Source organism: Bacillus sonorensis NBRC 101234 = KCTC 13918 (assembly GCF_001592005.1).
GTDB lineage: Bacteria > Bacillota > Bacilli > Bacillales > Bacillaceae > Bacillus > Bacillus sonorensis.
On the sequence record NZ_BCVZ01000016.1, the window covers coordinates 1 to 57671 of the forward strand.

The 57671-nt window shown below is 46.7% G+C and carries 49 protein-coding genes, 8 tRNA genes, 1 pseudogene and 2 riboswitches (1 of these 60 running past the window's edge); of the genes and pseudogenes, 51 read left to right on the forward strand and 7 right to left on the reverse strand.

The window, feature by feature from the left end; genetic code table 11:
- Positions 1-5: 5 nt before the first annotated feature.
- The 10 genes from BTR1S_RS15745 to aroD all read left to right on the forward strand — a co-directional run bounded on the left by BTR1S_RS15745 (position 6) and on the right by aroD (position 7171).
- Positions 6-79: transfer RNA gene (locus tag BTR1S_RS15745), tRNA-Trp, on the forward strand.
- 21 nt (positions 80-100) lie between these two features.
- Positions 101-173: transfer RNA gene (locus BTR1S_RS15750), tRNA-His, on the forward strand.
- A 15-nt stretch (positions 174-188) separates the two neighbouring features.
- Positions 189-260 (forward strand) — tRNA-Gln (locus BTR1S_RS15755).
- A 53-nt stretch (positions 261-313) separates the two neighbouring features.
- Positions 314-388: transfer RNA gene (locus BTR1S_RS15760), tRNA-Gly, on the forward strand.
- A gap of 15 nt (positions 389-403) precedes the next feature.
- Positions 404-474 (forward strand) — tRNA-Cys (locus BTR1S_RS15765).
- A 10-nt stretch (positions 475-484) separates the two neighbouring features.
- Positions 485-573, forward strand: a tRNA-Leu gene (locus BTR1S_RS15770).
- Positions 574-585: 12 nt separating this feature from the next.
- A tRNA-Leu gene (locus BTR1S_RS15775) sits at positions 586-667 on the forward strand.
- Positions 668-1150: 483 nt separating this feature from the next.
- On the forward strand, positions 1151-2476 hold the full coding sequence (locus BTR1S_RS15780) for a TGS domain-containing protein (RefSeq protein WP_029419095.1): 1326 nt from the start codon (positions 1151-1153) through the stop codon (positions 2474-2476).
- A 301-nt stretch (positions 2477-2777) separates the two neighbouring features.
- Positions 2778-5639, forward strand: a complete 2862-nt coding sequence (locus tag BTR1S_RS15785; protein WP_034326239.1) for a M14 family metallopeptidase — start codon at positions 2778-2780, stop codon at positions 5637-5639.
- Between the two features lie 770 nt (positions 5640-6409).
- Positions 6410-7171 carry a type I 3-dehydroquinate dehydratase gene (gene aroD, locus BTR1S_RS15795; protein WP_006636547.1) on the forward strand — a complete coding sequence of 254 codons (762 nt, stop codon included), beginning with the start codon at positions 6410-6412 and terminating at the stop codon, positions 7169-7171.
- Between the two features lie 40 nt (positions 7172-7211).
- Here aroD and BTR1S_RS15800 read toward each other — a convergent pair whose 3' ends face one another.
- Positions 7212-7988, reverse strand: a complete 777-nt coding sequence (locus BTR1S_RS15800) for a sporulation protein (RefSeq protein ID WP_029419094.1) — start codon at positions 7986-7988, stop codon at positions 7212-7214.
- 139 nt (positions 7989-8127) lie between these two features.
- Positions 8128-8237, forward strand: a riboswitch (TPP riboswitch).
- Between the two features lie 144 nt (positions 8238-8381).
- Here BTR1S_RS15800 and thiC point away from each other — a divergent pair.
- The 7 genes from thiC to BTR1S_RS15835 all read left to right on the forward strand — a co-directional run bounded on the left by thiC (position 8382) and on the right by BTR1S_RS15835 (position 14854).
- Entirely contained in the window at positions 8382-10157 is a 1776-nt protein-coding gene (thiC, locus tag BTR1S_RS15805) for a phosphomethylpyrimidine synthase ThiC (RefSeq protein ID WP_006636549.1), read from the forward strand.
- Between the two features lie 204 nt (positions 10158-10361).
- On the forward strand, positions 10362-11129 hold the full coding sequence (locus BTR1S_RS15810; protein WP_006636550.1) for an ABC transporter ATP-binding protein: 768 nt from the start codon (positions 10362-10364) through the stop codon (positions 11127-11129).
- 19 nt (positions 11130-11148) lie between these two features.
- The gene (locus BTR1S_RS15815) at positions 11149-12132 is read left to right on the forward strand and encodes an aliphatic sulfonate ABC transporter substrate-binding protein (protein WP_029419093.1); all 984 of its coding nucleotides are present in this window, start codon (positions 11149-11151) and stop codon (positions 12130-12132) included.
- Positions 12129-12965: an ABC transporter permease gene (locus tag BTR1S_RS15820; RefSeq protein WP_006636552.1), complete on the forward strand. Its 837-nt coding sequence runs from the start codon at positions 12129-12131 to the stop codon at positions 12963-12965. Before BTR1S_RS15815 ends, BTR1S_RS15820 begins: the two co-directional genes overlap by 4 nt.
- 13 nt (positions 12966-12978) lie before the next feature.
- Entirely contained in the window at positions 12979-14109 is a 1131-nt protein-coding gene (ssuD, locus tag BTR1S_RS15825; protein WP_006636553.1) for an FMNH2-dependent alkanesulfonate monooxygenase, read from the forward strand.
- Positions 14110-14374: 265 nt separating this feature from the next.
- Positions 14375-14644, forward strand: a complete 270-nt coding sequence (rpsN, locus tag BTR1S_RS15830; protein WP_006636554.1) for a 30S ribosomal protein S14 — start codon at positions 14375-14377, stop codon at positions 14642-14644.
- A gap of 136 nt (positions 14645-14780) precedes the next feature.
- Positions 14781-14854, forward strand: a tRNA-Gly gene (locus tag BTR1S_RS15835).
- Between the two features lie 117 nt (positions 14855-14971).
- On the opposite strand, the gene BTR1S_RS15840 is transcribed toward BTR1S_RS15835, so the two are convergent.
- A complete protein-coding gene (locus BTR1S_RS15840; protein ID WP_029419092.1) occupies positions 14972-15601 on the reverse strand; it encodes a B3/B4 domain-containing protein in 630 nt (209 codons plus the stop codon).
- Between the two features lie 84 nt (positions 15602-15685).
- On the opposite strand from BTR1S_RS15840, the gene queG reads away from it, so the two are divergent.
- The 17 genes from queG to BTR1S_RS15925 all read left to right on the forward strand — a co-directional run bounded on the left by queG (position 15686) and on the right by BTR1S_RS15925 (position 31525).
- Positions 15686-16834 carry a tRNA epoxyqueuosine(34) reductase QueG gene (gene queG / locus BTR1S_RS15845; protein WP_034326232.1) on the forward strand — a complete coding sequence of 383 codons (1149 nt, stop codon included), beginning with the start codon at positions 15686-15688 and terminating at the stop codon, positions 16832-16834.
- Positions 16835-16937: 103 nt separating this feature from the next.
- The gene (locus BTR1S_RS15850) at positions 16938-17843 is read left to right on the forward strand and encodes an amidase domain-containing protein (protein ID WP_006636557.1); all 906 of its coding nucleotides are present in this window, start codon (positions 16938-16940) and stop codon (positions 17841-17843) included.
- Between the two features lie 36 nt (positions 17844-17879).
- Positions 17880-18362, forward strand: coding sequence for a tRNA (uridine(34)/cytosine(34)/5-carboxymethylaminomethyluridine(34)-2'-O)-methyltransferase TrmL (gene trmL / locus BTR1S_RS15855; protein ID WP_087962487.1), 483 nt, complete (start codon positions 17880-17882; stop codon positions 18360-18362).
- Between the two features lie 98 nt (positions 18363-18460).
- Positions 18461-19075, forward strand: a complete 615-nt coding sequence (locus BTR1S_RS15860; protein ID WP_029419091.1) for a YhbD family protein — start codon at positions 18461-18463, stop codon at positions 19073-19075.
- 13 nt (positions 19076-19088) lie between these two features.
- Positions 19089-19799, forward strand: coding sequence for a polymer-forming cytoskeletal protein (locus BTR1S_RS15865; RefSeq protein ID WP_006636560.1), 711 nt, complete (start codon positions 19089-19091; stop codon positions 19797-19799).
- Between the two features lie 14 nt (positions 19800-19813).
- Positions 19814-20512 (forward strand): hypothetical protein, encoded by a 699-nt coding sequence (locus BTR1S_RS15870; RefSeq protein ID WP_006636561.1) that lies wholly within the window; start codon positions 19814-19816, stop codon positions 20510-20512.
- Between the two features lie 397 nt (positions 20513-20909).
- Positions 20910-22805, forward strand: a complete 1896-nt coding sequence (gene prkA / locus BTR1S_RS15875; RefSeq protein ID WP_006636563.1) for a serine/threonine protein kinase PrkA — start codon at positions 20910-20912, stop codon at positions 22803-22805.
- Between the two features lie 176 nt (positions 22806-22981).
- A complete protein-coding gene (gene yhbH / locus BTR1S_RS15880; RefSeq protein WP_006636564.1) occupies positions 22982-24151 on the forward strand; it encodes a sporulation protein YhbH in 1170 nt (389 codons plus the stop codon).
- Between the two features lie 340 nt (positions 24152-24491).
- Entirely contained in the window at positions 24492-25124 is a 633-nt protein-coding gene (locus BTR1S_RS15885; RefSeq protein WP_006636565.1) for an HlyD family secretion protein, read from the forward strand.
- An 86-nt stretch (positions 25125-25210) separates the two neighbouring features.
- Positions 25211-26755, forward strand: a complete 1545-nt coding sequence (locus BTR1S_RS15890) for a DHA2 family efflux MFS transporter permease subunit (protein ID WP_087962489.1) — start codon at positions 25211-25213, stop codon at positions 26753-26755.
- 16 nt (positions 26756-26771) lie between these two features.
- The gene (locus BTR1S_RS15895; RefSeq protein ID WP_006636567.1) at positions 26772-27302 is read left to right on the forward strand and encodes an NAD(P)H-dependent oxidoreductase; all 531 of its coding nucleotides are present in this window, start codon (positions 26772-26774) and stop codon (positions 27300-27302) included.
- A gap of 12 nt (positions 27303-27314) precedes the next feature.
- Complete coding sequence (locus tag BTR1S_RS15900) at positions 27315-27659, forward strand: hypothetical protein (RefSeq protein ID WP_029419090.1); 345 nt, start codon at positions 27315-27317, stop codon at positions 27657-27659.
- A gap of 130 nt (positions 27660-27789) precedes the next feature.
- A complete protein-coding gene (locus tag BTR1S_RS15905; protein ID WP_029419089.1) occupies positions 27790-28560 on the forward strand; it encodes a hypothetical protein in 771 nt (256 codons plus the stop codon).
- Positions 28561-28565: 5 nt separating this feature from the next.
- Positions 28566-28946, forward strand: a complete 381-nt coding sequence (locus tag BTR1S_RS15910) for a GntR family transcriptional regulator (RefSeq protein ID WP_006636570.1) — start codon at positions 28566-28568, stop codon at positions 28944-28946.
- Positions 28936-29637, forward strand: coding sequence for an ABC transporter ATP-binding protein (locus tag BTR1S_RS15915; RefSeq protein WP_029419088.1), 702 nt, complete (start codon positions 28936-28938; stop codon positions 29635-29637). Before BTR1S_RS15910 ends, BTR1S_RS15915 begins: the two co-directional genes overlap by 11 nt.
- Before the next feature lie 30 nt (positions 29638-29667).
- Positions 29668-30591 (forward strand): ABC transporter ATP-binding protein, encoded by a 924-nt coding sequence (locus BTR1S_RS15920; protein WP_029419087.1) that lies wholly within the window; start codon positions 29668-29670, stop codon positions 30589-30591.
- Positions 30584-31525 (forward strand): ABC transporter permease, encoded by a 942-nt coding sequence (locus tag BTR1S_RS15925; protein WP_029419086.1) that lies wholly within the window; start codon positions 30584-30586, stop codon positions 31523-31525. Before BTR1S_RS15920 ends, BTR1S_RS15925 begins: the two co-directional genes overlap by 8 nt.
- Before the next feature lie 105 nt (positions 31526-31630).
- On the opposite strand, the gene cspB is transcribed toward BTR1S_RS15925, so the two are convergent.
- Positions 31631-31831, reverse strand: a complete 201-nt coding sequence (gene cspB, locus BTR1S_RS15930) for a cold shock-like protein CspB (protein ID WP_003155376.1) — start codon at positions 31829-31831, stop codon at positions 31631-31633.
- Between the two features lie 331 nt (positions 31832-32162).
- Positions 32163-32278, forward strand: a riboswitch (SAM riboswitch).
- 97 nt (positions 32279-32375) lie between these two features.
- Between cspB and BTR1S_RS15935 the strand changes: the two genes are divergently transcribed.
- The 4 genes from BTR1S_RS15935 to BTR1S_RS15950 all read left to right on the forward strand — a co-directional run bounded on the left by BTR1S_RS15935 (position 32376) and on the right by BTR1S_RS15950 (position 36382).
- Positions 32376-33380, forward strand: a complete 1005-nt coding sequence (locus BTR1S_RS15935; protein ID WP_029419085.1) for a methionine ABC transporter ATP-binding protein — start codon at positions 32376-32378, stop codon at positions 33378-33380.
- Position 33381: 1 nt separating this feature from the next.
- A complete protein-coding gene (locus BTR1S_RS15940) occupies positions 33382-34032 on the forward strand; it encodes a methionine ABC transporter permease (RefSeq protein WP_029419084.1) in 651 nt (216 codons plus the stop codon).
- Positions 34033-34050: 18 nt separating this feature from the next.
- The gene (locus BTR1S_RS15945) at positions 34051-34866 is read left to right on the forward strand and encodes a MetQ/NlpA family ABC transporter substrate-binding protein (protein ID WP_006636576.1); all 816 of its coding nucleotides are present in this window, start codon (positions 34051-34053) and stop codon (positions 34864-34866) included.
- A gap of 130 nt (positions 34867-34996) precedes the next feature.
- The gene (locus BTR1S_RS15950; RefSeq protein ID WP_006636577.1) at positions 34997-36382 is read left to right on the forward strand and encodes an L-cystine transporter; all 1386 of its coding nucleotides are present in this window, start codon (positions 34997-34999) and stop codon (positions 36380-36382) included.
- Positions 36383-36425: 43 nt separating this feature from the next.
- Here BTR1S_RS15950 and BTR1S_RS15955 read toward each other — a convergent pair whose 3' ends face one another.
- Positions 36426-36773, reverse strand: a complete 348-nt coding sequence (locus BTR1S_RS15955) for a hypothetical protein (protein WP_006636578.1) — start codon at positions 36771-36773, stop codon at positions 36426-36428.
- Positions 36774-36821: 48 nt separating this feature from the next.
- A pseudogene (locus BTR1S_RS23640) lies at positions 36822-38342 on the reverse strand (alpha/beta hydrolase family protein).
- 426 nt (positions 38343-38768) lie between these two features.
- On the opposite strand from BTR1S_RS23640, the gene BTR1S_RS15965 reads away from it, so the two are divergent.
- Complete coding sequence (locus BTR1S_RS15965; RefSeq protein WP_006636579.1) at positions 38769-39359, forward strand: YhcN/YlaJ family sporulation lipoprotein; 591 nt, start codon at positions 38769-38771, stop codon at positions 39357-39359.
- A 1005-nt stretch (positions 39360-40364) separates the two neighbouring features.
- Here the strand turns inward: BTR1S_RS15965 and BTR1S_RS22120 are convergent.
- Entirely contained in the window at positions 40365-41021 is a 657-nt protein-coding gene (locus tag BTR1S_RS22120) for a spore coat protein (protein WP_081723745.1), read from the reverse strand.
- 651 nt (positions 41022-41672) lie between these two features.
- On the opposite strand from BTR1S_RS22120, the gene BTR1S_RS15980 reads away from it, so the two are divergent.
- The 7 genes from BTR1S_RS15980 (at position 41673) to BTR1S_RS16010 (ending at position 51682) form a co-directional block, all read left to right on the forward strand.
- Positions 41673-43703 (forward strand): ATP-binding protein, encoded by a 2031-nt coding sequence (locus BTR1S_RS15980; RefSeq protein WP_029419081.1) that lies wholly within the window; start codon positions 41673-41675, stop codon positions 43701-43703.
- A gap of 111 nt (positions 43704-43814) precedes the next feature.
- Entirely contained in the window at positions 43815-47381 is a 3567-nt protein-coding gene (locus tag BTR1S_RS15985; protein WP_029419080.1) for a 5'-nucleotidase C-terminal domain-containing protein, read from the forward strand.
- Complete coding sequence (gene srtD / locus BTR1S_RS15990; protein WP_006636584.1) at positions 47378-47947, forward strand: class D sortase, LPxTATN-specific; 570 nt, start codon at positions 47378-47380, stop codon at positions 47945-47947. The genes BTR1S_RS15985 and srtD overlap by 4 nt, the downstream gene beginning before the upstream one ends.
- Positions 47948-48243: 296 nt before the next feature.
- Positions 48244-49398, forward strand: a complete 1155-nt coding sequence (locus BTR1S_RS15995; protein ID WP_029419079.1) for a betaine/proline/choline family ABC transporter ATP-binding protein — start codon at positions 48244-48246, stop codon at positions 49396-49398.
- Positions 49340-50044 carry an ABC transporter permease gene (locus tag BTR1S_RS16000; protein WP_373870144.1) on the forward strand — a complete coding sequence of 235 codons (705 nt, stop codon included), beginning with the start codon at positions 49340-49342 and terminating at the stop codon, positions 50042-50044. Before BTR1S_RS15995 ends, BTR1S_RS16000 begins: the two co-directional genes overlap by 59 nt.
- Positions 50045-50057: 13 nt before the next feature.
- Positions 50058-50975: an osmoprotectant ABC transporter substrate-binding protein gene (locus BTR1S_RS16005; RefSeq protein WP_006636587.1), complete on the forward strand. Its 918-nt coding sequence runs from the start codon at positions 50058-50060 to the stop codon at positions 50973-50975.
- Between the two features lie 20 nt (positions 50976-50995).
- Entirely contained in the window at positions 50996-51682 is a 687-nt protein-coding gene (locus tag BTR1S_RS16010) for an ABC transporter permease (protein WP_006636588.1), read from the forward strand.
- A gap of 41 nt (positions 51683-51723) precedes the next feature.
- Here the strand turns inward: BTR1S_RS16010 and BTR1S_RS16015 are convergent, their stop codons facing one another.
- The gene (locus tag BTR1S_RS16015; RefSeq protein WP_029419078.1) at positions 51724-52647 is read right to left on the reverse strand and encodes an RluA family pseudouridine synthase; all 924 of its coding nucleotides are present in this window, start codon (positions 52645-52647) and stop codon (positions 51724-51726) included.
- 118 nt (positions 52648-52765) lie between these two features.
- Here BTR1S_RS16015 and BTR1S_RS16020 point away from each other — a divergent pair, with 118 nt between their 5' ends.
- The 5 genes from BTR1S_RS16020 to abc-f form a co-directional block, all read left to right on the forward strand.
- Positions 52766-53140, forward strand: coding sequence for a DUF5365 family protein (locus tag BTR1S_RS16020; RefSeq protein ID WP_006636590.1), 375 nt, complete (start codon positions 52766-52768; stop codon positions 53138-53140).
- A gap of 184 nt (positions 53141-53324) precedes the next feature.
- Positions 53325-53729, forward strand: coding sequence for a CBS domain-containing protein (locus BTR1S_RS16025; protein WP_373870162.1), 405 nt, complete (start codon positions 53325-53327; stop codon positions 53727-53729).
- A 138-nt stretch (positions 53730-53867) separates the two neighbouring features.
- A complete protein-coding gene (locus tag BTR1S_RS16030) occupies positions 53868-54530 on the forward strand; it encodes an HAD family hydrolase (protein ID WP_006636592.1) in 663 nt (220 codons plus the stop codon).
- 23 nt (positions 54531-54553) lie between these two features.
- Positions 54554-56092: a bifunctional GNAT family N-acetyltransferase/carbon-nitrogen hydrolase family protein gene (locus BTR1S_RS16035; RefSeq protein ID WP_029419076.1), complete on the forward strand. Its 1539-nt coding sequence runs from the start codon at positions 54554-54556 to the stop codon at positions 56090-56092.
- Positions 56093-56435: 343 nt separating this feature from the next.
- A protein-coding gene (abc-f, locus tag BTR1S_RS16040; protein ID WP_006636594.1) for a ribosomal protection-like ABC-F family protein crosses the window boundary here: on the forward strand, positions 56436-57671 show its 5' portion. It continues 402 nt past the right edge of the window; the window shows 1236 of its 1638 coding nt (coding positions 1-1236); its start codon is at positions 56436-56438; its stop codon lies beyond the right edge, outside the window.

A 57671-nucleotide genomic window follows, 5' to 3' on the forward strand; every position in this document is an offset into this window, starting at 1 on the left:
CTTTTAGGGGCATAGTTTAACGGTAGAACAGAGGTCTCCAAAACCTCCGGTGTGGGTTCGATTCCTACTGCCCCTGCCAATTTACACCTTAGAATTTATGGCGGTTGTGGCGAAGTGGTTAACGCACCAGATTGTGGCTCTGGCATTCGTGGGTTCGATTCCCATCAATCGCCCTTTATGAATAATATTGGGCTATAGCCAAGCGGTAAGGCAACGGACTTTGACTCCGTCATGCGCTGGTTCGAATCCAGCTAGCCCAGTTTCATCTTTTATCAATAAGCTGAATATGATAAAATGAGTTCATCATTAACATGCGGAAGTAGTTCAGTGGTAGAACACCACCTTGCCAAGGTGGGGGTCGCGGGTTCGAATCCCGTCTTCCGCTCCAATTTCCTAAAATGATGGCGGCATAGCCAAGTGGTAAGGCAGAGGTCTGCAAAACCTTTATCCCCGGTTCGAATCCGGGTGTCGCCTTAGTGCCCTTGCCGGGGTGGTGGAATTGGCAGACACACAGGACTTAAAATCCTGCGGTAGGTGACTACCGTGCCGGTTCAAGTCCGGCCCTCGGCACCATAGCTCACACATGCCGGTGTGGCGGAATTGGCAGACGCGCACGACTCAAAATCGTGTTCCTTCGGGAGTGTCGGTTCGACCCCGACCACCGGTATCACTAAACATCGTATTGCCAAACGATGAAAGAGCGTTCCTTTTATAAGGAACGCTCTTTTTATTTATTCCTCATCCAAGCGGCAAACCTGCCAAAATAAACTCAATGATCAGTTGTTGTCCGCGGCCTTCATTAATCGTATCATGAAATGGTTTATAGCATTCAAGCAGCTCAGCCTCTTGCTTGACGATCCCCTTATTGAAACCCCTCCAATCAAATGAGCTCTTTTAGCAAGAACCAGGCACCTGTCATCGACAAGGTGCTTTTATTTGTTTAGAGAATTTTCCTCGACACAAATTTTGGATCACTGGTGTATATGTTCTTACCCTCCACAGTTTAGACATCTGTTTACGTTTTGTTTACAAGTTGATCAAACTTTAGCTACATCTGCCCGCTATATTGGAATACAGCAAGATCTCATCCAAATATAGGCAAAGAAAAAATAGAACACGTAAGCATTAATCTTTTGAGGAGGAAAACAAGTTGTCAATCAGTATTAAACTGCCTGATGGGTCTATCAGAGAATATGAAGAGGAAGCAAGCATCGAGGATGTCGCGGCTTCCATTAGCTGCGGACTGGAAAATGCGGTTGCAGGCAAATTAAACGGAAAGCTGGTCAATTTATCAACTCCGCTTCAGGACGGTGCGCACGTTGAAATCGTCACCCGGGACTCGGCCGAAGGGCAGAAGATCGTACGGAGGAAGGATTCGCGGGGCACAGGGCGTATTGTGGCGCTTGATGCAGCACGGGGACTGGCGGTGATAGGGATGTATTTGCAGCACTTCGCCTTGAACGAAACGAACGGTTCAATCGTTTCCGGGAATACGACGCTTCTATTTGTGCTTTGCGGCGGCATCTCCTATTCGATCATGGCCGGGCGCATGATGGATCGAGGAATGGAGCCGGCCGCATTTCGGACGCGGATGCTTGCCCGCGCGGTATTTATCGATATGATAGGATATCTGCTCATCATGCTGAATACTCCGTTCGGGGTGATCTTGCCCGCTTATGCGGCACTGTTTGTGCTGGCGTTGGTGCTCGTTCGTCGTTCGACGCGTGTACTCGTTGCAACGGCAGCAGCTTTGATTGCAGTGAGTCCGCCGCTGATGATTCTCGGAGGCAGCGTCCTGTCGGGAGCGTACTTACTTGGTGATATTGCAGGCGGCCCGCTGTCCGCGCTCGCACTTGCACCCGCTTTTGTCGCCGGTATGGCGATCGGGCGCTTTGATCTGACCAAGACGCGTACTGCACTCTGGCTAGTGGGCAGCGGCGCAATCATGCTCGCTGTCTCTAAGGTGCTGGGCGCTTTCGTTCTTCCAGGGCTGAGCCGTTCCTTTGAAGAGTGGCTCGTAGGCGTTCAAGGCACCGCCGCCGCCCAGCCGGACCAGTATGCAATCTGGCCGTTCAACGTGGAACCGCCTCTGTGGCATAATCTTCTTTCGATTGCTCCGCACAGTGCGTCAACGTTCCAGACACTGCTGGGGCTGGGGGCCGCATTTTTGACGCTGGGACTGGTATGTCTCGTACCGAAGAAGAACTCTGGTGTGTTAATGCCATTCGCGGGAGTCGGACGTGTAGCGTTGACAATGTATGCAGCTCAGTTTGTCGTGATATGGGGTCTCGAACTATCGGGGGTCGAGTATGATATCGGGGCGATTCCATTCGGTGATCTGCTCGTCGCAACCGTGACGATGGTGACAGGGTGGTTGATTGCACAGCTCCCTACCGGTCCGCTCGAGACAGCGATGCGACGTTTTGATCGGGCATTCAGCGCCTTGGGACCAGTTACGGGACCAACACTGAGGTAGGCGCTCGTCTTTAACATTTCGTAAGTATTGCCTGAAGGAAACGTCTGAGCAGACAGCCTTATAAGCGTGAACTCCGAGATATATCGGAGTACGCGGTGGATGAGTTCTGCTGGAAGCAGTATGAGGAAGTTGTAAGCTTGTTGAAATACTTTGTTATTTTCAGAACCAAGGTTCTGCAGGTTTAAACGAAATGCAGAAGCTTAGAATCTGCTAGAACCGCTCACAGGATTAACTTTTTTCTTATCAATGTAACAACTTGAAAATATCGCGCTCAGTACAGAAACGGGGTTGGCATTTTTCTATGTTTAAAAAAACGTTCACAACGTGTTATCTGATGTTGGTCTTATCGCTTATGATGCTGCTGGGAGCGATAACCCCTGGCGTTGCTATGGCGCAGGCTGCCAAGGGGATGGCGTCCGGTCAGCAGACAAAAGTAAAGACGTCCAATCTAAATAAGACTAAAAAATCTCAGAAGCTAAAACTGGACAACAATGTTGCTTCGATGACAGAGAAACGAACGCTTCATGCTGCGTTTAAGCTTCCGCAAGGTGTTGATGTGAAGAGCTTAAGCTGGACGTATGACGGCAAACCGCTGTCTCAATGGAAAAAATATAAGGACCGTGGTTACACCGGTGCATCTTTCATTACGGTTGACCATGTAAAAGTAACCAACGGCAAGGTTCATGCAAACATCAACTTCGACCTTCCTTACGACACAGTCAATCTGGCGGAGCCGCGATTGCAGCGTCCGCTATACGCATCGCTGATGGGCACATTTGATCTGGCAGCAACAGCGAACGGACAAGTCATTGCTCATGCTCCCGTAAAATTGACGCCGTATGACAGCTTCCGCACTTACGATGAGCTGAAACCGGAGATCGATGCCGTCACAGCAAAAGCTGCGCAAAAAAACAACAGATATATCAAAACGACTTCCATTGGAAAATCGGTCGAAGGCCGTGATATCTATTTAACGGTACTTGCCAAGGATAAAGCCTCTGTCGATAAGTATCAGAAGGTGACCCACCCTGCCATGCTGAATGACCCGAAGAAATTGCAGGCCGACATTAAATCCGGCGCATTTGGCGACTATAAGGTGCCGATCTGGCTGAACAATATTCATCCGAATGAAGCGCCTGGAGTCGACGCGATCATGAATTACTTTAAGTCAATGGCATTGGATAAGAGCATTACGTATGATACAGTCCTGCCGAATGGCAAGAAAAGCAAGACAACTTTGAATATAGACGATGCATTAAATAATGTTTTCTTTCTGTTCGTTTATACTGACAATCCTGATGGCCGGGTTCATACAACACGTTCGAATGCTGAGGATTTCGATTTGAACCGGGATAATTCTTATCAAACCCAGCCTGAAACGCGCAGCATAACGGAGCAAATCGCGAAGTGGTCGCCGCTGTCTTTTCTGGATATGCACGGGTTCGATGCCAATTTCCTGATTGAGCCCTCTACTCCGCCTCATAACCCGAACGTTGAGTATGATCTTTTGATTGATCACATGGTGGAACAGGCAAAGGCTATGGGTGAGGCAGGGATTGCAAATACGAAGTACGACTACTATCACATCCCTTATGAAGAACATCGGAAAACTGCAGAAGATCCGAATTATGTGTCAAAAGGCACCGCTTCAGGATGGGATGATGCATCTGCAGCATATACCACTGCATTCGCCATGTATCACGGTGCGATGGGGCACACGCTGGAAACGCCCGAGTCGAATGAGGAGTCTACCAAAGTTCTGTATTACAGTTCTGCGGCAGCTGCAAAATATGTAGCAGGGAAGAAAGAAGAACTGTTCCTGAACCAATTAAAAATATTCGAGCGCGGGGTGGACAATATCGATGACCGTGCTGTCGATCATTACTTGGTCAACGCCAAAAATGAAGAGATCGGCCGTCCGCGGCAGGGCAACCAAAACTTTTTCCCGGAATATTACGTACTGCCGGTCGATAAAAACATTCAAAAGAATGTGCTGGAAACCTATAAGATGGTTGAGTACTTCCTTCGCAACGGCGTAAAGGTTGAACGATCAACAAAAGCGGTAACCGTTAACGGAAAAACATATCCGGCAGGATCATTTATTGTAAACATGCACCAGGCAAACCGCGGCCTCGCGAACTTGGTCTTGTATGATGGAATAGATGTATCTGATTATGAAATGATAGCCGGTGAGATGATTCAAAATTTCCATGATATGCGCGGATTTGACCGTTATGTGATTCGGAATGCCGGGGTGTTCACAGGCAAGACTTCTCGAGTCACATCGGTATCGTTTCCGGGGACTAAAATGCCAAAACGCTCAGATTATGTTCTGATTCAGAACACAAACAATGATGCGGTAAAGGCGGTCAACGAGTTACTGGCAGCCGGCAAGACCGTTACAATGCTCACCAAGAGCGGATCAGGCTATCAAGCGGGTGACTTCTTGGTTGCCTACAAGGACCTGTACCCATTGGCTTCCAAGTACTGTCTCGACGTGAGCGCATTCAGGCATAAGAAACCAAGCGGCAAAATCCTCAAGGCTTCTACTGTAGGAGCACTAGGTGAAGCGGCATATGTACTGAAAAATCTGGGCTTTAAAGTCACATCAGAACAGTCGGGCGCAGATGTGCTTGTCAATACGTTCGACTCTTCTAAATATGTTAATAAAGGAAAGCCTTACATTGCGTTTGGAAATATGGGTATGACGAATGTTCAGAAGTGGATACCTGGCTTTTCTTTTAAAGGACCTGAATGGGAGAGATACGAAGGCGTCTTCTTGGCAAATGTCATGCAAGATCATGCCATTACAGCCCCTTACAATAAACAGGAATACTTCTACACAGTCACTGGTTCTTATATTACCGCTGTTCCTAAAACGGCAAAAGTGCTTGCAGTGATCGCTGATGAAGATCACTTCTTCAAGGCCGGCTGGTGGCCGGGACATGATGCTGCCAAAGGAAAGATTATGGCCTTCACGTATAAAGATAACAACAAGAACTTAACTGTTTTCGCCAACGATTTAACCAATAACGATCATCCGCAGCATCAATACCGGTTGCTGGCTAATTCGATTTTTAATGCCGGTCCCGAAAAAACTGACAATGCTCCATCGCTAATTGGATCAGTGCCTGAGTCGGGCGATTCTGCAAGGCGTAAATAATGGTCGGGCGGTGATTCGTGAATTGGCAGGCCCCGGCATGATCAAGTGTTGGCGGAAACAATTTGGCGCCGCTGAAGCAAGTGACTCATGCCGAATTCTTGACGATGGCCAATTTAACCACTGACACGCAACTTATCTTTACGCAGCGGAGATTTCAGCTATTTTGTACGGCGTCCTACACTCTTATTATGAAGGGTGAAATAGCGACAGTGTTTTACTGTCGCTATTTCATATACGGTCTTATGATGCTTTTCTGGAATACTTCCCATCAAGAGGACTATGAGGAAGCTCTTGCTGAGGATGTGGCGAAAGTGTACATTTTATTAAAAAATTACAAATATTCCACATACTTCTTAGGAAAAGCGATAAAATCAAGTAAACTAACATGAAAGGAGGTTCTTTACATGAAAAAAATAATCGCAAGTGTTTTTTTCATTACTGCATCCCTTGGGTTTGATTTGGCCAGCGCGACAGGTTCAGAAACTCTGCTCGCTTCCAGAGGCGCCGGATCTTAAAGAGCAAAACGGCATGAAAAAAGGCGGCAACATTGTCGCCTTTTTTGGTTGCATTTCTTCTTTCAATCTTTGAAGGTGAGAAGATTCGCTTAATGAATGCTGTAACGGTCATTGGTTGCGTGTGATTCTTCGTTAGTATACATAGTTTTGGAAAAGACCGGTGCTAATCAGGATTCCTCTTGCACTCCCTATCAATATCCTGTACCGTTAAATCAATAAAACCATTCACATACATCATAACTGGAGTGACGAAACGTGAATAAAACACTCAACATCAGAGATGTCATCCTCGGGGAAGGAATACCGAAAATCTGTGTGCCCCTCGTCGGAAAAACGCTTGAACAATTGAAAGAAGAAGCCGCTTTTCTTCCATCCATTCGTCCGGATCTTGCCGAATGGCGGGCTGATTTTTTTGAGGATGTCGAAGACATTGACAAAGTGAAAGAGGTATTGGCTGACATCCGAGCGATATTAAAAGATATCCCGTTGATCTTTACATTTCGCAGCGCGGAGGAAGGCGGCGAAAAAGAAGTCAGTAAGGAATTTTACTTTTCATTGAATCACGCCGTTGCCGAAACAGGGCTGGCAGATGTGATTGATGTCGAGCTGTTCAATGAAGAGCAAGAAGTGAGAAGACTGGTTGAAACGGCTCATATGCATCGTGTATTCGTCATTATGTCCAATCATGATTTTGAAAAGACGCCGCCAGTGGAAGAAATCATTGCCCGCTTGCGCAAAGCCCAGGAATTAGGCGCTGATTTGCCCAAGATTGCGGTGATGCCTGAAACACCGGCTGATGTGCTGACATTGCTTGAGGCGACTCATACGATGAATGAACGCTATGCGGAGCGGCCGATTATTACGATGTCAATGGCCGGGACAGGTGTGATCAGCCGGCTGGCCGGAGAGGTGTTTGGTTCGGCGATGACGTTTGGCGTAGCCGAAAAGGCATCTGCACCAGGCCAAATCGCGGCGGCGGAGCTCAAGCAGATACTTGGCATTTTGCATCGCAATTGATAAATAGACAAAGGAGCCGTTCCAGCGGCTCCTTTTCCGTTTATCCGGCATTTTGCTCAATAATTGCCTGAAGCGATTGTTTCAGCGCTTCTGCATCTTTCAGCTCTGCTTCGTCAAACCGGACGCGGGCGAGCCTTTCGCCTTCATTATACATTTCTTCCAGCCAGCCTCTTAAACCTCTTGCGCGGCGGTCTGCCTCGATCATCATCTCCAGGCCGCTGTCATCTAAAAGAAAAACGAGCTCTAATTCGTCAAACAGGCGGCGGTAATGTTGTGCCACCGGAACAAATTCGAATTCCTGCACGAACGGCAGCCGCTGTTTGAAGTATGGCGCATGTTCACAGTCTGCTTCACGAAGCCGGAATCCGAGTTCTTCGACGGCTTTCAGCACAGCATCGATCCACGGGTGCGGTTTGACGATGATCGGGTCGTTATCCGATTTATCTATTCCCCCTTGAATATCGAGATCTGTAAATAAGAAAACGCCAGCTGCTTTCATCGATATCGGCGTATCAAGCGGCAGGTTGAATGAAAAAGAAAAATGCCGCTCCTCCCCGGGGCTGATTGTGAACGCTTCTGTTACGCGGTGGGATTTGATGGTGGCGGTTTTCCATTCCTTTTTATCATCTTTTACAACGGCATATTTCGCACTCAGCAATACTTCGATATACCTGATCTGCTGTTCGACATTGCCGCCTTTTACAGAAACGGTTCCTCTGATTTCCTCTCCCGGCAGGTAGGCATCTTTCTCCAAAACCGTATCGACCTTTGCCGACCCGATGCCCGCGCTAGCCGCAAGCTTTTTAAAAAATGACATATATTGATCTTCTCCTTCTGTTGAAATAAAGGCAATGTTTATACGCGTTTGATCGCTAAAAGGATTCATTTATTTCTGAATCGTTTTAACTTTCTCTTTTCATCGCTAAATCGATATGTTACCATAAAAACGAATTTAATAGCTTTACTAGGGGTGCCCTGTTTGGGCTGAGAGAGAAACAAGTGCGTTTCTTAACCCTTTGGACCTGATCTGGTTCGTACCAGCGTGGGGAAGTAAAAAAGGTGTTTGCAGAGACCGGGCGATGTATTGCGGCCATCTGCGGATATTTTACTGACTGTAAACCAGGTTCATGAACATGTGCCTGGTTTTTTTGTGCTGGTGCTGTTCTGGAGTTTCGTCCTGATCATTTTAAAAGAGGGGAAGGATCAAAACATGAAACATGAGTCAGTACAGCAAGCAAACATCTCGATTATGTCAAGCTTTTCAGGAAGCCGGAAGGTATATGTCGAGGGATCGCGGCCAGACATTCGAGTGCCGATGCGGGAAATCGCCCTGAGCCCTACGACGGGATCATTCGGCGAAGAAGAAAACGAGCCCGTCCGCGTGTATGACACGAGCGGCCCTTATACGGATGCAAATGAAACAGTCGATATTCATAAAGGGCTGAAGCCTTTGCGGGCGGATTGGATCAAAGAGCGCGGAGATACCGAGGAATACGAGGGCAGAGAAATCAAGCCTGAAGATAACGGCTATAAAAAACAGCATCAGGCGAATCACAGCTACCCGTGGCTAAAAAGAAAACCGCTTCGCGCCAAGCCAGGAAAAAATGTCACTCAGCTTCATTATGCGAGAAAGGGAATCATCACGCCTGAAATGGAATTCATCGCGATTCGCGAGCATGTTTCTCCTGAATTTGTCCGTGATGAGGTGGCAAGCGGGCGGGCGATCATCCCGTCAAATATCAACCATCCGGAAGGCGAGCCGATGATCATCGGCCGGAATTTCCACGTGAAAATCAATGCGAACATCGGAAATTCAGCCGTCACTTCTTCGATTGAAGAGGAAGTGGAAAAAATGACCTGGGCGATCCGCTGGGGAGCGGACACCATGATGGATCTGTCCACCGGAAAGGAGATCCACACAACAAGGGAATGGATCATCCGCAACTGTCCGGTGCCTGTCGGAACTGTGCCGATTTATCAGGCGCTTGAAAAAGTAAACGGGGTCGCTGAAGATTTGACATGGGAGATTTACCGCGACACATTGATTGAACAGGCTGAGCAAGGCGTCGATTATTTTACGATTCATGCCGGCGTCCTTCTCCGGTATGTGCCGTTGACAGCAAAACGCGTCACCGGAATCGTATCCCGGGGCGGGGCGATCATGGCGCAGTGGTGTTTGGCGCATCATGAAGAAAGCTTTCTTTATACACATTTTGAAGAAATATGCGAAATTATGAAAACCTACGATATCGCTTTTTCATTAGGAGACGGTCTTCGTCCCGGTTCGATTGCGGATGCGAATGATGAAGCGCAATTTGCTGAATTGGAAACGCTTGGCGAGCTGACGGAAATCGCCTGGAAGCATGACGTTCAGGTGATGATTGAAGGACCGGGGCATGTGCCGATGCACAAAATCAAAGAAAACGTCGATAAACAAATGGAGATTTGCAAAGAAGCCCCGTTCTATACATTGGGGCCGCTGACAACCGATATCGCCCCGGGCTATGATCATATTACTTCAGCGATCGGAGCGGCGATGATCGGCTGGTACGGAACGGCAATGCTTTGCTATGTGACGCCGAAAGAACATCTTGGACTGCCGAATAAAGACGATGTCCGCGAAGGTGTGATTACATATAAAATCGCGGCTCATGCGGCAGATCTCGCCAAAGGCCACCCCGGCGCGCAAATCCGCGATGATGCGCTGTCAAAGGCGCGCTTTGAATTCCGCTGGCGCGACCAGTTTAACCTCTCGCTTGATCCGGAACGAGCGCTTGAATACCATGATGAAACCTTGCCGGCCGAGGGTGCGAAAACGGCGCATTTTTGTTCAATGTGCGGGCCGAAGTTTTGCAGTATGAGAATTTCTCAGGACATTCGGGATTACGCCAAAGAAAACAATCTTGATGAAAAAGCGGCAATTGAAAAAGGAATGGAAGAGAAAGCAAAGGAATTTAAACAAGCAGGCAGCAAAATTTACAATTAAATACAAGCAATACGGCAGATGAAAGGGGAACCTTTCATCTGTTTTTTTATAAAATAGGGTTGACAGGTCGGAATTATATGAATTAGTATGTTATGTAATATTTCGGAACATTCCATCAGCGCTGATCGGTCAACCGAAGGCTCTTATCTCATTTGGGATAAGAGCTTTTTTATTTTCAAATTGACAAAGAAAGCGGGGAACAAGATGTCTTTATCAATCCGAGTGAACGAAAAAGCGTTTGTAAACGGCGGCCGCAAAGCCAACGTTCTTCAAGATGTGAAGCTTTCGGTTGAAAACGGCGAATTTCTTACCGTCATTGGACCAAGCGGCTGTGGAAAAAGTACGCTGCTGAAAATCATCGCCGGCTTGGATGGGGATTATGACGGGCGCATCAGCATGAACGGCAGAGAAATAAAAGCGCCCGGGATTCAGCAAGGCTTTATCTTTCAAGAGCACCGGCTTTTTCCCTGGATGACGGTTGAGCAAAATATCGCCGCGGATTTAAGCCTCAAAGAACAGGCCATCCGTAAAAAAGTCGATGAATTGATTGAAACGGTCCGCCTGAAAGGCGCGGAGAAATTGTATCCGCGTGAGCTGTCCGGCGGAATGTCGCAAAGGGTCGCGATCGCCAGAGCATTGCTGAGGGAGCCGGACATTCTCTTGCTTGATGAGCCCTTTGGCGCCTTGGACGCTTTTACGAGAAAGCATCTTCAGGATGTACTGACAGAGATATGGAGAGAGAAGAACATGACGATGATCCTGGTGACCCATGACATTGACGAGTCTGTGTATTTAGCCAACCGGATTGCGGTTCTCACGGCAAAGCCGGGAAAAATCCACAAAGTGATTCCGGTTGACTTGCCTTTTCCTCGCAGCAGAACATCACCCGTTTTTCAGTCCATCAGACAAAGGGTGCTGAAAGAATTTGAACAAACGGAAGAATTCAGCTTCCAAGAGGGATCGGGCATCTAACGGAAAGGAGCGGATGTGGATGAAAAAATTGCCGGTGTACTTGCTTGGAATCCTGCTGCTGCTTGCTGGCTGTTCATCAGCCGAATCAAACGGAAAAGACTTGAAAGTGATAAACATCGGGGTGCAGCAAAGTTTAAGCCCGTTGCTGCTTGCAAAAGAAAAAGGCTGGTTTGAAAACGAGTTTGCAAAAGAAGGAATTCAGGTGAAATGGACGGAGTTTCAAAGCGGTCCGCCGCAGTTTGAAGGAATTGCCGCAGCTAAACTCGATTTTTCCCAGGTGGGAAACTCCCCGGTGATTGCCGGACAGGCGGCAGGCGTTGATTTTAAGGAAATCGGGCTTTCACAGGACGGATTAAAAGCAAACGGGATTCTTGTGAAAAAAGGGAGCGGCATACATGACATCAAGGATTTGAAAGGCAAGAAGGTAGCGGTGGCAAAAGGAAGCAGCGGGTTTGATTTTTTGTATAAAGTAATCGACAGGGCGGGCCTGAAGCCTTCCGACGTACAGATTATTCAGCTTCAGCCTGATGAAGCCGCGCCCGCATTTGACAGCGGAGCCATCGATGCCTGGTCGATTTGGGAGCCGTTTTTGTCCCTCAAAACGATCAAAAGCGATGCCGACATTTTGGTTGACGGGGAACAAATTGACCGGTATTCTCCGGGTTTTACGCTTGTACGGAGCGAATTTGCCGAACAGCATCCAGAAGAGGTCGTCCGTTTTTTGAAAGTGTACGACAAGGCCGTAAAGTGGCAGAAAACCCATAAGAAAGAAGCGGTTGATGCGTATTCAAAAATCAAAGGGATCGACAAAGAGGTCGTTGAAAACGTGTTAAATAACACCGAACCGTTAAACGAACCGATCAGCGAACGCATCATTCAAACGCAGCAGGAGACTGCCGATTTTCAATACGAGTTAAAAGCGATCAACAAACAGATTGATGTAAAAGAAGTGGTTGACAACTCGTTTATTAAAAAAGTGCTCAAAGGAGGAGACGACGAATGAGGGCAGTTTCATCAAGCACTTCCGCAGCCGGGCCAAAAACAGTCGCCAAACAGAAGCCGACCGCTTTTAGGCGGGCCTGGGGAAAAGGATTTATATTGCCCGTCATCATCATTTTATTATGGCAGCTTATCGGGTCATTGGAGCTCATATCCAAGACCGTGCTTCCGGCGCCTTATGACATATTGCTGACCTTCCGGGATCTTATTGCATCAGGAGAATTTTTCACTCATTTGGGCATCAGCATTCAGCGCGCCGCGTTCGGCTTTTTCCTGGGAGCCGGACTCGGGTTGCTGCTCGGGCTTGTCATCGGATTCTCCAAAATAGCCGAAGATTATCTCGATCCGTCTCTGCAAATGCTGAGAACCGTTCCGCACCTCGCCGTCACGCCGCTGTTTATCTTATGGTTCGGCTTTGATGAGCTGTCAAAGGTGCTATTGATCGCTCTTGGCGCTTTCTTCCCAGTGTATATCAATACATTTTCGGGAATCAGGGGTGTCGATTCAAAGCTGTTCGATGTGGCGAGGGTATTGGAGTTTCACTGGTGTAAGCAGGTGACAAAGCTGATTCTCCCTGCTTCGCTCCCGAATATTCTTTTAGGAATACGCTTGTCGCTCGGCGTATCGTGGCTTGGCCTTGTTGTAGCGGAGCTTATGGGCTCAAGCGCTGGAGTCGGCTACATGATCATGGATGCGAGACAGTTTTCACAAACCGATAAGGTGTTTGTAGGGATTTTGATTTTTGCTGCCGTCGGAAAATTGACAGATTCCCTGGTCAGAGTGTTGGAAAGAAAGTGCCTGGGGTGGAGAAACAGCTATTTAGGAAATCATAAGTAAAGGAGAGATCGGCATGGAGATTTTATGGTTTATCCCAACTCATGGTGACGGACGGTATCTTGGCACAAAAACGGGAGGCAGAACAGCTGACTACACTTATTTTAAGCAGGTGGCGCAAGCGGCTGACAGGCTTGGATTTACGGGGGTTCTTCTGCCGACGGGGAAATCGTGCGAAGACCCGTGGATTACAGCGGCCGCATTAGCCGCAGAAACGAGAGACTTGAAATTTCTAGTTGCCGTCAGGCCGGGATTGATGCAGCCGTCGGTCGCCGCGCGGATGTCTTCCACGTTTGACCGTCTTGCCGGAGGCAGGCTCCTCATCAACGTGGTCGCAGGCGGCGATCCGTACGAATTGGCGGGTGACGGCCTGTTTATCAGTCATGATGAGCGGTATGAGGCCACCAACGAATTTCTGGACATATGGCGTTCGCTTTTAAAAGGCGAGACCGTCAGCTACAGAGGCAAGCATTTGAAGGCTGAAAACGGCCGCCTGCTGTTCCCGCCGTTGCAAAAGCCCCATCCGCCGGTCTATTTCGGGGGCTCCTCAAAGGCGGGGCAGAAGACCGCCGCCAGGCATGCGGATGTCTATTTAACATGGGGCGAGCCGCCTCATCTTGTCAAAGAAAAAATTCAATCCGTCAAAGAACTGGCCGAAAAAGAGGGAAGAACCGTCCGCTTTGGGATACGGCTCCATGTCATTGTCCGCGAAACAGAAAAAGAAGCATGGGACGCGGCACATAAACTGATCAGCCATTTGGATGATGAAACGGTCGAGGCGGCCCAAAACGCATTGCGGCGGATGGATTCATCCGGACAGCAAAGAATGGTTCAGCTGCATCAAGGCAAAAAAGGCAATCTTGAAATCAGCCCCAATCTTTGGGCGGGCATCGGACTTGTCAGGGGCGGAGCCGGTACGGCGCTTGTCGGTGATCCGGAAACGGTCGCCAGCCGGATAAAGGAATATGCCGATCTTGGCATAGAGTCATTTATCTTTTCAGGCTATCCTCATCTTGAAGAAGCGTATCATTTCGCCGAAAAAGTCTTCCCGCTCCTTCCGTTTCGTACGAAACTTGAACAAGAAGCGTCCGGCGAAGTCATCGGAAATGATCATTTTCCGTCAAAGCAAAAGGAAAAAATGCTGTAAACCAAAAAACTCCAGGGGGCCCTGGAGTTTTTTAAAGCAAATATTGAAGCACAATGATCGGGAAGTGCAGCACTCTGCATGAAAAAACGGTAAAAGATCGACAGTGCATGCCTTCGTGGAAGCAGCCGAATCTTGCTCTCAACTCTCTTACCTGTTATTCATCTGTAACATTTATGATCAATATCTGTACGAATGTTTGCACACTGCCGGAATATGTGGTAAATTTAAATCGTAATAATTACGATTTATTCAAGGAGGGTGAAGAGTGGCCAAAAAATCAAAAGTGGCAAAGGAAATAAAACGGCAAAAGCTTGTTGAGCAATATGCAGCCATCAGAAAAGAGTTAAAAGAAAAAGGCGATTACAGAGCGCTGAGCAAGCTTCCCCGCGATTCAGCGCCATCAAGGCTGCATAACCGCTGCGAGCTGACCGGAAGGCCGAGAGGATATATGAGAAAGTTTAAAATGTCGCGGATTGCGTTCAGAGAATTGGCCTATAAAGGCCAAATTCCCGGTGTCAAAAAATCAAGCTGGTAAAACGAAATCCTGTAAAAAGCGCCGATTTGTTTCCGGCGCTTTTTTTCGACAAATTTTTAATATCCCCTTGACGAAATCTTAATAAACATGTAACATTATAAAAGTCAAAACGATGATCTGTTTAAAAAAAGATCATGCGGGTGTAGTTTAGTGGTAAAACCTCAGCCTTCCAAGCTGATGTCGTGGGTTCGATTCCCATCACCCGCTCCATACATACTGTTTATAACGCAGTGTTTCGTTTCTCAGATTAAACGAAGCATTGCGTTTTTTCATGTATGAATATATAAAAACTTGCTTTTAAAAAAAGCAAGTTTTTGAATGGATCTTTTAAGGAATGATCGCAGATATATGCTCTCCGCCGTGAATTTGTTCGAACATTTTGGTCAAAGCTTCTAGCAGCCGGCTTGCTTCGTCTTTTGGGGTGGACGGTCTGAAAAAGACGAGCTGCAGGGCGTCTTTTGTTTCCGTCTTGACGGGGCGGCGGTTGCTATGCTCTGAGAGGCTGCCGAATATCCCTGATTCGTCAGAAACCGCCAGCAGGTCTTCTTTTCCGCCCATCTCGATGCGTACCGGCCCCTTTATCGTCCGGGCATCATAGATATGAACCGGAATCGAATATTTAAGAGAGAAAAAACGGCTCAAATCAGTGGCTGAATCTGCGGATTCTATGTAACGCTGCCGCTGGATGTCCGCCAGGAGCCATTCCAGGCTTGTTTGCCGCCCGGAAAACGACGGATCAAGCTTTGCCCGCGTCTCCTCCCATTCCTTTATTGCCGGTTCATCGGAAAGCTTGCGGTCGGCGAAATCAAAAAACAGCGATTCCTGAAACAGGCGCAGCCGGCCTTTTAACATTTGCGGTGAGCCTGCGATCTCAATTCCTTTATATAAAACAGCGCCGACTTTAAAGGAGGGGACGCGCTGTAATACAGCGGTGGCTATTTGCACATTTAATTCCAATTCAGACTCAACTCCCATTTATCATGTTACACTTGTATTATACAGTGATCGAAAACCAAAACAAAGAAAGGAGGTTTGCCCATTATGGATATGAAGCAGCTGAAACAGGATGTGATTGAATTCGCGCAGCAAATCGGGATCGATAAAATACGCTTTGCCAGCGCTGATACGTTTGAAACATTAAAAGATCGCTTAATAGAGAATCGGGCGCTCGGTTACGAGTCGGGATTTGAAGAACCCGATATTGAGAAGCGGACAAATCCGCAGCTTCTCCTGCCAAAGGCGAAATCGATCATCGCGATTGCGCTTGCATACCCTTCGAAAATGAAAAACGCGCCAAGAAGCGTAAAAGGTGAACGGAGAGGCATTTTTTGCCGAGCCTCCTGGGGGAAGGACTATCACCATGTGCTGCGGGAAAAGCTTGATCAGCTCGAAGAATTTTTAAAGTCCCAGCACGAAGACGTCAGAACAAAATCGATGGTTGACACAGGGGAGCTTTCCGACCGTGCCGTCGCTGAACGGGCCGGTATCGGCTGGAGCGGAAAGAACTGCATGATCATTACGCCTGAATTCGGTTCCTATGTTTATTTGGCGGAAATGATTACAAATATTCCGTTCGAGCCTGATGAGAGAATAGAGGATCAATGCGGTTCATGCAACAAGTGCATTGAGGCCTGCCCGACCGGTGCGCTTGTCAATCCGGGACAGCTCAACTCCCAGCGCTGCATCGCTTTTCAGACGCAGACGAAAGGTTTTCTGCCTGATGAATTCCGCACGAAAATCGGCAACCGGATCTATGGATGCGATACGTGCCAGATGGTGTGTCCGAAAAACAAAGGCGTTGATTTTCACCTTCATCCCGTAATGGAGCCGGATCCCGAGATTGCCAAGCCGCTTTTAAAGCCGCTGCTGACGATGTCGAACCGTGAATTCAAAGAAAAATTCGGCCATGTGGCAGGCTCCTGGAGGGGGAAAAAGCCGATTCAGCGGAACGCAATCATCGCCCTTGCCCATTTTAAAGAAACGAGTGCACTGCCTGAGCTGGTTTCTCTCATGCATCAGGATCCGCGGCCTGTCATCAGAGGCACCGCCGCCTGGGCGATCGGAAAAATTGGAGAAACGGACATGCTGGAGGAGCTGGAAACAGCGTATTCCCGCGAAGAGGACGAAGAAGCAAAGGCGGAAATTCAAAAAGGCATCAGGCTTTTAAAAGAAACCGCCATGACTAAATGAGGCCTGTCCTGACATATGTTTGGTATCAGGGTTGAAAAACCGCTTGTTTTCAGTTTTGGAAGACAAGTATTTTTCTATCATCAAACATATGGTGGTGTAGCCTTTGAAACAGATCATCGAACAGCTCTTGAAGGCCAGGCTGGACTATTTGATCAATGGCAATGAGAAGAGAGACTGGCGGAATGCCGGCGATGCCGAGGTCATTGAACGGAAACGGCGGCTTTTTGAAAAACGGGGCGTCCATATCGTCAAGGCTAGGATGAGGACGGCGCTCAACGAACACTGGCTTGAGGAAGACGGAAAAACTCACATCAATTATCAAACCCATACCGCATTCTTGTGCAAAGATGGGGATGATATGTATATGGAGGAGCACATCGAAAAACGGATCGCTCTGCTGTATGATCAAATGGTAATCAAGGACTCGGAAGCCCCGCGGCCGCCCGTTCAGCCGCTTCCTGATGAGGAAAGCCGGCATCTTGATGGAGAGCGTGAATTATTGGGGCGCGTCTTCACCTATGACCGGCTTGCCGCTGTCCGCTATGCCGAAATGTTTTGGAATAAGCGGAATTCGGCGTATAAAAACTTTGAAGACAATTGCACTAATTTTATTTCTCAATGCCTTCACGCGGGAAACGCCCCGATGCGCGGCTATCCGAACAGAGGATCGGGCTGGTGGATGCAAAATCATTCCTGGAGCTACAGCTGGACTGTGGCACATTCACTCAGAACATTTCTCAAGCAGTCGAAAGCAGGTCTCCGTTCCATTCAAACAGGAGCCGCCGCCGAGCTTGTGGAAGGCGATGTCATCTGCTACGATTTTAACGGGGACGGAAGGTTTGACCATGTGGCGATTGTGACGGCAAAGGATAAAAGCAATATGCCGCTTGTCAACGCCCAAACCCATGATTGCCGGATGAGGTACTGGTCATACGAAGATTCCCCCGCGTACACCCCTTCGATCAAATATGCGTTTTTTCATATTGCAGATGACACGACAAAAACGTAATCATGGTATAATAAACAGCGGATCAGAAAAACAGAGGTGAACATTTTGGCATTGCATGTCGTATTATATCAACCCGAAATTCCTGCGAATACAGGAAATATCGCACGAACATGTGCAGCAACAGATACAACGCTTCATTTAATCAGGCCGCTCGGCTTTTCTACCGATGACAAGATGCTAAAGCGGGCAGGGCTTGACTACTGGGAGTTTGTCAAAGTCGTCTACCACGATTCCTTGGAGGAACTGTTTGACGCACATCCTGAAGGGAAATTTTTCTTTATTACAAAGTTCGGGCAAAAACCGCACACATCGTTTGACTATTCAGATCAAAACGAGGACTATTTTTTCGTGTTCGGCAGGGAAACGAACGGCCTTCCGAAAGATTTGATCGAGCAAAATATGGACCGCTGTCTGCGTCTCCCGATGACAGAGCATGTCAGATCATTGAATTTATCCAATACGGCCGCAATCCTTGTTTATGAGGCGCTTCGCCAGCAGAACTACAGGGATTTAACGTAATAAGCAAATTGCCGTCCCCAAAAAAAGAAGGGGACGGATTTTTTTTGGTTTTAAACGTAACAGTGTTATGTTACAATAGAGCGGAAGGAGTGAGGAAAATGGCTCATGATGATTTAATTTCAAAAAAGGAACTGCTTGATTTAACATCGATATCTTACGGGCAGCTGTACAGGTGGAAACGGAAAAATTTAATTCCTGAGGAATGGTTTATTCGAAAATCCACTTTTACCGGTCAGGAGACGTTTTTTCCGAAAGCAGACATCTTAAATAGAATCAAAAAAATTCAAAGCATGAAAGAGAATTTATCTCTTGATGAAATGGCGGAAATGTTTTCGCCAAAGCTTGATAAACTCGATATCAGCCGCGGAGAGCTTCTTGAGAAAGGGCTGATTTCCGAGGCTGTCATGTCATTTTTCGTTGAGAATACAAATAAACGCAATGACTCATTTGGACTCGGGGAAGTGCTTGCCGTGTATGTGCTGGAAGGACTGCTTCAGTCAGGAGAGATTAATCTTGAGGAAGGAAAAATGGTGCTGGAGGTCGTGCTTGCGAACGGCGCAAAAAACAGCGGCAGACTGATCGTGCTGCGAAAACTGGGAGTTGCCACATGCTTTATTGCAGAGGGTGACATCGTCTTTGAAAAAGCGGTGAAAGTGGTTGCGGATATCAGTCTCTCGGAAGCCGGAGAAGAATTGAAAACAAAATTGATGTAATGGAGGAAAGGCCATGGATAACTTAACGATAAACGGATTTGGAAGCTCAAGCGGCGGAACGTTTCAGACGGTCGAGCTGAACGGAAAAGGGACGATCAATGGAGAGGTCGAATGTGAACGGCTGTACTGCAACGGAGCGGGGACTTTAAACGGACATGTGAAAGCACGGGAAGCAAAAATCAGCGGACGTGCAAAGGTAAGCGGCGGAATTTCCGCTTCTTCGATTCGTATTGACGGTTCAGCGAAGATTGAAGGAGACGTAAATGCAGGGAAATTGAAAATCGCCGGACATGCGTCATTAGACGGGCATGTAAAAGGCGATGAACTGATCATTCTCGGGAAAGCATCAATCGGCAAAGACTGTGAGGTCGAACATTTTACAGCAGAAGGCCACTTTACAATCGCCGGTCTGTTGAATGCAGAACAGGTTGACATCAGTATTCACGGGGGTGAAAGCAAAGCCAAAGAAATCGGCGGCCGGAGGATTTGCTGTACGGCGCATGAGTCAAAATTTCTTTCCTTGTTGACGCCGTTTATTTCCCGCCCGGCACTGACTGCTGAATTGATTGAAGGCGATCATATTGAGCTTGCCAACACGACGGCGAAAATCGTCCGCGGCAATACGGTCATCATCGGCGAAAATTGTGATATCGGGCTTGTTGAATATAAAGAAGAATTCCGGCAGGCAAAAACTGCGAAAGTCGGAGACAATCAAAAAATTTAGCGGAGGTATGCGGCATGGAGAAAAACAACTTAAAAATAAACGGTTCCGGGAGCGCGGCCGGAGGCACTTATCACAATGTCGTGATCAGAGGCGAAGGAACGATCGGTGCAGGGCTTGACTGCCTTAAGTTTCGCAGCTACGGCTCAAGCGTTCTTTCGGGAGATGCGAAAGTTCAGTCGTTTGATGTTCATGGAGAAACGGAAGTCGGCGGGCGGCTGAAAGCCGATAGAGCTAAAATCTACGGAACGGCTGACATTGTCGGTGACGCCGACATCGGCGAAGCGGCAGTGAGGGGAGTCATCAGCATCGGCGGTAATATGGCCGGAGATATGTGTGACATCAAAGGAACCATTGCCGTGAAGGGCGATTGTGAAGCGGAGCGTTTTACATTGAACGGGAGCCTGGAGTTGAACGGTCTGCTGAACGCCGGGGAGATTGATATTGTTTTAAGGTTTGGCCAGAGCTCTGTCGGGGAAATCGGCGGAACGGTCATCAAAGTAAAAAACAAGCGGGGGCTGTTTAAAAAGAACAGCAGGTTTCTGTCTGCGCAAGTCATTGAAGGAGACGATATCTATCTGGAAAACACTACTGCCGGGATTGTCAGGGGAAACCGCGTCCATATCGGTCCGGGATGCCGGATTCATACCGTTGAATACAAAAGCGATTATCAGGTTTCTCCGAAGGCTGACGTAAAAGAGAATCAACAAATATAAACAAAACAGTGTTATGTTCTGAAAAAGGATGGCGTCTGAACGGCCATCCTTTTTCTTTTCAATGCTACTTCCCGGGTTTGCTTTCGTACCCGGCAGTGAAAATGGATACGAGAAACGTGAGGATGACCCCCATCATGATCAGCGTTTTCATGAAATCCCCCTCTCATCCTTTTATCCCTTGTTGTCTTTTAGCATGCGGTGCCTCGGCAGGGCCGCGGTGTCTCTGCGGACCTGGCATATCTGCTTTTATTATGAAGGGTTTGTTCCGCTCTTGTCAATTCGAGGAAGTATATTTCAATTTCAATATGAAAAGCATCGAAAGGGACATCTCCGCATAGATTGGATGTAACAGTGATTCACTTTGCACCTTGCATCAATCATCATATAGGAGGTTCTTATGGATATATTAAAAAAGATTGAACAGTATAGAGAGGAAGAACAGCGTCTGAAATGGGAAGGAACCTTCGCCGATTATCTGGAAATCGTAAAAGAAAACCCAATTGTCGCTCAATCTGCTCACTCCCGCGTTTACAATATGATCAAAGACAGCGGCATTGATGAGAAAGACGGAAAAAAAGTATACCGCTTCTTTGACAAAGAGCTGTTTGGTCTTGAGGAACCGTTGGAACGTCTGGTAGAAGAATATTTTCATCCGGCCGCAAAACGGCTTGATGTCAGAAAAAGAATACTGCTGCTGATGGGGCCGGTCAGCGGCGGAAAATCAACCCTTGTGACAATGCTGAAAAGGGGGCTTGAAGCTTATTCATTGACAGACCAGGGCGCCGTGTATGCGATTAAAGGCTGCCCGATGCATGAAGACCCGCTTCATTTAATTCCCCAGCATTTACGCGACGATTTTTATAAGGAATACGGCATTCGCATCCAAGGAAACCTTTCGCCGCTCAACATGATGCGGCTCGAGCAGGAATACGGCGGCCGAATTGAAGATGTGAAGGTTGAAAGAATCTTTTTTTCCGAGGATAAGCGGACAGGAATCGGCACGTTCAGCCCCTCTGATCCAAAATCGCAGGATATCGCCGATTTGACGGGAAGCATTGATTTTTCGACGATAGCTGAATACGGATCAGAGTCAGACCCGCGCGCATACCGGTTTGACGGTGAATTGAACAAAGCGAACAGGGGGATGATGGAATTTCAGGAAATGCTGAAATGCGATGAAAAGTTTCTCTGGCATCTCCTGTCCCTGACACAGGAAGGGAATTTTAAAGCGGGCCGGTTCGCTCTGATTTCGGCAGATGAACTGATCGTCGCCCATACAAATGAAACCGAATACCGCTCATTTATTGCGAATAAGAAAAATGAAGCGCTTCATTCCCGCATTATCGTCATGCCGATTCCATATAATCTGAAAGTATCTGAAGAAGAACGGATCTACGAGAAAATGATTGCGGAAAGCGATGTATCAGAAGTGCATATCGCCCCGCATACGTTAAAAGTGGCCGCGATGTTTTCCATTTTAACGCGCTTGAAGGAACCGAAGCGTTCAGACGTCGACCTCGTCAAAAAAATGAGGCTCTATGACGGAGAAAGCGTTGAAGGGTATAACTCGGCCGATGTCGAGGACTTGAAAAAAGAATACAATGATGAAGGGATGAGCGGTATTGATCCGAGGTATGTGATCAACAGAATTTCTTCGACGATCATCCGCAAGAACATGGAATCGATTAATGCACTCGATGTTCTTCGCTCTTTAAAGGAAGGGCTTGATCAGCACCCGTCGATCTCCGCTGAAAACCGTGAGCGCTATTTGAACTTTATTTCGGCGGCGAGGAAAGAATACGATGAAATGGCGAAAAAGGAAGTCCAAAAAGCGTTTGTCTATTCATATGAAGAATCGGCCAAAACGCTGATGGACAATTATCTTGATAATGTGGAAGCCTACTGCAACAAAATCAAGCTGCGCGATCCGCTGACAGGCGAAGAAATGAGCCCTGATGAAAAGCTGATGAGATCGATAGAAGAGCAGATCGGAATTTCCGAAAATGCGAAAAAAGCATTCCGCGAAGAAATTCTCATCAGAATTTCCGCTTATGCAAGAAAAGGGAAGCGGTTTGATTACAACTCGCACGAACGTTTGCGGGAGGCCATCCAGAAAAAGCTGTTTGCCGATCTGAAGGACGTTGTCAAAATCACGACTTCGACAAAAACGCCTGATGAACAGCAGCTCAAAAAAATCAATGAAGTTGTCGCCCGGCTCATTGATGAACATGGCTATAACTCGACCAGCGCCAACGAGCTTCTGAAATACGTAGGAAGCTTATTAAACCGGTAAATTCACGACCCGTCCGGAACAAGGGCGGGTTCTTTTGTCCCATTTTCATAATTGAATGTCAAAAGTCATCAGCATGCCGCATAGGATAGAAGTAAACATTTTTTAAGACTTGTTTCACAGGAATTGGCATACGGAAAACTCCTGTATTAGGGATTGATCAATAAGGAGGGGAATTCATGTCCCACAAAGACAACGGCCATTTTATCATTTCTCAGGAAGACTGGTCCCTCCATCGAAAAGGGTATGATGACCAACAGCGCCATCAGAAAAAGGTGCAGGATGCAATAAAAAACAATCTGCCTGATCTGATCACTGAAGAAAGCATCATCATGTCCAACGGCAAGGATGTCGTCAAAATACCGATTCGGTCATTAGATGAGTACAAAATCCGCTATAACTATGATAAAAATAAACATGCTGGACAGGGAGACGGTGACAGCCAAGTCGGAGATATCGTGGCGAGAGACGGCGCAGACAGAAGAAGCGGCGCCGGAAAAGGGCAGGGAGCAGGCGATCAGGCCGGCGAGGATTATTATGAAGCGGAAGTTTCGCTCATGGATCTGGAAGAAGCGCTTTTCAGCGAGATGGAGCTGCCGAACCTTCAGCAGAAGGAGCGCGATGACATTGTCGTTGAAGATATTGAGTTTAACGATATCCGCAACACAGGCCTGACAGGCAACATCGATAAGAAAAGAACGATGCTTTCGGCGTATAAGCGCAACGCGATGACCGGGAAGCCGTCATTTTATCCGATTTTTCCGGAGGATCTGAAATTCAAAACATGGAATGACGCGGTTAAGCCGGAATCGAAGGCCGTCGTTCTGGCGATGATGGATACGAGCGGTTCGATGGGCGTCTGGGAAAAATATATGGCGCGCAGCTTTTTCTTTTGGATGACACGCTTTTTGCGGACAAAGTATGAAACGGTTGAGATCGAATTTATCGCCCATCATACAGAAGCGAAAGTCGTCTCTGAGGAGGATTTCTTTTCAAAAGGGGAAAGCGGGGGGACGATTTGTTCGTCCGTCTACAGAAAATCGCTCGAGCTGATGGAGGAAAAATACCACCCGGCCCGCTATAATATTTATCCGTTTCATTTTTCCGACGGCGATAATTTAACATCTGACAATCCCCGCTGCGTCAAGCTCGTCGGCGAAATTATGGAAAAAGCGAATTTGTTTTGCTATGGCGAAGTCAATCAGTACAACAGGCATTCAACTTTAATGTCAGCCTATAAAAATATAAAAAATGAAAAATTCAAATATTATATTTTAAAACAAAAAGCTGATGTGTTTCAAGCGCTGAAAAGCTTTTTCAGCAATGAAGAACGGCATCAATATACGTAGCATTACAAACCAGGCCTCTGTAAACAGAGGCTTTTTTATGTGGAAAATATTAAAACTGAATTTTTTAAGACAATTTTATTGACATTCTTGATTACTTTAACTAATATTTAATCTTGTTAACTATTTTAATTTGTTGGATAGGGGTGACATGTATTTTACGAATTCCCGTCTTTCTTGCTCAGTTTTGAGCAACTTTAACAAAGGAGCTCAGTACACGTCCGGTCTATTTCTGGGCGGGAAAAGGGGCATGTAAAATGCAAATTTGCATAAACCGCTGATCAAAAGCAATGATCTGACGGTTATCTAAAAAATAGAAGGAATTTGAAAGGAGAAATAACAAATGAGCAAAGGACGTTTAATTGCTACCAACATTATCGGACTTATCATCGTGCTTGCCATCATAGCGGGAGGCGCGTATTTCTATTATGACAGCATCAGCTATGTCAAAACAGATGAAGCCCATGTGACAGGCGATATGACAACAATCACTGCGCCTGCTACAGGAAAGCTGACAGACTGGGATGTTACAGAAGGAACAAAAGTATCTAAAGATGAAAAAACAGCGAAAATCAAAGGCGAACAAACGGTTGATGTGAAGTCCATCATGGACGGAACAATCGTGAAAAACGAAGCGAAAGAAGGACAGATCGTACAAGCCGGCCAAACGCTTGCCCAAACGATTGACATGGACCACCTCTATATTACAGCAAACATTAAAGAAACAGACCTTAAAGAAATTGAAAAAGGGGATAAAGTAGACATCGTCGTCGACGGTGATCAAGGCACTACATTTGAAGGAAATGTCGAAGAAATCGGCTATGCAACAAATTCGACATTCGACCTGCTTTCCCAAAGCAATTCAAGCGGAAACTACACAAAAGTAACGCAAAAAGTACCTGTGAAAATTTCAATTAAAAACCCATCTGATAAAGTGCTTCCGGGTATGAACGCATCAGTGAAAATTTCTAAGTAACCGGAGGGTAAAAAAACAGCGAAAGGAGGATGTCATAAGTGGCTTCTCAAAACAAACAAGGTAATGCCTCACTGCTTATTATATTAATGGCCGGCCTATTTCTGGCCATTTTGAATCAGACGCTGCTTAATGTGGCGATGCCGCACTTGATGACGGAATTTAATGTGAGCGCCACGACCATTCAATGGCTGACAACAGGATACATGCTTGTCAACGGTGTTTTGATTCCTTTATCAGCTTTTTTGATTATGCGGTTTGGCGGCCGCAGTTTATTTTTGACCGCGATGCTGCTGTTTACGATCGGAACGCTGATATGCGGGATTTCACCCAACTTTTCAACGATGTTAATCGGCCGTCTTATTCAGGCTGCCGGCGGAGGAATCCTTCAGCCGCTGGTGATGACAACCATTCTGTTCATTTTCCCTCCGGAAAGCCGCGGGAAAGGAATGGGAATCTTCGGCCTTGCGATGATGTTCGCTCCGGCGGTCGGTCCGACTTTATCCGGCTGGATCATCGAAAATTACGACTGGCGGATCATGTTTTACGGACTCGTGCCGATTGGCGTCATCGTGATCATTTGCGGATTTTTCTTATTTAAAAATATGACTGAACCTAAAAAAATCAAGCTTGATCTCGCGGGAACGCTTCTTTCCATCATCGGTTTTGCATCATTGCTTTACGGTGTAAGTGAAGCGGGCTCCGACGGCTGGGATGATCCGATCGTTCTTTCCACTGTTATCATCGGTGCGATCGGCATCATTGCCTTTATCGTTCAGCAATTGAAAGTGAAAGAGCCAATGCTTGACTTCAGGGTGTTCAAATACGATATGTTTTCATTGTCAAGCGTAATCAATGCGATCATCACGGTTGCGCTGTATGCGGGGATGTTCCTGCTACCGATCTATTTGCAGAATCTGGTCGGGTTTACGGCGCTTCAATCAGGTTTGTTAATGCTTCCGGGCGCGATCGTGATGCTTATTATGTCACCTGTGTCAGGAATCCTGTTCGACAAAGTCGGACCGAGACCCCTGGCGATCGTCGGCTTATTGATTACTGTTGTGACGACTTACGAATTTACGACGCTTACCATTGATACGCCGTATATGCACATCGTACTCATTTATGCGATTCGCGCATTCGGTATGTCAATGCTGATGATGCCGATTATGACAGCCGGCATGAACCAGCTGCCGAAACAATTAAACAGCCACGGAACGGCTATGTCGAATACGCTGCGTCAAATCAGCGGTTCAATCGGTACAAGCTTGATTACGACGATTTATACAAACCGTACGACATTCCACTACGCATCAATGGCCGATCAAACGAATACGGCTGATCCGACATTTATGCACACATTGCAGTCAACGATACAGTCCGTCGCGCAATCTATGCATATATCTGCCGAACAAGCCCAACAATATGTTGTGAAATACCTGGCAGGACAAGCCCAGCTCAATTCCAACGTCATGGGCATTAATGACGCCTTTATGTGGGCGGCCGGACTCTGCCTGGTCGGTCTTGTATTAAGTCTGTTTTTAAGAGATGTCAGAAAAGACAAGGAACGCAAGAAAAGCAAAGCGGGAGAGCTGACTTTGCTGCCGGCTCCAAAAGAAGCAAAAGAGTCTTAAACCAGGAGGTTTTAATATGAAAATCTATGTTGTTTATGACAGTGAAGGCGAGCATACGAAAAAATTAGCCCAATCCATCGCTGAAGGCGCTGGAGAAACAGAAGGAGCAGAGGTGCTGATCGACCATGTCAGCCAGGCGGACATCAGAAAGCTTGAGGATATGGATGCGATCATTTGGGGATGTCCCGGCCATTTCGGCACGATCAGCTCAGGTTTAAAATCCTGGATCGACAGATTGGGCTACCTTTGGGCCGAAGGAAAGCTGATCAACAAGGTCGGAGCAGTCTTCTGCACAACGGCAACGACTCACGGCGGACTTGAAGCGACAATGCTCAATCTGATCACCCCGATGCTTCATCAAGGAATGATGGTTGTCGGTTTGCCTGGAAATGTGCCGGAAAATGCTTTATACGGATCATATTACGGAGTGGGCATTACCTGTCCGGTTGACAGCGATGAATTGATTTCCGAGGAAGGTCTTGAACTGGGACGGGCTTTGGGCAGACGTGTCACACAGGTGACAGACCGTTTTGTCAACGGGCAGTAAGGAGTGGTTGATATGACCATTATTTTGACCATTATAGCTGCAATCATCGTCATTATCGGTCTTATCGTGTTTAATGTGCGATCTGCATCTCCGGGTAAAGACGAGCCTGAACAGCATGAGGCGGAGTCCGCCCGGGCTGGGGATGTCCTCGAGGCGCCGCAGCCTGAAGAACCCGTGAAAGAGACGCTTGAGCGCGCTTCTGAAGATGACAGGTATGTCATGGATGATCAGACATACCGGAAGACGCTGCAAAAGCTTCATCAGCCTAAAGAACAGCATCAGCCTGAAAAAACGCAGATGGATGACATGGACTATAGAAATGCATTAAAATCCATGCAAAAGCGTAAGCAGGATTAAAAGCAGATTCGCTGAATATCAGCGAGTTTGCTTTTTTTATGGATTTTTTTACACATTGATTGTATTTTCTTCTGTACCAGTGTACTATTGATGTAGTACACTGGTACAGAGATATAGGGGAGGGTATCGTTTGAAATCTTTCAGCGGTTTATTTAAAAAAGATTTGCTCATCTCAAGATTTTGGTCTGTGACATGGATGTTTTGTATGCTTTTGGCGATCTTTGCAAGCTTTGCGTTTGCTCATTATACAGGCGAACCAATGGCGCTGTTCGGGGCTTTTGTCACCATCTTGTTGTTTCATTCTCTGTTTTGCCCTCTCATGATCATCAGCCAGCTCCGTTTAGAAGGAAAAACGCAGCTATGGCTCTACAATCCGAACAAGGGTGCGGTTTTGCTGCTGTCAAAGCTTGCGGCAGCCGCCGTTTATCAATTGGCTTCCCAGGTGATTCTGTTTATGTTCGGCTTGATTGTGAGAGGCTTTCTGAGACCTGTAGCTGACAGTATGTTTTCTGTTTCAGATTTGTTTCTTGTCAACATCGCGGCTTTTTTAGAATCAGTGTTTTTTGCCATATGGGTGATGTTTTTATGGACGATATATGAAGCTCTCAGAAAATATCCCGCTATCAAAAAAATCCGCTGGCTTATTCCTTTATTCATCTACAATGCCTATGGATTGCTGGAGGGGCTGTTCATCAAGAGCGGACTGTTCGAGTCTGCACAGAAGTTTTGGAGCCTTTCCTTAAAAATGAATTTCAAATTTCACTACTATCAAGATTCGGGATGGACCGTTTCATTTTCCAAAATTGATCTTCCGGGTGTTCTCCTGCTGTATTACGCAGTGTTAGGCGTCTGTCTCTTCTATTTCTCCGGCAAAATACTTGATAGAAGAGTTGAGGTGTAAATGTGATGGCGAATGATTTTTCCGCTTCAAAGCCGATCTATAAGCAAATTGCCGAACAGCTTTTAAAAAAAATGGTCCGCGAAGAGATTAAGCCGGGAGAAAAACTGCCTTCCGTCCGGGAACTGGCTGTGCAGACGCAAGTAAATCCGAATACGATTCAAAGGACCTACAATGAAATGGAAAGGATGGGAGTCGTGGAGACCAGGAGGGGACAGGGAACGTTTGTTGTGGAAAATACGGAAGTGATCGATGAGTTGAAGCGGGAGATGCGGGCTGAGGTCATCGGACAATTTGTGCAAAGCATGGAAGAGCTCGGTTTGTCTAAACAGGATATGCTGTCCGAACTCGACCGTTATTTGCAGAAAGGAGATCCAAATGAACATTGAGCTGAAAAACGTCACGAAAAAGTACGGCACAGGCTATGCACTCAAAGGCGCCGATCTGTCTTTGTCTCCCGGCAAAATATATGGATTGGCCGGACCGAACGGCAGCGGCAAATCAACAATCTTAAAGCTGATCACAGGCCTCTCTTTTCCGGATTCGGGAACGGTGTTGATCGATGGCAAGCCGGCGGCGCGGAACTTGACGGGAAGCATCGCCTATTTAACAGAGCTCGATATGTTTTATGATCCTTTCCGTGTAAAGGATATGATCGATTTTTATGGAAGCCAGTTTGCCGATTTTCAGCGGGATAAGGCTTTTTACCTTCTACAAGAAATGAAAATCGATGAGGATAAAATAATCGGAAAGCTTTCCAAAGGAAACAGGGGCAGGCTGAAGCTGGTGCTGACATTAGCGCGTGATGCACCGGTTCTGCTCCTTGACGAACCCCTTTCAGGCCTTGATCCAATGGTCAGGGAATCGATTGTAAAGAGCCTTCTCACATACCTGGAGCTTGAAAAGCAGACGGTTATCATTGCCACGCACGAGATTCAGGAAATCGAACAGATTTTGGATGAGGTGATCGTCGTCTTCAACGGACGGATTGAGGAAAAAAAGGATGTCGAAGAACTTCGTGAAGAATCCGGATTGTCGCTTTTACAATGGCTTAAAGAGTTTATCGAAGAAAAATCATAATTCATCTTCAAATGGCGGGAGGAGAAGTGTGTGGAAACACTGCTGCAATTAAAAAACGTCTCAAAAACAATCAGAGGAAAGAAAATTATCGATGGATTGAGTTTTGACGTGCGCGCCGGGGAGATCTTCGGCTTTTTAGGACCGAACGGCGCCGGCAAAACGACAACGATCAGGATGATTGTCGGCCATATGAGCATCTCCGCCGGGGAGATCGCCGTGTGCGGAGTAAGCGTAAAAGACCATTTTGAACAGGCTGCCGGCCATCTCGGAGCGATCGTTGAAAATCCTGAACTGTATAAATTTTTAACGGGATATCAAAACCTTCAGCAATACGCGCGCATGACAAAAGGCGTGACAAAAAAGAAAATTGACGAAATCGTCGAGTTAGTCGGACTGAAGAACAGAATCCACGATAAGGTCAAAACATACTCTTTAGGTATGAGGCAAAGGCTCGGTCTCGCCCAAAGCCTTCTGCACGATCCGAAGCTCTTGATCCTTGATGAGCCCACAAACGGTCTTGATCCGGCCGGTATTCGGGAGATTCGTGATTATTTGCGGAAGCTGGCAAGGGAAAAAGGTATGGCGGTCATCGTTTCAAGCCACCTGCTTTCAGAAATGGAGCTGATGTGCGACAGAATCGCGATCATTCAAAACGGCAAACTGCGCGACATTCAGCAAGTACATGTCCCTGCCGCCGATGAGAAAAAACGCTATTATATTCAAGCTGACGATACTGAATCCCTGATACGGCAGGCCGCGGCTTTCGGGGATATGAAAATTGAAAAAGCGGAAAACGGCATTGAGCTCAGCCTCCGGAAAGACGATATGCCTGATTTTATTAAACATTTAACCGACAGCGGGGCCCGCTTATATGAAGTAAAAGCCGTTAACAAATCATTGGAAGACAGATTCCTGGAAATCACCGCAGATAAGGGGGAGGCTCAGCATGTTTAATCTCATCGTTAATGAATGGATCAAGATTTTCAACCGAAAAGGAACATACTTCATGATCGGGATATTGCTGCTATCTGTGATCGGATTGGGCATTCTGACAAAGACGATCGGAGAGACAGATCAAAACGCAGACTGGAAAAAGGAACTGGCGCAGGAAAATGCGGATATGAAGGAACAGCTTAAAGGAGTCAGCAATCCGGCTCTTGAAAAAAGCTACGAAAGATCGACCGCGATTAATGAGTATCGAATCAAGCATGATTTGCCGGAAGATGGAAATTATTCGGCACTGTCGTTCATCAGCGATGCCAGTGATGTGATCTCCTTCGCCGGACTGTTTGTGATTACGGTGGCGGCGGGAATCGTTGCGAATGAATTCAGCTGGGGAACGGTGAAGCTGCTTGTCATCCGGCCGATCAGCCGCTTTAAAATTCTGCTCGCAAAATATGTAACAGTCCTGCTGTTTGCATTGGCTTTGCTTTTCATATTGTTTGCAAGCGCGGGCATTACAGGTCTTGCTTTGTTCGGAGCGGGTGATGGCAGCCAGGTACACTTGGTGTATGCCAACGGAAGCGTTCAAGAAAAAAGTCTTTTATTGCACCTGGCCGGCAGCTATTTGCTGAATTCAATCTCGCTCTTGATGATGTCGACCATGGCCTTTATGATTTCAGCGGTTTTCAGAAACAGTTCACTTGCTGTAGGCATTTCGATTTTCCTTTTAGCTGTGGGCGGTACGGTAACAAATCTTCTCGCAGTAAAATTTGACTGGGTGAAATACATCTTATTTGCCAACACAGATCTCACCGAATACTTTGACGGAGTTCCGCTTGTTTCAGGAATGACGCTGGGATTCTCGATCGCGGTGCTGGCTGTCTATTTTATCGTTTTTCAAGTGCTCGCCTTCGGTGTATTCACAAAGAGAGACATCGCTTCATAAGCGCAAAAAAGCCTCACGCCTGTTTTCCGGGCATGAGGCTTTTTTAAAATAAAAGACTGCTGACATTCAGTCAGCAGTCCCGTATGAAGATCAGCGGTTCACAGCTTACGCTTTTGTTACGTTAGCAGCTTGCGGTCCGCGGTTTCCTTCAACGATTTCGAAAGATACAGATTGGCCTTCTTCCAAAGTTTTGAAGCCTTCGCCTTGAATAGCAGAGAAATGAACGAATACATCGTCTTGTCCTTCAACTTCGATGAATCCGAAACCTTTTTCAGAGTTGAACCATTTTACTTTACCTTCTAGCATGAAATTTCCTCCTAAAGCGATAACGCTTAAATTCACTATTCTTGCTCTAAAACAAACTTCCAAGACGAAAACTCTTACAAAACTTTCTTCTTAAAGATAGTTCGAACAAAAATAATTACCTTTACTTTACCAGTGTTTAAGCGAAATTACAACTGTTAAACGCAATTTTTTTGAAAAAATATGCGGCGGCAGATTTTTCTTAAAACAGCAGGCGTTCATACCGGTAAAAGTTTTGATTCGGGCTGTGCTATCTTCCTGAAATTTTTAAATATTCAATTGACAACACCTCAAAGAAGCTGTAAAGTTAGGTAAAACTTCATACACAACATACTTCTTATTCAGAGAGGCGGAGGGAATTGGCCCTATGAAGCCTCGGCAGCGGGTTCTGTGCGAAACAGAATACTGTGCCAACTCCAACAAGCCGATATTAGGCTTGGAAGATAAGAAGAGCGGATGCACTCTATTTTACCTGAGTCTAAAGGCTTCTTCTTATTTTCAAAAGAGGAAGCCTTTTTTGTTATTCAAAAACAGCGGAGGGATGACCATGATTACATTTCAGGGAGTTGAAAAGGTCTATGACAGAGGCGGAGAGAAAATCCGGGCGCTGAATGGCATAGACCTTCATGTTAATAAAGGAGACATATACGGTGTGATCGGATTTAGCGGAGCGGGCAAAAGCACGCTGATCCGCTGCGTTAATTTTCTGGAAAAACCGACGGCGGGAAAGGTTTTGGTAGGCGGTCAGGATTTAACGTCCTTGTCGAAAAGCGAAATACGTTCTGTGAAACGGAAAATCGGAATGGTTTTTCAGCATTTTAATCTGTTAAATTCGAAAACGATTTTTGCGAATGTGGCAGCGCCGCTGGCGCTCGTGAAAACGCCGAAAGCCGAAATCAAACAAAAGGTGACAGAGCTGCTTCGGTTTGTCGGTCTCGAGGACAAAGCCGGCGCCTATCCGGATCAGCTTTCAGGAGGGCAGAAACAGCGGGTCGGCATCGCACGGGCACTAGCGACAAATCCGGAGGTTCTGCTTTGTGATGAAGCGACCTCTGCGCTTGATCCGCAAACGACGAGCGACATTCTCAAGCTGTTAAAGCGCGTCAATGAACAATACAACATCACGATTCTGTTAATCACCCATGAAATGAATGTCGCAAGGGAAATTTGCGACAAAGTCGCGGTGATTGAAAAAGGAAAAATCATTGAATCAGGCAGCGTATTTGACGTTTTTTCCGCTCCGAAAACGGAAACGGCCAAAAATTTTATCCGTTCGGCCATTGATCATGAGATTCCCGAGTCGATCCAAAAATTAAATAAAAAGCATCTCTATCAATTTCAATTTGTCGGGGAATCATCAGAAAGGCCGTTGCTTTCCCAAGTATCAAAGCGTTTCGATGTTGATGTTAATATTCTACACGGAACGATAACGGAGCTGCAGGGAATTCCTTTTGGAAGCATGACGGTCGAACTGCAGGGGGAGGACGGTGAAATCAGGCGGGCGCTCGATTTCGTCGCAACAGAAAACATTCGAGTCAAGGAGGTTAATTGACATGCTTGTTACATATGACCAAATCATCGACGCGCTGGTCGAAACGATTCAAATGACGATTTTCTCGCTTCTGTTTTCAAGCATTATCGGTATTCCGCTCGGGATTCTCCTCGTTGTGACAAGAAAGGGGCATCTCCTCGAAAATACAGCGGTTTTTACGGTGATTAATGTCATCATCAATATTTTCCGATCTGTTCCGTTTATCATCTTGATGGTCGCTTTGATTCCGATTACGCGGCTGATTGTGGGGACTTCGATCGGGACATGGGCGGCGGTTGTTCCGCTTACGTTTTATGCCGGACCGTATATCGCAAGGCTTGTCGAAAATTCGCTGCTTGAAGTGGAGCCGGGGGTGATTGAAGCTGCCGAAGCAATGGGAGCGACGCCGCGGCAGATCATTTTCCGGTTTTTGATTCCGGAAGCACTTGGTTCTTTAGTATTAAGCTTTACAGTTGCGACTGTAGGCTTGGTCGGGGCTTCAGCGATGGCAGGAGCAATAGGCGCCGGCGGGCTTGGGGATTTGGCGATTACGTACGGCTACCAGAGATTTGATACCATGACGATGATCGTGACGGTGGCGATACTTGTCATTGTTGTTCAAGGATTGCAGTCATCAGGGAATGTGCTGTCCAAAAAATTAAGAAGACGATAAAAAGAGAGGTATGCAGCTATGAAAAAATTTGCTTTTATTACGATTTTTCTTTTCATTATAAGTGTGTTTGCCGGATGCTCAAATTCGGAAAGCGGAACCATTAAAATCGGTGTCAGCGGGACGGATACAAGGGTATGGGATTATGTGAAGAAAAAAGCCGAAAAGGAAGGCTTGAAAATTGAAATCGTCAAATATTCGGACTATGTTCAGCCGAATATGGCCTTGGCCAGCGGAGACATTGACGCAAACGCCTTTCAGACGATATCCTATTTCAATTCATTTAAAAAAGAGCGCAATCTTGATTTATCACCGGTCGGGACGACAATCATCGCGCCGATGGGCATTTATTCGGATCATTACAAATCGGTTAAGGACATTCCGGACGGCGCAAAAATCGCAGTTCCGAGTGAAGCGACAAACATGGGAAGAGCGCTTCTTCTCCTGCAGCAGGCCGGTTTGCTGCAATTGAAAGACGGCTTTGACGGCAATGGTACGCTTGATGCGATCAAGAAAAATCCCAAGAAGCTTGAGATCACGACAGTAGCCGCAGAACAGACGCCGCGGGCGCTTCCCGATGTTGCTGCCTCTGTCATCAATAACGGAATCGCGGTCGATGCCGGGCTGAATCCGGTCAAAGATTCGATTGAGCTTGAAGACGAAACAGCTACGCCGTACATCAATATCATCGCCGCCAGAACAGAAGACCGGAACAGCGAAGATTTACAAAAGATTGTCAAATTGTATCAGTCTGACGATACTGCCGAATTTATCAAAAAAGAATTCAAAGGAGCTCAGCTTCCAACGTTTGTTCCGCTTAAAGAAATCGGGGAATAACAACTTTTCGCCGTGCTCCGATCATACGATTGTAAAGAATGGTGAATATCGTTAATTCCTACTTGACCAATAAGCTTTATTATACTATAGTTTTCTAATGTAAAAAAATTCTGGGGGTGCTTTTGTTATTATGGCATTTTTCGTTATTATAAATATTCTCGTCATGCTTGGCCTGATGGCGCTCCTTTATATGATGCAAAAAAAACATGTTTCGTTTTCCAAGAGAGTGTTTACCGCTCTGGGGCTCGGAATTGTCTTTGGGTTTGCTTTGCATTTTATATATGGTTCGTCTTCAGAAACGCTGACTCAGACATCAGATTGGTACAACATTGCCGGCAGCGGCTATGTCAAGTTTTTGCAGATGGTTGTTATGCCGCTTGTTTTCATCTCGATTTTAGGGGCTTTTACAAAACTTAAATTGACAAATAACATCGGGAAAATCAGCGGCCTTATCATCGGCATTCTGATTGCAACGACTGCTGTCGCCGCGGCGGTGGGAATTGCATCAGCGCTTTCTTTTGATCTCAAGGCCGTCCATGTTGACCAGGGCAGTGCAGAAACTTCGAGAGGCGCTGAATTGGAACAAAAATCGCAGGCGATGGAAGCCAAAACGCTTCCTCAGCAGATTGTCGAGCTGCTACCGGGAAATCCATTCTTAGACTTTACGGGGGCAAGACCGACATCAACGATCGCGGTCGTTATTTTCGCCGCAATTCTGGGGATGGCATACCTTGGCGTCAAGAAAAAACAGCCTGAGCAAGCAGAGCTCTTTAAAAAAATGGTTGATGCCGTCTATGCGATCGTCATGCGTGTTGTGACACTGATTTTGAGGCTGACACCTTACGGGGTATTGGCGATTATGACAAATACGATCGCCACAAGCGATCTCGACAGCATCGTCAAGCTCGGGAAATTTGTACTCGCGTCTTATGTGGCGCTGATCGTGATGTTCATCATTCATTTGCTGCTGATTACAATCAGCGGACTGAATCCTGTGACATACTTGAAAAAAGCATTGCCGGTGCTCATTTTTGCGTTCACTTCAAGATCAAGCGCAGGCGCTTTGCCTTTGAACATTAAAACGCAAAGAAGCCTCGGTGTTCCTGAAGGAATCGCAAACTTTGCCGGTTCATTCGGCCTGTCGATCGGCCAAAACGGCTGTGCAGGGATATATCCCGCGATGCTTGCGATCATGATCGCGCCGACGATTGGCCAAAATCCGCTTGATCCGTCATTCCTCATCACCGTGATTGCCGTTGTTGCCATCAGCTCTTTCGGTGTAGCAGGCGTCGGCGGCGGTGCTACATTTGCGGCGCTTCTCGTCTTATCGGCTTTAAATATGCCGGTTGCGCTTGCAGGATTGCTGATTTCAGTCGAACCGCTCATCGATATGGGGCGTACGGCACTTAATGTCAGCGGCAGCATGACGTCCGGCCTTGTCACAAGTAAGGTGACAAAGGAGCTTGAAACAGACACGTATCATGACCGCACAAATATTATCGAAGCTGAAATCTAAAAAAGGACCCGCACCGCTTGTTTAAGCGTGTGCGGGTTTTTTGCTAATATGTGCGGTTTGTTTGGCTCCACGGCTGCTCGTCATGAAATGGCGCATTAGTTTGATTTGCGGTCGTGAAGCTTGATGAATCTTGATTGGCGTTATGATCCGCCTGATGCTGTGGGCTGCCTTGACCGCTTTGCATTTGGCTTCCGGGATTGAATGCCTGCTTGATCAAATCGGCCGGATTCATCATCATGTCTTTCGCTGAGCTTTTCAGACGCTGTCCGTTTATTCGGCCTGCAAACATGCTTGCGACCCTCTTGCGGATTTCCGGTGAAAAAGCCATCGTCAGCGCGGCAGATCCGAGAACTAAAACAGCGGGGTGAATGCCGGTTCTTCTTCTGAACAAATGGTTAACCTCCTTTTTATGTATTACCATCCCCCGACCGTCTTTGTTTTATTCTAAAGCTCCGGCGGCAGCGCTTAACCGGTGTTTTTCAAAGAAGCTGAAAATAGCGGTAAAAGCCATCACTTTGTTTTCCTGTTTGGAAAAGCCGTGCCCCTCATCTTCCATGACAAGGTAGTCAATATCCCTTCCCAGATCCTTCAGCTGGTCTACAATCTGGTCGGATTCTTCCTTGACAACGCGGGGATCATTTGCGCCTTGGATGATCAGCATCGGCCGTGTCATATTCTCGAGATATGTGATCGGAGAATCGGCTGTCATTTTTTCCTGATCGCGCTCCGGATGTCCGACCCATTTCTCCATAAGAGGGCGCCAGAACGCCGGAACAGATGTGTAAAACGTAAACAGGTTGCTGACCCCGAATATATCAACGACAGCACGGAAATACTCGGGATGTCTCCCGTGCAGCAGCAGTGCCATATATCCGACAAAGCTGCCTCACATCAAAAACAGTTTATCCCGCTCGGCGAGCTTCTGGTCGATCAGCCATTCAATTCCGTACACCATGTCGAGACGCGGCCCTTCTCCCCAATCCTGCTCGACCATTTGATAAAACGTGTAGCCGTAGTTCGCAGAGCCCCGGAAATTCGGCGCGAACACTTGATAGCCCATTTTTGCAGCGATTTGAAAAATATCATAAAACCTGAGGTGTTCAGAGTGCTGCGGACCGCCGTGCGGCCATATGATCGTAAAACCGTTTGCATCCTGAGGATCGGGCTTAAACAGCAAGCCTTCGATCGGCAGTCCGTCAAAGGACGGATAAACGACTGTTTCCGGATAAGAAAGGTCATCTTCAAAAAAACCAGGGACCGCATGTTTTGTTAGCTGCCGCCATTCGGCTTCGTTTTTTGTTTTCACATATATATTGTTCGGTTTCGTCGGTGTTGATCCGAGAATGTACAGCGAGCCGGATGGGGCGCAGACCATCTTGGCGATAGAAGAACATGGGCAATCTACAGAACGGCTGTTTCCCGTTTTTGTGTCATATTGGAACAGCACATCGTTTACGCCTTTTTTTCCAACAATATAAAGGTATTTTCCTTCCTGATCAGCCTGAATGGCTGTCATTTCCGTTTTGTCTATCGAGAAGAGCGGGGTGAATGTATCAGTAGAAATGCTGTATGACGCAAGATATGAAAATTCGGAATCGTAGTTCGTTGTTACATATAGCATGTCGTCTGATGGAAAATATGATGAATATACCATGTGCGGTTTTTTTTCATCAGGAACGACCGGTCCTGCTTTTCCGTCAGAGGTTTGAATCATACAGACCGAATGGCTGTTGACGAAGGATACGTGGATACTTGCGGCTTTCCCGCCCGGACTGACATCGCTGAGCAGTGATGTTCCATCCTTTCCTCCAAAAACAAGCCGTTCTTCTCCTGTCTGCAAATCGTATCTGTATGTATTTAAAAAAGTGGGATTGCCGCTGGAAGATGAATAATAAACAGCATCCTTCACTGGGACCGGCTCAAAATGGCGGTCTTTTTGATTTCCGTTCAACAGCTGCATCTCCCCGCTGTTAGATCGAATACGGTATAAACTGCTTTTTTCATTGCCGTCATAGTCAAAACCGGCAAAAAGTTCTGAACCATCTTCACAGTAGGCGATTCCGTTTGAATTTTGGTTCAAAAAGGTGAGCTGATAAGGGTATGGATGAGGAAGTCCATCGCCCACAGATTGGATTTTCCATTGTTATTTGTGTCAAATACAAGCTGCGTTTCTTCGGGATGAACCGCAAAATCCGTAATCCGCAAAACATGAAATATCTTTTCCGCCTTCTGCAAGCCATCAGTCCGTTTCAATTTGTACAACCCCGATTTTTTTTAGATCATTACTATGATAGCAGAATTTGGGTTTGGAAATTGATCTTTGTACGAATAAATCACAGAGAAAAGAAAAACCTAAAGGTAAATATTTAAAGGAGGCATTTTGTTCATGTTAAACAAGAAAAAAAGCGTGATTGCTGCTTTACTTCTTCCGTTTTTGTTCGTCGCCGGATGCGGCATGGCGAATCAGGGAGAAAACGGCCGCAATAACGATAATGTAAGAAACGTAACAAACAGAGATAATCGCGATGCTTATGACCGCAATGGCTTAAATAATGTCACAGATGTCAATGACGCAAATAATGGGAATAACGCGAATGATGGGAATAACGCAAATTTTGTCAATGATGATAACCGCGATGGAAACAATATGAGAGAAGCTAACGATATCGCCGACAAGATCACTGACATGAAGGAAGTCAACAATGCGTCTGTCATCGTGACAGACAACAATGCTTATGTGGCGGTTGTTTTGACGGGAAATAAGCAAGGGGATGTTACACAAAGTTTGAAAAAGAAAATTTCCGATAAGGTCAAAGCAACAGACAAAAGCATTAATAATGTCTATGTTTCCGCTAATCCGGATTTTGTTGACAGAATGCAGGATTATGGAAGAAGAATTCAAAATGGCGAACCAATCAAAGGTCTGTTTGACGAATTTGGCCAAATGACCCGCAGGATGTTCCCTGAGCAAAAATAACCGCGTTTTTTAAAAAGACCGTCGATCCTTACCATCGCGGTCTTTTTTTTATTTTTTCCGAACGCACACTTTTACATATCCCTGCATAAGGTAAGAGATATACTCTTAAAATGGGGGTATAGCCCGTGGGGAAACATATAAAAGCGGCTCTTGTGATCATGGCGGCGGGGATGTTGGCTGCGGCTGTCTGGCATGTTTTTTTTCATCAAGACCAGGCAAGCCGGATCGCGGTTACAGCCGGCAGCGCCGAAAAACGGGAATTGCTGAAAACAAAGAACATGACCCGTCACCAACATGCCAGTATCTATTATTCAGATCAGGAAAAGCCTATATTAGAGCTGACAAAGGAGACGCTGACATATGCCGATGATCTTAATCGGGCCATTTTTGGCCAGTCCCGCTTTCACGGTATTGATCTCGTCTTTTTCTCAAACAGCAAAGAAATTGAAGCATTTTCAAAGCTGTCAGATATCACCGGCTTTTATTCTGAAGAAACGCGCATCATCGGATTGCTCCCTGAGGATAGGGAGCAGCTTTTCAATAATGATGGGTTTGCCGTCTTTCTTTATAAGCGGGTGTTGATTCATGAATATACCCATTACGCTTTCCATGAAAAGCTCAGGGAGCTCGGTTCAGAACCGGAGGATTACCCGCTCTGGTTTCATGAGGGTGTCGCGGAATGGTCCGCCGCACACGATTCTGCCTATACACGGACTTTGCCGTCTGTCGTGCCCCTCGCTAAATTGAAGACTGACCGGCAGTGGCAAAAGATGCGCGATGATTCTGAATCGGACATATATTTACAGAGTTTTTATATGATTGATGAGCTTGTCAACAAAAAAGGCAGAGGCATCATCCTCGATATTATGAAAGAAACGGCGGAGGCAAAAAATTTTAAAAAGGGCTTTAGAGCTGCCGTTCATCAAGAATTAACGGAATTTGAAAAAGAATTTAAACAAAAATACGAAAAAACGGCATTGCGGGTTCCAATGCCGTTTTTCTTTATTAATGAATCGGTCCCTGCTGTCCGGCTCCCTTGTTCGGCGGCATTTGCATTTGTCCCTGGACAGGTGCATAGGCGGAAAGCATTTTTTGCATGTCCTGCGGAGCGAGCTGAGGAACCTGGTAATAGCCGTGTTTGTTTTGATAAAGAAACACTTCATAGGCCATTTCAATATAGTGAGGAATTTGATCCGCCAGCACTCTTCGGCAGACCGGATTTGTCACCTCAGGAGCCGCCATTGCGAGGGCGGAAGTGCATGATTTAAGAAGTCCGAGCATAAAGCTGCTGATACAGGCATCATCAATGGCTTCAGGCGATTGTTTCGGCTTTTTAGGCTGTGTTTCCTTTAAGCCGTATACGAATTGGCGATCCTGTTTCATCATATAAGTCGCTGTTTCCTGGCTTGGCTTTTGTCCTGTCCGGAAGCACTCGGCCGTAATGTTGTACTGCGACAAAATAAACTGGTGCTGTCTGTTTAAAATATCCAGAAGCTCCGGATCTTTGACATGCTGTCTGAACATCATATATTGCTCGAGCGCGCCGATCATGCCGGACATCACTTCGTGCATGTCGAAAATTTCGTGGCCCCCGTGATTCATATGCTGCATTCCTTCGTTTCCCTGATTGATTTGCATTTGTTCCTGGTTTTGCTGATTCATAACGAAATCCTCCTTCTATTTAGTACGCCAGTTATTTTTTGTCTGTTCCTGCATTTTTATTCAAAAAAGGAGGAAACGCATGGAATGGATTTAAAGGGATTTTATACAAATCGTCGAATAAATTAGTTCAGAAGAACATATTGTGGGTTTTATTTTCAAAAAAAGGGCAGCGGAGAAAGCAGGGAAGCAAATGCTTAAGCAAAAGCCCCCCTGCCTCATGCCCGCAAAACATACTGGCGGACCTCCCGGATCTTAAAGCGGAGTTCTGATGGCCATGTCAATTAACACGGCCGCCTTCAGGCGGAGCTTTGAGGAGATTTTCTCTATAATGTGAGGCGGTCTTTTTGTAAGAGATCGGCATTTATACGAAATGATCGTATCCCAGAGCATAGCGAAATTCAGGCTGCCGCACGAAAAGCGCTGCTGCATGTTAAGATTCGGACTTGCGGAGCAAAATCAGGAAGCGAAGTTACCGATGATTCGCCAAGAAAGGCTTTTGAAGGAAGTGTAGTTGTACCGCCCCTGCGTGATCTGTAAAGGATTCTCCCTCCGGAAATCGTATCAGCCGCCGACGTAGTGATATTCAACATGATATGCGAAAAAAGGTGTTTACCCTTTTTTGATTTAGCGCTTAGAAAAGGAGGATTTTATATGCCGGGCTCAAGTGAAACACTTGGAAAATTATCAGGTTTATTTGCTGATACCGAAACTGTGTATCCTAAGGTACAAGCGGATGTATATAAAAAAATCCATGAACTAAGTGAATTTCACAAACTGGATGATATTTATCTGTCATTAATCGACCAGTATTTATTTCCTTGCCTGATCCTCAATGACAGAGGCGAAATTGTGGCGTCTTCAGACAATGCGGAGCAATTTTTAAAATGTTCAAAAGGGAGCATCAGCTGCGCCTTTCCGGCCAGTCTTTCCGTTCCTGTCAGCGCAGCTTTGCAAAAGGCGAAAAGCGAAAAAAGGGAAACGGAATTCGAAAATGTTCCTATTTATATGAATGGAAAGCTCTCGTTTGTCAATTTGAAGCTGAAAAGTTTTTTCCGTCAATATCACAAGCTTTACGTCCTTTTTATTAAAGAAGCAAACACGCAAAAAAACAAGCAGGCATTAACAGAAGGCGATGAGGATCAGTCACATCCGGATATTCAAGATCTTTACCGGACGATAAAAGAACTTGAAGCATCAAATAAGGCATTGATTGCCGCCAATCAAAAGCTTATGTCTACAAACAGGGAAGTGATGGCGGCCAATCAGACGTTCGAAAGAAAAATTGCTGAGCTGAACGCTGTTAAGGATGACATGGACCACCTCCTGCTTCATACGAATATCAACGCTCTTATGCTCGATCGGAATTTTAGAATGAAACAATACACACCTGAAGCCGCAAAGGCGTTTCATTTGAGGAAGCGGGACATCGGCAGACCGATAGGCGATCTTTCAGGACTGTTCGAATATGATGATTATGCCGCAGACTTAAAAACGACCCTCTATGAGAAAAAAACGATTCAAAAGGAAATGGAAGCGTCAAACGGAGACTGGTATGCGGTAAAGATGATTCCGTCCGATACAGGCCAAAAAGCAGAAGGAATCTTAATGACATTCTCCAACATCACCGAGCTGAAAATGACGAATGAGGCGCTTCATATCAGCGCACAAGCAATTGAACAAAGTCCGGCCAATATGATTATCGCTTCTGTTGATGGAGTCGTCCAATATGCCAATAAACGGTTTTGTAAGCTGATCGGAAAAGAGCAGTGCGAGCTGATCGGTGAAAACGTTTTTGCTTTATATGAAAAACATTTTTTATGGAGCGAACTTCCTGCCCATTGGGAACGCGCCATCGAAAAGAAACCTTGGTCAGGAGAGCTTCATTATCAGGATGGGAACGGCCGTGACCGCTGGGAGAAGGTCTCGCTTATTCCTGTGGAAGACAGCCTCGGTAATGTGCAGCAAATCCTGCAGATTTCAGAAGACATGACAAATCAGAAACAGTCTGAAAAAATGCTCATGAAATCGGAAATGCTGTCTGCCATCGGCCAGCTTGCTGCGGGCATAGCCCATGAAATCCGCAATCCACTCACATCGCTGAAAGGATTTCTCCAGCTGATGATTCAAACAAAAAAATATCAGAAAGATTATGCCGAGGTGATGATGTCAGAATTTATCAGACTTGAAGCGATCATCAACGAGTTTCTGGTGTTGGCGAAAACAAAATCGGCCACATTTGATCCCGTTCAGGTAAACACGCTTATCAAAGATGTCTGCATGGTGCTTGAATCGCAGGCCGTTCTGAACAATGTACGGATCGAGAAAAAGTTAAGTGACGGGCTGCCCGATATTTACGGTGTCTCAAATGAACTCAAACAGGTTTTCCTCAATCTTCTTAAAAATGCAATCGAAGCGATGGAACATGCCGAAGGGGTGATTTCGATCCGTTCGTATAAGGAAAAAGACAGCGTGTTCATCACCTTTGAAGACCAGGGGAAAGGCATTTCCAAAGAAGTGCTTGATAAGCTGGGAGAGCCTTTTTATACGACAAAAGAAAAAGGAACGGGCTTAGGGTTGATGGTTACCTTTAAGATTATCGAAAACCACGGGGGAAGCATTCACTTTGAAAGCGATGAAGGTAAAGGAACAATAGTGACATTGAAGCTTCCAATGAAAGAGTGAGAATAAGGTCAGCCCTGTTCTCACTCTTTTTTGAAATATTTACAAAAGGACAATATGGTCTTTATATTGATGAGATAAATTGGACTGGAAGAATAAAAAGGGGGCGAATCGATGGGCAATATCCTGAAAATCCGTTTGCTGCCATTGGCTGTGATCGCATGTTTAATGGGGGCGCCATTTTTCGCACCGTTTGCAGAGGCGGTGCAGGGAGCGGAACAGCAGCCGATAACCGTAAAAGAGGCGATCCGCAACAACTCAGGGCATGCCACTGTTGAAGGATATGTCGTCGGCCATACCGTTTCAAAAGGAAACTTTCATTTCAGCGGTCCATTTCAGAATGATTTCAACTTGGCCATCGCTGATCAAACAGAGGAGAGATCTCCTGAGAATATCCTTCCCGTACAAATTCCCACAGCATTCAGAAGCCAATTCGGTTTAAAAACCAATCCGCATCTGATTGGCAAAAAACTGTCTGTCAAAGGAGTCCTTTCTCCGTATTTTCAATCTCCGGGTGTAACATCTGTTCAATTCATCAAGCTTGCAGAAGATAGCGGTGCCCCTACCCGGCCTGATGCCATGCCGATAGCGGATGCCCGCAAGCGCCTGCATGAAACCGTTACGATTAAAGGAGTCGTCACAGCGGACCAATCAGCGATCGGCGGCGGAAAACTGTCAACATTTATTCAGGACGATACGGCGGGAATCAACATTTTTTCATCTTCCCAAGCCAATTTTCCGGAGCTGAAAGAGGGAATGGATGTTTCAGTCACCGGACAAATCACAACTTATAAAGGGCTGACAGAGATCATTCCCGTTCCGGATGGCATAAAAGTATCGGACGGAGGAGCGGCTGTTCCTGATCCGCATTCGCTGGCAATTGAAGAATTAACACGTGCCGAACAGGCGGATCGATATGAAGGAAGTCTTGTGAAAATAAAAGGATTCATCGAAGGAAAACCCGATACTCCAGCAGGCGGGGGCTACAACATGACGATGATCGACCAGAACTACAACCAGCTGACGCTGCGCGTGATGGAACAAACGAATGCCGCCGGCCTGATCGAACAAGGGAAATGGTTTGAGATTACAGGGATATTAAGCCGCTATAACGCATTACAGCTGTTGCCCAGAAAACAGGAGGATATCAAACGGCTGGACGGTACAGATGATCCGCCGCCTGTTTCAGAAGGAGAATATGAAAGCGTCGTAGACCGTGTTGTTGACGGAGATACCATACATTTAAAGGAACCTGTGCTTGGCGCGACAAAGGTTCGTTATGTCAATATGGATACACCTGAAACCTATCATACGCCTAAAAACGAACGGGATGAAAATCAGCTAAAGCACGGAAACCGCGCAAAAACCTATTTGCAGTCGATTTTGTCTCCGGGGGACAAGGTGACGGTAAAGGTCGGCAAGGAAGCAAAAGACAGCTACGGCAGGCTCCTCGCCCAAGTCATCACAGAGGACGGCTTGAATACGAATCTCGAGCTGGTCAAAAAGGGGCTGGCTTCGACATATTTCATTTGGCCGGTCGGCGATGAGAAGGATTACGAACTGTTCCAACACGCGGTCAAAAAAGCGAAAGACGATCAGCTCGGCATTTGGAACCCCGCTGACCCGCTGATTGAACTGCCGTTTGAATTTCGGGCAAGAGAACAGGGGAAAGGGCTGACGAGGTATGTGGGAGATTCAGCAGACAAAACATATGTCACACCGGAAAAATGGCGAGAAGTTCCCGTTGAAAAACGAATCTTTTTCGCTTCTCCCGAAGAAGCCGAAGATGCAGGATATACAAAGAAAGAGAATAGTGGAAATATATCTTTGCGGCTTTTAAGCATGAATGATCTTCACGGAAAAATCGACCAGCAATATCAGCTTGATCTGAACGGCGACGGGCATACGGACGGAACCTTCGGCAGGATGGACTACACCGCAGCTCTGCTGAAAGAACGAAAAGCCGAGCGGAAAAATACGCTTCTTGTCCATGCGGGAGACATGATCGGCGGAAGTTCGCCTGTATCATCCTTGCTTCAGGACGAACCGACGGTCGACATCATGGAGGAAATCGGCTTTGATGTCGGCACGGTCGGAAATCACGAATTTGATGAAGGCGCTGATGAACTGCTCCGCATTCTTAATGGAGGGGAGCATCCTGAAGGGAAAGGAACAAAAGGCTATGACGGACAGGATTTTCCGCTCGTCTGCGCCAATTGTAAATTAAAAAGCAGCGGTGCCGGCTTTTTGCCGCCCTATCAGATATTTGAAGTCGAAGGCGTCCCGGTCGCTTTTATCGGGGTTGTCACAAGGTCTGCCGCCGATATGGTGATCCCTGATGGAATAAAGAAGATTGAATTCACGGATGAGACGAAAGCTGTCAATCTGGCTGTTGATGAACTGAAAGCAAAAGGCGTTCGTTCAATAGCCGTCCTTGCCCATATGACAGCATCACAGAATGGTACAGCCGTAACGGGTGAGTCCGCCGAGCTCGCAAACAAGGCGGACCCTGAAGTAGATGTGATTTTCGCTGCGCATAACCATGAGGAAGTAAACGGGGAAACCGGAGGCGCTTTAATTGTTCAAGCCTCTGAATATGGCAAAGCCATCGGCGTGGTCGACGTGGAAATCGACAGAAACACGAAAGATATTGTCCGAAAACAAGCAGATATCGAATATGTAAACCAGGAAAATATCAAACCCGATCCGGCGACAAGAAGCTTATTAGATCAATATGAACGGATCGTCGGCCCGATCATCGGCGAAAAGGTCGGAGAAGCGGCTCATGACATGGCAGGCGGCTATTCAAACGATGGAGACACACCGCTCGGAAATTTAATCGCCGACGGAATGAAGCGGGCGATGAATTCTGACTTCGCATTGATGAACGGCGGCGGAATCCGCCAGGACTTAAAAAAAGGTCCGATTACATGGGGGGATTTATTCAACATCCAGCCGTTCGGAAATGTGCTCGTTACGCTTGAAATCAAAGGAAAGGATTTGTATGACATCATTGATGCGCAAATTTCTCCGGTGTACGGTCCAGACTACAGTATCAGCGGATTTACATACACATGGGACCCGAAAACAAACAAAACGGCGGACATTTTTTTAGAAAACGGTTCGCCGATAGAAAAAGGCCGGACTTACACGATAACCGTCAATGACTTTATGGCATCTGCCTCCGGAAAAAAGTATGAGCCGATTTCCCGGCTCGGAAAGCGTCCGGTGACAGGACCGGAAGATATCGAAGCGACTGTGGAATTTGTGAAGAGCTTTAAAGAACCGATTTCCTATCAAGCGGAAGGCAGGATTAAAAAGGTCGGGGCGGACGGCGGCACTGGAGAAAATCCGGGAAATGGCGACGGCGGTGAAACGCCAGCCGATGATACAGGCGGATCTTTGCCCGGCCATGGTGTAAAAGCTGATGCTGATGCAAGCGGCCGCGGAACAGTCTCTCCCCATGAAAAGACGGGGGCTTTCGACAGTGGCCTAAAGGCTTTAGAAAAACGAAAAGATCAGAGTGGAATATTTCCGGGGAAAAGATACGATGACGAACCAGTGAAGCGCTTTCTTCCGAATACTGCCGCAAATCTTTACAATCCGCTCTTATTTGGTATACTTCTGTTTATCTGTGGTATGTTCGTTTATATATGGAAAAAGGGGTCAGCCAATCTATGAAAATGAAATTTTTTTCTATTTTGCTTATGGCCGCCGGCTTTCTTATCATTGTGTACGGCGGCTGGAAAATATACGATATGAACCGGCAGACTGGAGATTCTCTGGCAGAGGCCAAAAAAGCCGTGGCCATAGACGGCAAGTCTGATACATCTGCCGAATCTTTTCAACCGGTCACTGGTGAAGCCGTCGGCATTTTGTACATTCCGAGATTAAAGGCGGAATTGCCGATCGTTGAAGGCACGAGCGCCGATGATTTAGCCAAAGGCGTCGGACATTACAAAGGCAGCTATTATCCGGAGCAAAACGGGCAAATCGTTCTCTCAGGGCACAGGGACACCGTGTTTCGCAGAACAGGGGAGCTGGAACTCGGGGACAAGCTGCAAATCGAGTTGCCTTATGGCCGTTTTGCGTACAAAATCGTCAAAACGAAAATCGTAGATCAAGATGATACATCGATCATCACGCTGCAAAACAAAAAAGAGGAACTGATTTTGACAACGTGCTATCCGTTCTCTTATGTGGGAAACGCCCCTCAGCGCTATATCATATATGCGGAGCCGCTCTAGAAGCAAAGGCTGTCAGGTGACTGGCAGCCTTTTTTTATGGTTAAAATCCCTGTGCAGCAGCGGTGACAAAATGCTTAGTTCAAGAGGATTCCAAAGGAATATGGAGGAAACATAAGGATATGGCAGTTGAGCGGAGGTCACATAGGTTCACAAATCTTTCACATCTAATATGGGCACTTAATCAACTTTTGGTTTTCTATTCTTTCATTTATAATATAAACGTTAAATTTTTCTGAAAATATAAAAATAAATTTAACAAATTTAATATTTTTAATGAATTTGTGGAGGTGCAGTTATTGCTGAAACTGGAAAACGTCTCAAAAGTGTATAAGGGAGGCAAAAAGGCTGTAAGCAGCATTAATCTGGACATAGCAAAAGGTGAATTTATTTGTTTCATCGGTCCGAGCGGCTGCGGAAAAACGACGACGATGAAAATGATCAACCGCCTGATTGAACCGACATCAGGCAACATCTACATTGACGGTGAGAATATTATGGCGCAGGATGCCGTCAAGCTCCGCCGAAAGATCGGCTATGTCATCCAGCAAATCGGACTTTTTCCGCATATGACGATTCAGCAGAACATTTCACTCGTTCCCAAGCTGCTGAAATGGCCCGAGGAAAAGCGGAAAGAGCGGGCGCGCGAATTGTTAAAACTGGTTGATATGGGACCGGAGTATTTGGAGCGCTATCCGCACGAGCTGAGCGGAGGCCAGCAGCAGCGAATCGGCGTTTTGCGGGCGCTCGCCGCCGAGCCGCCGCTCATTTTAATGGATGAACCGTTCGGCGCTCTTGACCCGATTACACGCGATGCGCTTCAGGAAGAGTTTAAGAAATTGCAGAGAACTTTAAACAAAACCATTGTCTTTGTCACGCACGATATGGATGAAGCCATAAAGCTTGCGGACCGGATTGTCATCTTAAAGGACGGCGAAATCGTCCAGGTCGGCACTCCCGATGACATTTTAAGGTATCCGGCAAACGATTTTGTCGAAGAATTTATCGGAAAAGACAGACTTATTCAATCAAGCCCTGAAGTTGAACGGGTGGAACAGATTATGAATGTCAATCCTGTCACGGTAACAGCGGGCAAAACCTTGTCAGAGGCGATTCAAATCATGAGGCGGCACCGGGTAGACTCGCTGCTGGTCATCGATGAAAAGCGGCGGCTCAAAGGGTATGTCGATGTTGAAATCATCGATCAGATGCGCAGAAAGGCAAAACTGGTCGGAGAGATTGTCAATACCGACATTTATACCGTAAAGAAACATGAGCTTCTTCGCGATACAGTCCGAAAAATTTTAAAACAGGGCATCAAATACGTACCCGTTGTTGATGAAAACAACCGCCTCGCCGGGATTGTCACAAGAGCAAGCCTTGTTGAGATCGTATATGAATCGATTTGGGGAGAAGAAAACCTGCTTGGGGCGGGGGGTGCTTCATTTGGTTGAGGCTCTTGACTTTTTGCGGGCAAACGGCGCCGAACTGCTTGATAAAACATGGGAGCACTTTTATATTTCGCTTATCGCTTTACTTCTCGGAATCATCGCTGCCGTTCCTCTCGGCGTTTTGCTGACGAGAATGAAGAAGGGAGCCGGCATTGCCATCGCTGTCGTGAATATTATTCAGACGCTGCCGAGCCTTGCGATTTTGGCATTTTTTATTCCGCTGTTGGGGGTTGGAAAAGTCCCGGCAATTGCCGCTTTATTTTTCTATTCAGTCCTACCGATTTTACGAAACACGTATACAGGCATTAAAAGTGTGAACCGCAATTTATTGGAATCGGGAAAAGGAATCGGTATGACTGCATGGGAACAGATCCGCCTTGTAGAGCTTCCGCTTGCGGTTCCGGTCATTATGGCGGGCATCCGGACTTCTGCAATATACTTGATCGGCTGGGCGACTCTTGCATCGTTTATCGGCGGCGGCGGTCTTGGCGACTACATTTTTATCGGGCTTAATTTATATCAGCCGGAATATATCATCGGCGGCGCCGTGCCTGTCACGCTTCTCGCCATTGTTACCGACGCTGTTTTGCATCAGGCGGAACGAAAAGTGACGCCGGATGGACTAAAAGGGCTGAAAGAAGTTTCATAAGGAGTTGGCTGATATGGTTATGAAATATGTCAGGGGAAAGGTTATTCTGCTCGCTGCCGTCTGCATTGTCCTCAGCGGGTGCGCGCTCCCCGGTTTAAAAGGGGATTCCGGCCAAACGATAAAAATCGGCGCACAGAGCATGAGCGAATCGGAAATCATCGCAAGCATCCTCGCTCAATTGATTGAACACAACACGGATTTACAAACAGAAACGATCAAAAACCTGGGGTCCAACGCCGTGCAGCAGCAGGCTTTGCAAAAGGGTGAAATCGATGTGGCGGCAACCCGCTATACCGGCGATGCCTTGACGGGAACGCTGCGAATGAAACCTGAAAAAGATCCTGAAAAGGCGCTCAAGCTGACGCAAAAGGAATTCAAAAAACGATATCAAATGAAATGGTTTGATTCATACGGATTTGATAATACGTACGCTTTTACTGTGACACAGGAATTGGCGGAAAAACACCACCTCGACAAGATATCTGATTTAAAAAAATACGCATCCCAATACAAGCTTGGCGTCGATAATTACTGGATGAAGAGGGAAGGGGACGGATACAGTGCTTTTATGAAAGATTACGCCATCAAATTCGGTTCCACATACCCGATGCAGATTGGACTTGTCTATGATGCGGTGAAAAACGGAAAGATGGACATCGTTCTCGCCTATTCAACCGACGGGCGGATTAAGGCTTACAATCTGAAAATTTTAAAAGACGACAAACGGTTTTTCCCGCCGTATGATTGTTCGCCTGTCGTGCCCGAGAAGGTGCTGAAAGAGCATCCGGAGCTTGAAGGCGTCATCAATCAGCTGATCGGCACAATTGACACGGAAACGATGCAGGAACTGAACTATGAAGTCGACGGAAAGCTCAAGGAGCCGTCTGTTGTTGCGAAACAGTTTCTGGAAAAGCATCATTATTTTGAATAGAAACGGAGGGATCAAACGGAATGGATGTTTTACAGCAGCTTGGCACGTATTATGCGCATAACGGCGGCTATGTTTTGCAGGAGTTTTACCGGCATTTCCTGATGTCCGCATACGGCGTCCTGTTTGCGGCAGCCGCCGGCATTCCGGCTGGGATTTTCATCGCCCGCTACAAAACACTGAGCGGCTGGGTTTTTGCCGTAACCAATGTCATTCAGACGATTCCGGCATTGGCGATGCTCGCCGTTTTGATGCTTGTACTCGGCCTCGGAGCGAATACAGTCATCGTCTCGCTGTTCCTTTATTCGCTTTTGCCGATTATTAGAAACACTTATACAGGAATCGTCAGTATTGAACACGCATATCTAGAAGCCGGCAAAGCGATGGGGATGACAAAATTCCAGGTGCTCCGGATGGTGGAGCTTCCGCTTGCATTGTCTGTCATCATGGCGGGCTTAAGAACCGCACTCGTCATTGCCATCGGAATTACGGCGATAGGAACGTTCGTCGGAGCCGGCGGTCTCGGGGACATCATCGTCAGGGGCTCAAACGCCACGAATGGAACGGCGATTATTTTGGCGGGAGCAATCCCGACAGCCCTCATGGCGATGATCGCCGATCTTTTCATGAGCTGGCTGGAACGGAAACTCTCTCCGCTTGGCAAGAAAAGAGGACAGCATGAGCGCAACGCCGATCTGGAGTCGGCTTGATCAAAAAGGATGATCCAATGATAACGGATCATCCTTTTGTGTCATATTGGCAAATCTGTTCCAAATATCCGTATTGCAGCGTTTTTGAAGTCATCCGGCAGCGGAGCGTTGACAGTCAGCCTTTCCCCGCTGATCGGATGGGTAACGCTGATTTCTGCGGCGTGCAGCGCCTGTCTTTGCAAAAGACCTGTTGAACCGCCGTACAGCTCGTCGCCTGACAGGGGATGTCCGAGATGGGCAAGATGGACCCGGATTTGATGGGTTCTGCCCGTTTCGAGCCGCAGCTCGCATAAAGAAACATCGTATGTTGGATGATAACCTTTTACTGTATAATGGGTGACCGCTGCCTGTCCTGTCGGGGAGACCCTTCTTCTGGCAGGATGGTACCGATCCCTTCCTATCGGGTCTTTAATCGTCCCTTTTCTGTTTTTCAATTTTCCTTCCGCTATGGCGAGGTAAGTTCTCGCCAGTTCCTTTTTTTGCAGCTGCTCATCCAGGATTGCGTGGGCGAGACGATGCTTTGCGAATACGACTGCACCGCTCGTATCTTTATCAAGCCGATGGACGTGGCGGATTTTTCGTTCTGTTCCGTTTGTTTGGTCATAAAATGCGACAAGATTGCTAAGCGTGCCTGTCTGCCCCTTTTCATTAGGATGGGTGGCGATTCCCGCAGGCTTATTGACGATCAGCATATGATCGTCCTCAAATAAGACATGCAGCTCGCCATATTCGGGAATGACGCCGCTTTCTTCCTCTTCTCTTAGATCGATGTCTATTCTATCCCCGCTTTTCAGCTGCTGGTTGTGAGCAGCCGCTTTATGATTGATTTTTATTTTTTGATTCGCTGTCCAATATTGAATGACCGGTTTTGAAGCTTTCGCCTCTTTTTTCAAAAAAGAAAACAAATGTTCGCCGTCATGCCTGCTCCCGGCCAGGAAAGTTAATCCGCGGTTTTGTTGGTTCATTTTTACTCTCCTTTCTCTCAAAAGCTTTTCAGCCATCAGGAAACACTTACCTTCACAGCCTTGAGTTTTAGTATGCTATTCTGTTTGAAGAGATTACAAGGGATGAAGGGTGATTCATATGCGTATTGTTAAAGCGGCAACCGAAGAACAGGAAATCTATATTCAAGAGCTCGCTTCAGAGCTTTTTCAAGTATTTCCTTTGTACTTTAACAAGCAAAAAATTAAAGAACTGAAACAGCAAGGGGCACTTGATTTTAAAGAGTACGAATACAAGGGAACATTGGATGAGTCGTTTCAGATCATCACAAGTCTGCAGCTGATTCATACATTATTGACAAAACCAAAACGCCAGTGGGTTTTAAAAGACCGTGAGCTTTTTGATAAAAGCAGCAAAAAGCTGAATGATTGCGGCCTGTATTTTCCATTAACATCATCTGATTTTTTTCCCGTGAATACCGACAGTGAAAAACAGGGCATACAACTGCTGATGTAAACCGGCGGAGCCCGCGGTTCAAAGGAGCTTTTCCTAATGGAAGGGCTCTTTTTTTATGAAAAGACTATAAAGGAAAAAAGCGAAAAACACAATGGCTGGTGTCAACTTCCTTGTTATCATGTTGATGATTGTACATACTAACAACCGAAAGGGGTGCAGTTTATTGAACACTGTCAGCAATGCTATGTCAAGGCAGGTAGCAACGGTTTCTTCGAATCAGACGGTTCAAGAAGCGGCAGAGCTCATGAGCCAGCATAACGTCGGAGCGATTCCTGTCGTTGACCAGGGAGTATTAAAAGGAATGATCACCGACCGGGACATCACGCTCAGAACGACAGCCCAAGGCCAGGATGGCCAGACGCCGGTTTCCGAGGTTATGACAACAAATGTGGTATCCGGCAATCCGGACATGAGCCTTCAGGAAGCATCACAGCTTATGGCCCAAAGCCAAATCCGCCGCCTGCCGATAGTGGAAAATAATCATTTAGTCGGTATTGTCGCGCTTGGGGACCTTGCTGTAAACGATTTGTCAAACGAATCAGCAGGACAGGCGCTGACGAACATCTCCACTCCGACACGAACACAATAGAAGCGGAAGAGCTTGCTTCTAAACACAGCAGGCTCTTCTTCTTTATACATAACGTTTTGAAGGCGCCGGGCTTTTCAAGGGACAGTAAGAAGGATACAATGAGTGTGCAAACTGGCAGAAGGAGTTGGACAAAGCGACATGATTAAAGCAGTGATCTTTGATTTTGACGGTCTTATTTTAGATACAGAAACACATGATTATGAAGTGCTTCAGGAAATTTTTGAAGAGCACGGCTCGGCTCTTCCGATGTCGGTGTGGGGGAAAGTCATCGGGACGGCTGCCGGCTTTCAGCCCTTTGTCTACCTTGAGGAGCAGCTGCAAAAGAAGCTGGATCATGAAAAACTGACAGCCTTAAGGAAGGAACGTTTTACAAAAAGGCTTGAAAATGAAAAAGCGCGTCCCGGCGTGGAAGCTTATTTAGCGGCGGCAAAAGAGCTCGGTTTAAAAATCGGCCTTGCATCAAGCTCTGATTATAAATGGGTGTCACAGCATTTAAAGCAAATCGGCCTCTACGACGATTTTGAATGCATCAGAACGGCAGATGATGTCGAGGAAGTCAAACCGAATCCCGAGCTTTATTTAAAGGCCGCCGAGTGCCTTGGCGTCAAACCTGAGGAATGCATAGCTTTCGAAGATTCCGTCAACGGTTCGATTGCGGCGAAACGCGCGGGAATGAAGTGTGTCATCGTCCCGAATAAAGTAACAAAGAGCCTGTTATTCGAGCATTATGACCACCGGCTTGAATCAATGGCCGAAATGGAATTGGAACAGCTGATCGAAACAGTGTCTAAACAAGCATAAAGAGGGCAGAGGAGGAATGCGGCGTGTCTGAAAAACTGGACCTTTCCCGTTTTGAAAAAAAGATCGTCATCCGCAATATCGAGGAAAAAGACATCGACAGCATCATCGGGCTTCAGGAGCTTTGCTTTCCGGGCATGATCCCGTGGAAACGGGAGCACCTGAAGAGCCATCTCGAGCATTTTCCGGAAGGGCAGTTTTGCGCGGAGCTTGAAGGCAAAGTCATCGGTTCATGCTCAAGCCTGCTGATCAATTTTGATGAATATGATGACCGCCATACATGGCAGGACATTACAGATGACGGCTATATTACCAACCATAACCCGGACGGCCTGAACATGTACGGGATTGAAGTCATGGTTCATCCTGAATACAGAAGAATGAAAATCGGCCACCGTCTTTATGAAGCGCGGAAGGATCTGGCGAGACGGCTGAACTTGAAAAGCATCATCATCGGCGGACGGATACCGAATTATCATAAATACGCCTCTGAAATGACGCCGAGACAATATGTCGAGCAGGTCATTCACCACCAGATTTATGATCCGGTCCTTTCTTTTCAGCTCCTGAATGGGTTTACGATGATGAGGATTAATCCGAACTATCTGCCGGATGATAAAGCATCGAGCAAATACGCGACATTGATGGAGTGGAATAATGTCGACTATCTGCCGCAAACGAAACGCTACTACAAGTCGGCTTTTCCGGTTCGTATTTGCGTAATTCAATACGAAATGAAGCAGATTCATTCGTTTGAGGAGTTTGCCAATCAAGTGGAATATTATGCTGATGTTGCTTCAGACGCCGGTGCGGATTTTGCGGTCTATCCGGAAATTTTCACGACCCAGCTGATGTCTTTTCTGGAAGAGCGGTCCCCGAGCCTTGCCGTTCAGCGGATCACTGAATACACAGAGGACTACATCAGCTTGTTCACAGATCTCGCTGTTAAATACAACGTAAATATTATCGGCGGGTCCCATTTTGTTGAAGAGGAAGGGAAAATCTACAATATCGCCTATCTGTTCAGACGGGACGGCACGATTGAGAAGCAATACAAGCTCCATATTACGCCGAATGAACGGAAGTGGTGGGGCATCAGCAGAGGGGATGAAGTACGCGTATTTGATACAGACTGCGGAAAAATCGCGATTCAAATCTGCTATGACATCGAGTTCCCCGAACTTGCGAGGATTGCGACGGAAAAAGGCGCCAAGATCATCTTTACGCCTTTCTGTACGGAAGACCGGCAGGGATATTTGCGCGTCAGATACTGCGCTCAGGCGAGAGCAGTTGAAAACCAGGTATATACGGTCATATCCGGGACGGTCGGAAACCTGCCGCAGACCGAAAACATGGACATTCAATATGCACAATCCGCGATTTTCGCACCTTCTGATTTTGAATTTGCAAGGGACGGGATTGTCGGCGAATGCAATCCAAACATCGAAATGGTCGTCATCGGCGACGTTGACTTGGAGATCCTTAGAAGACAGCGCCAGAATGGAACGGTTCGGCAGCTGAAAGACAGACGCCATGATATTTACCGGATTCATTATAAAAAATAATTTGCGGCCGGCCTGTATATCAGTCCGGCTTTTTTCGGGATTGACTTTCCGTCCGGTTTTTCATATATTGGATGTATGATAAGGAGGTGGAAAAGATGAATCAAACTGGTAAGCGTATGACAGATATGCAAGCCCATCTGTATATTTGTCGCGCGATTTTTTCCGGAGAATGTGTTTTACGGGATCAGTCTGCCCTTTTTTACACATGCAATAGGGAAAAATACCAGTGAGAGACATCTGCCCACAATCGGATTTTTATCTGCTTTTGATCCTGACGGCAGCGTGCAGCTCTGCCGTCTTTTTTTATGATCAGGTGTCTCTTCGCTAATGGAGGAAGAGATTCATGATGATATGCAGTATCCAGAATGTGACACAATCATATGGAGGACATGGAATTTTCAGCGGGATATCGTGTGAAATCAAACAAGGGGAGCGCATCGGTTTGATCGGCCGCAATGGCGAAGGAAAAACGACATTATTAAAGATAATGAGCGGACAAGTGAAGCCGGATGAAGGCCTTGTCACATGGAAAAAAGGAATTTCCGCCGGCTTGTTGGAGCAGGCTCCCCGGCATGACGGGCACCAAACGGTGAAAGAACTCCTTTTTGACGTGTTTGCATCATTATGGAAAACACAGCATCAGCTGTCCGACATTGAACGCAAACTGGCAAACGAACAAGATGCGGATCAACTCGAGCGGCTGTTGGAACGGTATGGCGCCTTGCAGGACGAATTTCAGCAAAAAGGCGGCTACGAGGTCAGCGCACAAATTGAACGCGTCGCCGCCGGCTTGAATATCGGACGGCTATTTGACACCCCTTGGCGATCCTTGAGCGGAGGAGAAAGGACAAAAGTCGGTCTGGCCAGACTGCTGCTTTCAGCACCTGACTTGCTTTTATTAGACGAACCGACAAACCATTTGGATTTGACGGCGATTGAATGGCTCACCTCGTTCATCAAACAGTATAAAGGCGCTGTGGTCATCGTGTCCCATGACCGATATTTTTTGGATGATGCCGTCACTTCCATTGTTGAAATCGACCAAGGAGAGCTTCATGTTTACCAAGGCGGCTACTCCCGATATATAGTTGAACGAGAGGAGCGTTTGATCAGGGAATTTCAGCAATATCAGGACCAGCAAAAGAAAATCAAAAAAATGAAGGAAACGATAAAGCGTCTGAAGGAGTGGGCGAACAGGGCCAATCCTCCGAATGACGGGCTGCACCGCCGCGCCAAAAGCATGGAAAAAGCACTGGAACGGATCGAAATGCTAAAAAAGCCTGCGCTCGACCGGAAAAAAATCGACCTCGCCTTCAAAATGGATGAGCGGAGCGGAAAAGACGTCGTTAAGCTTGCAGAGGTGAGTAAACGCTTTGGAAAGCAGGAGCTCTTTCACAGCCTTAACATGCATATCCGCTTCCAGGAACGCGCCGCCATTGTCGGCGAAAACGGCAGCGGCAAAACGACGCTGCTCAACATCATCAATGGTACTGCGGCAGCCGACAGCGGCGAGGTGCAGCTTGGCAGCAATCTGTCTGCCGCTCATCTTACCCAGCATGTCGAGGAAATGGATGGAGAG

What these genes read in the sequence shown, in the direction of transcription:
- BTR1S_RS15785 (WP_034326239.1), top strand. Translation starts at nt 2,778, where the DNA reads ATGTTTAAAAAAACGTTCACAACGTGTTATCTGATGTTGGTCTTATCG.
- BTR1S_RS15800 (WP_029419094.1), bottom strand. Translation starts at nt 7,988, where the DNA reads ATGTCATTTTTTAAAAAGCTTGCGGCTAGCGCGGGCATCGGGTCGGCA.
- thiC (WP_006636549.1), top strand. Translation starts at nt 8,382, where the DNA reads ATGAAACATGAGTCAGTACAGCAAGCAAACATCTCGATTATGTCAAGC.
- BTR1S_RS15810 (WP_006636550.1), top strand. Translation starts at nt 10,362, where the DNA reads ATGTCTTTATCAATCCGAGTGAACGAAAAAGCGTTTGTAAACGGCGGC.
- BTR1S_RS15815 (WP_029419093.1), top strand. Translation starts at nt 11,149, where the DNA reads ATGAAAAAATTGCCGGTGTACTTGCTTGGAATCCTGCTGCTGCTTGCT.
- BTR1S_RS15820 (WP_006636552.1), top strand. Translation starts at nt 12,129, where the DNA reads ATGAGGGCAGTTTCATCAAGCACTTCCGCAGCCGGGCCAAAAACAGTC.
- ssuD (WP_006636553.1), top strand. Translation starts at nt 12,979, where the DNA reads ATGGAGATTTTATGGTTTATCCCAACTCATGGTGACGGACGGTATCTT.
- queG (WP_034326232.1), top strand. Translation starts at nt 15,686, where the DNA reads ATGGATATGAAGCAGCTGAAACAGGATGTGATTGAATTCGCGCAGCAA.
- BTR1S_RS15860 (WP_029419091.1), top strand. Translation starts at nt 18,461, where the DNA reads ATGGCTCATGATGATTTAATTTCAAAAAAGGAACTGCTTGATTTAACA.
- BTR1S_RS15865 (WP_006636560.1), top strand. Translation starts at nt 19,089, where the DNA reads ATGGATAACTTAACGATAAACGGATTTGGAAGCTCAAGCGGCGGAACG.
- BTR1S_RS15870 (WP_006636561.1), top strand. Translation starts at nt 19,814, where the DNA reads ATGGAGAAAAACAACTTAAAAATAAACGGTTCCGGGAGCGCGGCCGGA.
- prkA (WP_006636563.1), top strand. Translation starts at nt 20,910, where the DNA reads ATGGATATATTAAAAAAGATTGAACAGTATAGAGAGGAAGAACAGCGT.
- yhbH (WP_006636564.1), top strand. Translation starts at nt 22,982, where the DNA reads ATGTCCCACAAAGACAACGGCCATTTTATCATTTCTCAGGAAGACTGG.
- BTR1S_RS15885 (WP_006636565.1), top strand. Translation starts at nt 24,492, where the DNA reads ATGAGCAAAGGACGTTTAATTGCTACCAACATTATCGGACTTATCATC.
- BTR1S_RS15890 (WP_087962489.1), top strand. Translation starts at nt 25,211, where the DNA reads ATGGCCGGCCTATTTCTGGCCATTTTGAATCAGACGCTGCTTAATGTG.
- BTR1S_RS15895 (WP_006636567.1), top strand. Translation starts at nt 26,772, where the DNA reads ATGAAAATCTATGTTGTTTATGACAGTGAAGGCGAGCATACGAAAAAA.
- BTR1S_RS15900 (WP_029419090.1), top strand. Translation starts at nt 27,315, where the DNA reads ATGACCATTATTTTGACCATTATAGCTGCAATCATCGTCATTATCGGT.
- BTR1S_RS15910 (WP_006636570.1), top strand. Translation starts at nt 28,566, where the DNA reads ATGGCGAATGATTTTTCCGCTTCAAAGCCGATCTATAAGCAAATTGCC.
- BTR1S_RS15915 (WP_029419088.1), top strand. Translation starts at nt 28,936, where the DNA reads ATGAACATTGAGCTGAAAAACGTCACGAAAAAGTACGGCACAGGCTAT.
- BTR1S_RS15925 (WP_029419086.1), top strand. Translation starts at nt 30,584, where the DNA reads ATGTTTAATCTCATCGTTAATGAATGGATCAAGATTTTCAACCGAAAA.
- cspB (WP_003155376.1), bottom strand. Translation starts at nt 31,831, where the DNA reads ATGCTAGAAGGTAAAGTAAAATGGTTCAACTCTGAAAAAGGTTTCGGA.
- BTR1S_RS15935 (WP_029419085.1), top strand. Translation starts at nt 32,376, where the DNA reads ATGATTACATTTCAGGGAGTTGAAAAGGTCTATGACAGAGGCGGAGAG.
- BTR1S_RS15940 (WP_029419084.1), top strand. Translation starts at nt 33,382, where the DNA reads ATGCTTGTTACATATGACCAAATCATCGACGCGCTGGTCGAAACGATT.
- BTR1S_RS15945 (WP_006636576.1), top strand. Translation starts at nt 34,051, where the DNA reads ATGAAAAAATTTGCTTTTATTACGATTTTTCTTTTCATTATAAGTGTG.
- BTR1S_RS15950 (WP_006636577.1), top strand. Translation starts at nt 34,997, where the DNA reads ATGGCATTTTTCGTTATTATAAATATTCTCGTCATGCTTGGCCTGATG.
- BTR1S_RS15965 (WP_006636579.1), top strand. Translation starts at nt 38,769, where the DNA reads ATGTTAAACAAGAAAAAAAGCGTGATTGCTGCTTTACTTCTTCCGTTT.
- BTR1S_RS22120 (WP_081723745.1), bottom strand. Translation starts at nt 41,021, where the DNA reads ATGAATCAGCAAAACCAGGAACAAATGCAAATCAATCAGGGAAACGAA.
- BTR1S_RS15980 (WP_029419081.1), top strand. Translation starts at nt 41,673, where the DNA reads ATGCCGGGCTCAAGTGAAACACTTGGAAAATTATCAGGTTTATTTGCT.
- BTR1S_RS15985 (WP_029419080.1), top strand. Translation starts at nt 43,815, where the DNA reads ATGGGCAATATCCTGAAAATCCGTTTGCTGCCATTGGCTGTGATCGCA.
- srtD (WP_006636584.1), top strand. Translation starts at nt 47,378, where the DNA reads ATGAAAATGAAATTTTTTTCTATTTTGCTTATGGCCGCCGGCTTTCTT.
- BTR1S_RS16000 (WP_373870144.1), top strand. Translation starts at nt 49,340, where the DNA reads ATGAATCGATTTGGGGAGAAGAAAACCTGCTTGGGGCGGGGGGTGCTT.
- BTR1S_RS16005 (WP_006636587.1), top strand. Translation starts at nt 50,058, where the DNA reads ATGGTTATGAAATATGTCAGGGGAAAGGTTATTCTGCTCGCTGCCGTC.
- BTR1S_RS16010 (WP_006636588.1), top strand. Translation starts at nt 50,996, where the DNA reads ATGGATGTTTTACAGCAGCTTGGCACGTATTATGCGCATAACGGCGGC.
- BTR1S_RS16015 (WP_029419078.1), bottom strand. Translation starts at nt 52,647, where the DNA reads ATGAACCAACAAAACCGCGGATTAACTTTCCTGGCCGGGAGCAGGCAT.
- BTR1S_RS16020 (WP_006636590.1), top strand. Translation starts at nt 52,766, where the DNA reads ATGCGTATTGTTAAAGCGGCAACCGAAGAACAGGAAATCTATATTCAA.
- BTR1S_RS16025 (WP_373870162.1), top strand. Translation starts at nt 53,325, where the DNA reads ATGTCAAGGCAGGTAGCAACGGTTTCTTCGAATCAGACGGTTCAAGAA.
- BTR1S_RS16030 (WP_006636592.1), top strand. Translation starts at nt 53,868, where the DNA reads ATGATTAAAGCAGTGATCTTTGATTTTGACGGTCTTATTTTAGATACA.